The organism is Nonomuraea sp. NPDC003214 (genome assembly GCF_053590035.1).
In genome coordinates this window covers 56,032-111,198 of record NZ_JBSFSX010000017.1, presented here as the reverse complement: position 1 = coordinate 111,198, position 55,167 = coordinate 56,032, and the positions used below count along the sequence as shown (strand labels likewise).

Annotated in this window: 54 protein-coding genes and 1 pseudogene (1 of these 55 only partly in view); 39 read left to right on the top strand and 16 right to left on the bottom strand. The window is 73.4% G+C overall.

Annotated elements, in window-relative coordinates; all coding sequences use genetic code 11:
- The first annotated feature begins 114 nt into the window (after positions 1 to 114).
- On the top strand, positions 115 to 2,847 hold the full coding sequence (locus ACWDXC_RS38680) for a BTAD domain-containing putative transcriptional regulator (RefSeq protein ID WP_449990796.1): 2,733 nt from the start codon (positions 115 to 117) through the stop codon (positions 2,845 to 2,847).
- A 124-nt stretch (positions 2,848 to 2,971) separates the two neighbouring features.
- A complete protein-coding gene (locus tag ACWDXC_RS38675) occupies positions 2,972 to 4,327 on the top strand; it encodes an FAD-binding oxidoreductase (RefSeq protein WP_449990794.1) in 1,356 nt (451 codons plus the stop codon).
- A gap of 5 nt (positions 4,328 to 4,332) precedes the next feature.
- Here the strand turns inward: ACWDXC_RS38675 and pdxR are convergent, their stop codons facing one another.
- Positions 4,333 to 5,760 carry a MocR-like pyridoxine biosynthesis transcription factor PdxR gene (gene pdxR / locus ACWDXC_RS38670; protein ID WP_449990791.1) on the bottom strand — a complete coding sequence of 476 codons (1,428 nt, stop codon included), beginning with the start codon at positions 5,758 to 5,760 and terminating at the stop codon, positions 4,333 to 4,335.
- Positions 5,761 to 5,930: 170 nt separating this feature from the next.
- On the opposite strand from pdxR, the gene ACWDXC_RS38665 reads away from it, so the two are divergent.
- On the top strand, positions 5,931 to 6,743 hold the full coding sequence (locus ACWDXC_RS38665) for an MBL fold metallo-hydrolase (RefSeq protein WP_449990819.1): 813 nt from the start codon (positions 5,931 to 5,933) through the stop codon (positions 6,741 to 6,743).
- Here ACWDXC_RS38665 and ACWDXC_RS38660 read toward each other — a convergent pair.
- The gene (locus ACWDXC_RS38660; RefSeq protein ID WP_449990788.1) at positions 6,740 to 8,050 is read right to left on the bottom strand and encodes an FAD-binding oxidoreductase; all 1,311 of its coding nucleotides are present in this window, start codon (positions 8,048 to 8,050) and stop codon (positions 6,740 to 6,742) included. The genes ACWDXC_RS38665 and ACWDXC_RS38660 overlap by 4 nt on opposite strands.
- Positions 8,047 to 8,505, bottom strand: coding sequence for a cupin domain-containing protein (locus ACWDXC_RS38655; RefSeq protein ID WP_449990785.1), 459 nt, complete (start codon positions 8,503 to 8,505; stop codon positions 8,047 to 8,049). The genes ACWDXC_RS38660 and ACWDXC_RS38655 overlap by 4 nt, the downstream gene beginning before the upstream one ends.
- A gap of 78 nt (positions 8,506 to 8,583) precedes the next feature.
- Here ACWDXC_RS38655 and ACWDXC_RS38650 point away from each other — a divergent pair, with 78 nt between their 5' ends.
- Positions 8,584 to 9,555 carry a DUF5937 family protein gene (locus tag ACWDXC_RS38650; RefSeq protein WP_449990782.1) on the top strand — a complete coding sequence of 324 codons (972 nt, stop codon included), beginning with the start codon at positions 8,584 to 8,586 and terminating at the stop codon, positions 9,553 to 9,555.
- 32 nt (positions 9,556 to 9,587) lie between these two features.
- On the opposite strand, the gene ACWDXC_RS38645 is transcribed toward ACWDXC_RS38650, so the two are convergent.
- Entirely contained in the window at positions 9,588 to 10,055 is a 468-nt protein-coding gene (locus ACWDXC_RS38645; RefSeq protein ID WP_449990779.1) for a MarR family winged helix-turn-helix transcriptional regulator, read from the bottom strand.
- A gap of 141 nt (positions 10,056 to 10,196) precedes the next feature.
- On the opposite strand from ACWDXC_RS38645, the gene ACWDXC_RS38640 reads away from it, so the two are divergent.
- Positions 10,197 to 10,814, top strand: a complete 618-nt coding sequence (locus tag ACWDXC_RS38640; RefSeq protein ID WP_449990776.1) for an NAD(P)-dependent oxidoreductase — start codon at positions 10,197 to 10,199, stop codon at positions 10,812 to 10,814.
- Between the two features lie 3 nt (positions 10,815 to 10,817).
- Here the strand turns inward: ACWDXC_RS38640 and ACWDXC_RS38635 are convergent, their stop codons facing one another.
- The gene (locus tag ACWDXC_RS38635; RefSeq protein ID WP_449990774.1) at positions 10,818 to 11,786 is read right to left on the bottom strand and encodes an MBL fold metallo-hydrolase; all 969 of its coding nucleotides are present in this window, start codon (positions 11,784 to 11,786) and stop codon (positions 10,818 to 10,820) included.
- Between the two features lie 127 nt (positions 11,787 to 11,913).
- On the opposite strand from ACWDXC_RS38635, the gene ACWDXC_RS38630 reads away from it, so the two are divergent.
- A complete protein-coding gene (locus ACWDXC_RS38630; RefSeq protein ID WP_449990772.1) occupies positions 11,914 to 13,251 on the top strand; it encodes a Dyp-type peroxidase in 1,338 nt (445 codons plus the stop codon).
- Between the two features lie 53 nt (positions 13,252 to 13,304).
- Here the strand turns inward: ACWDXC_RS38630 and ACWDXC_RS38625 are convergent, their stop codons facing one another.
- Complete coding sequence (locus ACWDXC_RS38625) at positions 13,305 to 14,072, bottom strand: MBL fold metallo-hydrolase (protein ID WP_449990769.1); 768 nt, start codon at positions 14,070 to 14,072, stop codon at positions 13,305 to 13,307.
- An 85-nt stretch (positions 14,073 to 14,157) separates the two neighbouring features.
- Here ACWDXC_RS38625 and ACWDXC_RS38620 point away from each other — a divergent pair, with 85 nt between their 5' ends.
- Together ACWDXC_RS38620 and ACWDXC_RS38615 are read left to right on the top strand one after the other, a co-directional pair.
- On the top strand, positions 14,158 to 14,745 hold the full coding sequence (locus ACWDXC_RS38620; RefSeq protein ID WP_364181698.1) for an ABATE domain-containing protein: 588 nt from the start codon (positions 14,158 to 14,160) through the stop codon (positions 14,743 to 14,745).
- A gap of 178 nt (positions 14,746 to 14,923) precedes the next feature.
- Positions 14,924 to 15,169 (top strand): hypothetical protein, encoded by a 246-nt coding sequence (locus tag ACWDXC_RS38615; RefSeq protein WP_449990767.1) that lies wholly within the window; start codon positions 14,924 to 14,926, stop codon positions 15,167 to 15,169.
- A gap of 137 nt (positions 15,170 to 15,306) precedes the next feature.
- On the opposite strand, the gene ACWDXC_RS38610 is transcribed toward ACWDXC_RS38615, so the two are convergent.
- Complete coding sequence (locus ACWDXC_RS38610; RefSeq protein WP_219502117.1) at positions 15,307 to 15,729, bottom strand: MarR family winged helix-turn-helix transcriptional regulator; 423 nt, start codon at positions 15,727 to 15,729, stop codon at positions 15,307 to 15,309.
- 136 nt (positions 15,730 to 15,865) lie between these two features.
- On the opposite strand from ACWDXC_RS38610, the gene ACWDXC_RS38605 reads away from it, so the two are divergent.
- From ACWDXC_RS38605 to ACWDXC_RS38595, 3 genes are all read left to right on the top strand, one after another.
- On the top strand, positions 15,866 to 16,156 hold the full coding sequence (locus tag ACWDXC_RS38605) for a DUF3040 domain-containing protein (protein WP_449990764.1): 291 nt from the start codon (positions 15,866 to 15,868) through the stop codon (positions 16,154 to 16,156).
- A 76-nt stretch (positions 16,157 to 16,232) separates the two neighbouring features.
- Positions 16,233 to 16,460 carry a hypothetical protein gene (locus ACWDXC_RS38600; RefSeq protein WP_449990761.1) on the top strand — a complete coding sequence of 76 codons (228 nt, stop codon included), beginning with the start codon at positions 16,233 to 16,235 and terminating at the stop codon, positions 16,458 to 16,460.
- Positions 16,457 to 17,173 (top strand): hemerythrin domain-containing protein, encoded by a 717-nt coding sequence (locus ACWDXC_RS38595; protein WP_449990758.1) that lies wholly within the window; start codon positions 16,457 to 16,459, stop codon positions 17,171 to 17,173. The genes ACWDXC_RS38600 and ACWDXC_RS38595 overlap by 4 nt, the downstream gene beginning before the upstream one ends.
- 12 nt (positions 17,174 to 17,185) lie before the next feature.
- Here ACWDXC_RS38595 and ACWDXC_RS38590 read toward each other — a convergent pair whose 3' ends face one another.
- Positions 17,186 to 17,653: a lamin tail domain-containing protein gene (locus ACWDXC_RS38590; protein WP_449990755.1), complete on the bottom strand. Its 468-nt coding sequence runs from the start codon at positions 17,651 to 17,653 to the stop codon at positions 17,186 to 17,188.
- Between the two features lie 117 nt (positions 17,654 to 17,770).
- Between ACWDXC_RS38590 and ACWDXC_RS38585 the strand changes: the two genes are divergently transcribed.
- Positions 17,771 to 18,403: an HD domain-containing protein gene (locus tag ACWDXC_RS38585; RefSeq protein ID WP_449990752.1), complete on the top strand. Its 633-nt coding sequence runs from the start codon at positions 17,771 to 17,773 to the stop codon at positions 18,401 to 18,403.
- On the opposite strand, the gene ACWDXC_RS38580 is transcribed toward ACWDXC_RS38585, so the two are convergent.
- The 3 genes from ACWDXC_RS38580 to ACWDXC_RS38570 are packed head-to-tail and all read right to left on the bottom strand — an operon-like array spanning position 18,366 to position 20,557.
- The gene (locus ACWDXC_RS38580) at positions 18,366 to 18,629 is read right to left on the bottom strand and encodes a DUF4031 domain-containing protein (RefSeq protein ID WP_219502124.1); all 264 of its coding nucleotides are present in this window, start codon (positions 18,627 to 18,629) and stop codon (positions 18,366 to 18,368) included. The two genes, ACWDXC_RS38585 and ACWDXC_RS38580, sit on opposite strands and share 38 nt — an antisense overlap.
- Entirely contained in the window at positions 18,626 to 19,369 is a 744-nt protein-coding gene (locus ACWDXC_RS38575) for an HAD family hydrolase (protein WP_219502125.1), read from the bottom strand. The genes ACWDXC_RS38580 and ACWDXC_RS38575 overlap by 4 nt, the downstream gene beginning before the upstream one ends.
- A gap of 18 nt (positions 19,370 to 19,387) precedes the next feature.
- Positions 19,388 to 20,557: a cytochrome P450 gene (locus ACWDXC_RS38570; protein WP_449990748.1), complete on the bottom strand. Its 1,170-nt coding sequence runs from the start codon at positions 20,555 to 20,557 to the stop codon at positions 19,388 to 19,390.
- A 359-nt stretch (positions 20,558 to 20,916) separates the two neighbouring features.
- Between ACWDXC_RS38570 and ACWDXC_RS38565 the strand changes: the two genes are divergently transcribed.
- Positions 20,917 to 22,155, top strand: a complete 1,239-nt coding sequence (locus ACWDXC_RS38565; protein ID WP_219502130.1) for a hypothetical protein — start codon at positions 20,917 to 20,919, stop codon at positions 22,153 to 22,155.
- A gap of 19 nt (positions 22,156 to 22,174) precedes the next feature.
- On the top strand, positions 22,175 to 22,864 hold the full coding sequence (locus tag ACWDXC_RS38560; RefSeq protein WP_449990745.1) for a DUF2786 domain-containing protein: 690 nt from the start codon (positions 22,175 to 22,177) through the stop codon (positions 22,862 to 22,864).
- A gap of 296 nt (positions 22,865 to 23,160) precedes the next feature.
- Here the strand turns inward: ACWDXC_RS38560 and pgm are convergent, their stop codons facing one another.
- Positions 23,161 to 24,789: a phosphoglucomutase (alpha-D-glucose-1,6-bisphosphate-dependent) gene (gene pgm, locus ACWDXC_RS38555; RefSeq protein ID WP_449990742.1), complete on the bottom strand. Its 1,629-nt coding sequence runs from the start codon at positions 24,787 to 24,789 to the stop codon at positions 23,161 to 23,163.
- Positions 24,790 to 24,888: 99 nt separating this feature from the next.
- On the opposite strand from pgm, the gene ACWDXC_RS38550 reads away from it, so the two are divergent.
- The 3 genes from ACWDXC_RS38550 to thrS are packed head-to-tail and all read left to right on the top strand — an operon-like array spanning position 24,889 to position 28,434.
- Entirely contained in the window at positions 24,889 to 25,791 is a 903-nt protein-coding gene (locus ACWDXC_RS38550) for a TIGR03564 family F420-dependent LLM class oxidoreductase (protein ID WP_364181670.1), read from the top strand.
- Between the two features lie 30 nt (positions 25,792 to 25,821).
- On the top strand, positions 25,822 to 26,427 hold the full coding sequence (locus ACWDXC_RS38545) for a glycoside hydrolase family 25 protein (protein WP_449990739.1): 606 nt from the start codon (positions 25,822 to 25,824) through the stop codon (positions 26,425 to 26,427).
- 42 nt (positions 26,428 to 26,469) lie between these two features.
- Complete coding sequence (gene thrS, locus ACWDXC_RS38540) at positions 26,470 to 28,434, top strand: threonine--tRNA ligase (protein WP_449990736.1); 1,965 nt, start codon at positions 26,470 to 26,472, stop codon at positions 28,432 to 28,434.
- A 37-nt stretch (positions 28,435 to 28,471) separates the two neighbouring features.
- Here thrS and ACWDXC_RS38535 read toward each other — a convergent pair whose 3' ends face one another.
- A complete protein-coding gene (locus ACWDXC_RS38535) occupies positions 28,472 to 29,191 on the bottom strand; it encodes a PIG-L deacetylase family protein (RefSeq protein ID WP_219502141.1) in 720 nt (239 codons plus the stop codon).
- A gap of 50 nt (positions 29,192 to 29,241) precedes the next feature.
- On the opposite strand from ACWDXC_RS38535, the gene ACWDXC_RS38530 reads away from it, so the two are divergent.
- The 3 genes from ACWDXC_RS38530 to ACWDXC_RS38520 are packed head-to-tail and all read left to right on the top strand — an operon-like array spanning position 29,242 to position 31,530.
- The gene (locus tag ACWDXC_RS38530) at positions 29,242 to 30,228 is read left to right on the top strand and encodes an RNA polymerase subunit sigma-70 (protein WP_449990732.1); all 987 of its coding nucleotides are present in this window, start codon (positions 29,242 to 29,244) and stop codon (positions 30,226 to 30,228) included.
- A gap of 54 nt (positions 30,229 to 30,282) precedes the next feature.
- Complete coding sequence (locus tag ACWDXC_RS38525; protein WP_449990729.1) at positions 30,283 to 30,702, top strand: hypothetical protein; 420 nt, start codon at positions 30,283 to 30,285, stop codon at positions 30,700 to 30,702.
- Between the two features lie 27 nt (positions 30,703 to 30,729).
- Complete coding sequence (locus ACWDXC_RS38520) at positions 30,730 to 31,530, top strand: alpha/beta hydrolase (protein ID WP_449990727.1); 801 nt, start codon at positions 30,730 to 30,732, stop codon at positions 31,528 to 31,530.
- Between the two features lie 25 nt (positions 31,531 to 31,555).
- Here the strand turns inward: ACWDXC_RS38520 and ACWDXC_RS38515 are convergent, their stop codons facing one another.
- Positions 31,556 to 31,843, bottom strand: a complete 288-nt coding sequence (locus ACWDXC_RS38515; RefSeq protein WP_449990725.1) for an Asp23/Gls24 family envelope stress response protein — start codon at positions 31,841 to 31,843, stop codon at positions 31,556 to 31,558.
- An 83-nt stretch (positions 31,844 to 31,926) separates the two neighbouring features.
- On the opposite strand from ACWDXC_RS38515, the gene ACWDXC_RS38510 reads away from it, so the two are divergent.
- Positions 31,927 to 32,457 carry an HIT family protein gene (locus ACWDXC_RS38510; RefSeq protein WP_246644316.1) on the top strand — a complete coding sequence of 177 codons (531 nt, stop codon included), beginning with the start codon at positions 31,927 to 31,929 and terminating at the stop codon, positions 32,455 to 32,457.
- A 9-nt stretch (positions 32,458 to 32,466) separates the two neighbouring features.
- Here the strand turns inward: ACWDXC_RS38510 and ACWDXC_RS38505 are convergent, their stop codons facing one another.
- A complete protein-coding gene (locus tag ACWDXC_RS38505) occupies positions 32,467 to 34,035 on the bottom strand; it encodes a glycoside hydrolase family 10 protein (protein ID WP_449990722.1) in 1,569 nt (522 codons plus the stop codon).
- Positions 34,036 to 34,162: 127 nt separating this feature from the next.
- A complete protein-coding gene (locus ACWDXC_RS38500; RefSeq protein WP_219502154.1) occupies positions 34,163 to 36,301 on the bottom strand; it encodes an elongation factor G-like protein EF-G2 in 2,139 nt (712 codons plus the stop codon).
- 166 nt (positions 36,302 to 36,467) lie between these two features.
- On the opposite strand from ACWDXC_RS38500, the gene pgsA reads away from it, so the two are divergent.
- The 18 genes and pseudogenes from pgsA to secD form a co-directional block, all read left to right on the top strand.
- On the top strand, positions 36,468 to 37,070 hold the full coding sequence (pgsA, locus tag ACWDXC_RS38495) for a phosphatidylinositol phosphate synthase (RefSeq protein ID WP_219502156.1): 603 nt from the start codon (positions 36,468 to 36,470) through the stop codon (positions 37,068 to 37,070).
- Complete coding sequence (locus ACWDXC_RS38490) at positions 37,067 to 37,975, top strand: phosphatidylinositol mannoside acyltransferase (RefSeq protein ID WP_219502159.1); 909 nt, start codon at positions 37,067 to 37,069, stop codon at positions 37,973 to 37,975. Before pgsA ends, ACWDXC_RS38490 begins: the two co-directional genes overlap by 4 nt.
- On the top strand, positions 37,972 to 39,102 hold the full coding sequence (locus ACWDXC_RS38485) for a glycosyltransferase family 4 protein (protein WP_449990718.1): 1,131 nt from the start codon (positions 37,972 to 37,974) through the stop codon (positions 39,100 to 39,102). Before ACWDXC_RS38490 ends, ACWDXC_RS38485 begins: the two co-directional genes overlap by 4 nt.
- Entirely contained in the window at positions 39,099 to 39,641 is a 543-nt protein-coding gene (locus ACWDXC_RS38480) for a hypothetical protein (RefSeq protein ID WP_449990716.1), read from the top strand. Before ACWDXC_RS38485 ends, ACWDXC_RS38480 begins: the two co-directional genes overlap by 4 nt.
- A 62-nt stretch (positions 39,642 to 39,703) precedes the next feature.
- The gene (locus ACWDXC_RS38475) at positions 39,704 to 40,723 is read left to right on the top strand and encodes a DUF3048 domain-containing protein (RefSeq protein WP_449990714.1); all 1,020 of its coding nucleotides are present in this window, start codon (positions 39,704 to 39,706) and stop codon (positions 40,721 to 40,723) included.
- 108 nt (positions 40,724 to 40,831) lie between these two features.
- Positions 40,832 to 41,758, top strand: a complete 927-nt coding sequence (gene pdxS / locus ACWDXC_RS38470; protein ID WP_364181637.1) for a pyridoxal 5'-phosphate synthase lyase subunit PdxS — start codon at positions 40,832 to 40,834, stop codon at positions 41,756 to 41,758.
- A 133-nt stretch (positions 41,759 to 41,891) separates the two neighbouring features.
- Positions 41,892 to 43,595 carry an alkaline phosphatase D family protein gene (locus ACWDXC_RS38465; protein ID WP_449990711.1) on the top strand — a complete coding sequence of 568 codons (1,704 nt, stop codon included), beginning with the start codon at positions 41,892 to 41,894 and terminating at the stop codon, positions 43,593 to 43,595.
- A gap of 75 nt (positions 43,596 to 43,670) precedes the next feature.
- Positions 43,671 to 44,099 (top strand): MarR family winged helix-turn-helix transcriptional regulator, encoded by a 429-nt coding sequence (locus tag ACWDXC_RS38460; protein ID WP_219502165.1) that lies wholly within the window; start codon positions 43,671 to 43,673, stop codon positions 44,097 to 44,099.
- 10 nt (positions 44,100 to 44,109) lie between these two features.
- Complete coding sequence (locus ACWDXC_RS38455) at positions 44,110 to 45,285, top strand: MFS transporter (RefSeq protein ID WP_449990708.1); 1,176 nt, start codon at positions 44,110 to 44,112, stop codon at positions 45,283 to 45,285.
- Between the two features lie 4 nt (positions 45,286 to 45,289).
- A complete protein-coding gene (pdxT, locus tag ACWDXC_RS38450) occupies positions 45,290 to 45,934 on the top strand; it encodes a pyridoxal 5'-phosphate synthase glutaminase subunit PdxT (protein ID WP_375074022.1) in 645 nt (214 codons plus the stop codon).
- A 6-nt stretch (positions 45,935 to 45,940) separates the two neighbouring features.
- The gene (locus tag ACWDXC_RS38445; RefSeq protein ID WP_219502167.1) at positions 45,941 to 46,693 is read left to right on the top strand and encodes a YebC/PmpR family DNA-binding transcriptional regulator; all 753 of its coding nucleotides are present in this window, start codon (positions 45,941 to 45,943) and stop codon (positions 46,691 to 46,693) included.
- 94 nt (positions 46,694 to 46,787) lie between these two features.
- Positions 46,788 to 48,782 (top strand): carbohydrate ABC transporter permease, encoded by a 1,995-nt coding sequence (locus ACWDXC_RS38440; RefSeq protein ID WP_449990704.1) that lies wholly within the window; start codon positions 46,788 to 46,790, stop codon positions 48,780 to 48,782.
- Positions 48,783 to 48,793: 11 nt separating this feature from the next.
- The gene (locus ACWDXC_RS38435; protein WP_449990701.1) at positions 48,794 to 49,954 is read left to right on the top strand and encodes a GNAT family N-acetyltransferase; all 1,161 of its coding nucleotides are present in this window, start codon (positions 48,794 to 48,796) and stop codon (positions 49,952 to 49,954) included.
- Positions 49,955 to 50,372: 418 nt separating this feature from the next.
- Positions 50,373 to 50,867, top strand: a pseudogene (gene ruvC, locus ACWDXC_RS38430) (crossover junction endodeoxyribonuclease RuvC); the annotation flags it as partial.
- Between the two features lie 350 nt (positions 50,868 to 51,217).
- Positions 51,218 to 51,838, top strand: a complete 621-nt coding sequence (gene ruvA, locus ACWDXC_RS38425) for a Holliday junction branch migration protein RuvA (protein WP_449990698.1) — start codon at positions 51,218 to 51,220, stop codon at positions 51,836 to 51,838.
- 67 nt (positions 51,839 to 51,905) lie between these two features.
- On the top strand, positions 51,906 to 52,937 hold the full coding sequence (gene ruvB, locus ACWDXC_RS38420; protein WP_449990696.1) for a Holliday junction branch migration DNA helicase RuvB: 1,032 nt from the start codon (positions 51,906 to 51,908) through the stop codon (positions 52,935 to 52,937).
- 218 nt (positions 52,938 to 53,155) lie between these two features.
- Positions 53,156 to 53,512 carry a preprotein translocase subunit YajC gene (yajC, locus tag ACWDXC_RS38415; protein WP_246644319.1) on the top strand — a complete coding sequence of 119 codons (357 nt, stop codon included), beginning with the start codon at positions 53,156 to 53,158 and terminating at the stop codon, positions 53,510 to 53,512.
- Between the two features lie 43 nt (positions 53,513 to 53,555).
- Positions 53,556 to 55,167, top strand: the 5' portion of a protein-coding gene (gene secD, locus ACWDXC_RS38410; RefSeq protein ID WP_449990693.1) for a protein translocase subunit SecD. 278 nt of this gene lie beyond the right edge of the window; only the first 1,612 of its 1,890 coding nucleotides appear in the window; its start codon is at positions 53,556 to 53,558; its stop codon lies off the right edge, out of view.

Genomic DNA, 55,167 nt, shown 5'->3' with positions numbered 1-55,167 from the left:
TCCTCAGCAGAGTTGGTTGCCGCTTTCCGCTGACGAGTCTCGGCAAGGGCTTTGATGCGCCGGCTATGCGCGAGCTATGGAGCGCCCATATGCCGTGACTTGTACGATCCTGGGGTGTCTGCGCGTTTCCTGATCCTGGGTCCCGTGGAGGTCTCGGCAGGCGACCGGCCGCTGCCCGCCCTCGCCCCCCGGCACCGTGCCTTCCTCGGTCACCTGCTGCTCCACGCGGGACGCGCCCAGAGCGTGGAACGGCTGATCGACGCGGTGTGGGGGCCGGCGCCCCCGGACACCGCGCGCGCCCAGGTGCACGCCGCGCTCGCGGCGATCCGGCGCGTCCTTCGCGCGGCAGGCGTGGCCGACCAGCTCCGGACGAGCGTGGCCGGATACGTGCTCACCACCCGGCCCGGCCAGCTCGACCTGGAGGACTTCACCACGCTCACGGCCACGGCCGAGGACGATCCACGGCACACCGCCGGGCGGCTGCGCTCGGCGCTGGAGCTGTGGCGCGGGCCCGCGCTCGCCGACGTGCAGGCGGAGTACGCGCCGGACGCCCGCGCGCGGCTGGAGGACCGGCGGCTGACCGCCGTGGAACGGCTGGCCGACCTGGAGCTCGCCGAGGGACGCCACGAGGACCTGATCGACCGGCTCGGCGCGGAGCTGGCCGCCCACCCGCTGCGCGAGCGGCTGACCGGGCAGCTCATGCTGGCCCTGCACCGCGCCGGACGGCAGGCCGACGCGCTGGCCGCCGGACGCGCCTACCGGTCCCGGCTGGCCCATGAGCAGGGCCTCGACCCGGGGCCCGCCTTCCTGTCCGTGGAAGAGACCGTGCTCCAGGGCCCCGACGTACGGGCCGGCGAGAGCCCGAAGGGGAAGAGCGCGACGTACCTGCCCTACGACGTCGCCGACTTCGCCGGCCGCACCGCCGAGCTGACCCAGCTGATCGCCGGGGACGGCCCCATGCCGTCGATCACCGCGATCGACGGCATGGCCGGCATCGGCAAGACCGCCCTCGCCGTGCGCGCCGCCCACCAGCTGGCCGACCACTACCCCGACGGCCGCCTCTTCGTCGACCTCCACGCGCACACGGCGGGCAGGCAGCAGGTGAGCACGTCCGAGGCGCTGGAGGCCCTGCTGCGCCAGCTCGGCGTCCGCGCCGAGGCCGTCCCCGCCCACCTGGAGGAGCGCGCCGCGCTGTGGCGGGCCGAGCTGGCCGGCCGCCGCGTCCTCGTCGTCCTGGACAACGCCGCCGACTCCGCGCACGTACGCCCGCTGCTCCCCGGCCCCTCCGGCAGCCTCGTCCTCATCACCAGCCGGCGCCGGCTGACCGATCTCGACGGCGTCCGGTCCCTGCCCATGGAGGTGCTGCCCGCCGCCGACGCCACCGACCTGTTCACCCGGATCGTGGGCGAACGCGCCGTACGGGAGCCCGACGCGGTGGCCGAGGTCCTGCTGCTGTGCGGGTTCCTGCCGCTCGCCGTACGGATCGCCGGGGCGCGGCTGCGGCACCGGCCCCGCTGGAGCGTCGCCTACCTGGCCCAGCGCCTGCGCGACGAACGGCGCAGGCTGTCGGAGCTGGCCACCGCCGAGCGCGGCGTGGCGGCCGCGTTCGCCCTGTCCTACCAGCAGCTCGACGACACCGAGCGCCACCTGTTCCGCCTGCTCGGTCTCCACCCCGGCCGCGACGTCACCCCGCCCGCCGCGGCCGCGCTGGCCGGGCTCGACGTCGCCGACGCCGAGGACACGCTGGAGTCGCTGCTCGACACGCACATGCTCCAGCAGCACGAGCCGGGCCGCTACCGCTTCCACGACCTGCTGCGCCAGTACGCCCACGACACCGCCGCCGAGGAACCGCCCGCCGAACGCCACGCCGCCATGACCCGGCTGCTCGACCACCACCTGTGCACCGCCTCCGCCGCCATGGACCTGCTCTATCCCGACAGCGCGCACCGGCGGCCGAGGACCGGCCGCCCGGCGGCGCGCTTCCGCGACGCCGCCGAAGCGCTCGCCTGGCTCGACGCCGAACGCGGCAATCTCGTACGGACCGCCGCGCACGCCTGCGACACCGACTGGCCGGCCCACACAGGAGCGCTGGCCACAACCCTTTACCGCTACCTGTACGACCACGCGCTGCACGACGACGCCCGCACCCTGTACGGCAGGGCGCTGGAGGCGGCCCGGCGGCTCGCGGACCCCGCCGGTGAGGGCCGGGCGCTGACCGACCTCGGCTGGGTGCACCACCTGCAGGGCGACCACCGGCTCGCGGCGGAGCACTTCGACCGGGCCCTGACCGCCTGCCGGGCCGCCGACGACCGCCGCGGCCAGGCGCGGGCGCTGACCGGCCTGGGCGACGTACGGGCCGCGACCGGCGACCACGAGGGCGCGCTCGCCGCGCTGCGCCGGGGGCTGGAGCTGTTCCGCGAGCTCGGCGACCGCTTCGGCGAGGCGGTGACCACGGACTACCTCGGCGTCGCGCAGGAACGGCAGGGCCGCTTCGCCGAGGCGGACGCCCTGCACCGCGAGGCGCTGGAGATCTTCCGCGCCATCGGCAGCCGGGGCGGGGAGGCCGACGCCCTGCACCACCTCGGCACCGCCTGCCTGCGCCTCGGCCGGCCCGCCGAGGCGGGCGCGCACCACGGCGACGCCCTGGAGCTGTACCGCCGCTTCGGCTACCGGCGCGGCGAGGCCAAGGCCCTCAACGGCCTGGCCACGGCCGCACTGGCGCTCGGCGAGACCGGCCGGGCGCGGCGTCTCTACCAGGACGCGCTCGACGCGGCCGTCGAGGTGGGCGACCTCGCCGAGCAGTCCCGCGCCCGCACCGGCCTCGCAGGGCTGGCGGCCGGCCCCTGAAGGGCCAGGGTCCCGGCTCCGGTCCAGATGCCCGGGCGGTGCAGATGCGGGGCCGGAATTGGTCCTCCGGGCGGCTGCGCGATCGGCCCTTATCGAGGGTACCGATCGGTGTCACGCTCAGGGCATGACAACGACAGCGACTCGCTTCGACGGCCGGCTCCTCACCCCCGGCGACGCCGGTTACGACAGCGCCCGCACCGTCTGGAACGCCATGGTCGACCGGCGGCCCCGGATGATCGTCCGCGCGGCGGGCGTCGCCGACGTGGTCGCCGCCGTGCGGCTGGCGCGGGAGCTGGACCTGGAGATCGGGGTGCGCTGCGGCGGCCACAACGCCGCCGGCTTCGCCGTCCCCGACGGCGGACTCATGATCGACCTGACGCCCATGGGCGGCGTGCGGATCGACCCGGCCCGCCGCCGGGCCCGGGTGCAGGGCGGCGCGCTGCTCGGCGCGCTGGACCGCGCGTCCCAGGCGTACGGCCTGGCCACCACCGCCGGCAACGTCTCGCACACCGGCGTCGGCGGGCTCACGCTCGGCGGCGGCATGGGCTGGCTGGCCCGCCAGTACGGCCTGGCCTGCGACAACGTCATCTCGTACACGATGGTCACCGCCGAGGGGGACGTGGTGACCGCCAGCCGTGCCGAGAACCCCGACCTGTTCTGGGGCCTGCGCGGCGGCGGCGGCAACTTCGGCGTCGTCACCGAGTTCGAGTTCCGGCTGCATCGCACGGGCACGCGGACGCTGGTCGCCGAGTTCGACTTCCGCGCCGAGGACGCCGTCCCGGTCCTCGAGGGCTGGCGTGACCTGAACGCCGTCGCGCCCCGGCAGGCGACGTTCACCGCCGGCGTCGGCAGCGGCCCGGAAGGCCCGATCGCCACGGTGGGGTTCGTGTGGGTCGGCGACCCGGACGAGGGCCGACGGCTGCTCCCCGCGATGCGGGCGCTCGGGCGTCCCGTCGCCTCACGCGTCACCACCCCGTCCTACCTCGAACTCCAGCGGCGCGACGACTCCACCGGCGGCCACGCCTACCGCCGCTACGCCAAGGCGCACTACCTGCGGCGATTCCCCACCGCGGCGATCGAGGCGTTCCTGCTGCGCGGCGGCGCCGACCTGAGCGCGGACCCGTACCTGCCGGGTGTCGGCCTGCAGGCGCACGGCGGCGCGATCGCCGACGTCCCCGAGGCGGACGCGGCGTTCGGCCACCGGGGCACGATGTTCGAGTTCGGGGCCGGGTCCCGCTGGACCGACCCGGCCGAGGACGACGCCAGGATGGGCGCCGCCCGCGCCGCCGGGGCGTCGCTCGAACCGTACGCGAGCGGCGTGTACGTCAACTCGCTGACGGCCGACGAGCTGGCCGAGGGGCAGAGCGGCGTGCGGCGGGCGTACCCGGCCGCGAAGCTGGCCCGGCTGACCGAGCTCAAGACCGCGTACGACCCGGCCAACGTGTTCCACCTGAACCAGAACATCCGCCCGGCATGCTGACGGCGTCAGCGTCCCCGTACCTCGCGCACGGCCGCCGCGAGCAGCGCGACCCCCTCGGCGATGGCGGCCTCGCTGAGGATGGCGTAGCCGAAGATCAGGCCGCCCGGCCCGGCGCCGGTGATCCGGTACGGGCCGACGCCGTGGATGCCGAGCCCGCGCCGGGCGGCGGCGGCCACCACCTCCGCCTCGTCGAGGCCGGGCGGGAGCCAGGCGACCACGTGCTGCCCGGCGGCGATCCCGGCCGGTCGCAGCTCGGGCAGGTGGGTGCGCAGGGCGTCCAGCAGCGCGTCACGGCGGCGGCGGTAGACCGGGCGCATCCGGCGCAGGTGGCGGTCGAACTCCCCGCGCGCCAGGAAGTCGGCGAACGTCAGCTGGTCGATGACCGGCGACCCCCGGTCGGCGAGCACCTTCGCCGCGGCGACGTCGCCCACCAGCCGGGCGGGCACGACCAGCCAGCCGAGCCGCAACCCGGGCGCGAGCGTCTTGCTGGCCGTGCCGCAGTAGACGACGTGATCGGGCGCCAGTCCCTGCATGGCGCCGACCGGCGAGCGGTCGTAACGGTACTCGGCGTCGTAGTCGTCCTCGATCACGAGCGCGCCGCGCCGCTTCGCCCAGCGGATCACCTCCGCCCGCGCCGGGGCCGACAGCACTCCGCCGGTGGGCCACTGGTGCGACGGCGTGAGCACGACCGCGTCGGCGTCGGCCCGGTGGAGCGCGCCGACCTCGACGCCGTCCGGGCCCACCGGGACGCCGACCACCTCCAGTCCGGCGGCGCGGGCCAGCACCAGGGCGTCGTCGTTGGACGAGGGGTCCTCCAGGGCGATCCGCCTGGCGCCGTGCTGGACGAGCACCTGGATCAGCAGCGCGATGCCCTGCCCGTAGCCGCCGCAGACGACCACGTGGCCCGGCGCGGCGGAGGTGCCGCGCACCCGGTTGAGGTAGTCGCACAGGGCCGTGTGCAGCTCCGGCACGCCACGACCGTCGAGGTAGGCGAACCGGTCGTTGGGCGTGGCGGTGAGCACGGCGCGGACCGAGCGCAGCCAGGCAGCCCGGGGGAACTGCGACACGTCGGTGCGCCCGTACCCGAAGTCGACCCGGAAGCCGCGGTCGTGCGCCGCCGGGGTCGCGGGGGCCGCGCCGGCGGCCACCGGCGGCATCGACGCGGCGACCTGCGTGTAGCCGCCCGACCGGCTGGCGAGGTAGCCCTCGGCGACGAGCTGCTGGTAGGCCTCGACGACCACGCCACGGGAAACGCCGAGCCCGGCCGCCAGGGTGCGGGAGGGCGGCAGCGAGGCGCCCGCCCGCAGCCGGCCGGCCCGGATGCCCGCGCGGATGGACGTCTCGATCTGCCGGTGCAGCGGCACCCCGGCGTCGCGGTCCAGCTCGATGAGCAGGTCCTCGGCCAGGCCGGAACCGGTCCTCGAACGCCCCATAGGATCGGACCCTACCGGCGGGCGCCCCGTCCGGCCAGACTGTGTGACCTGGCGGGGCACGGCTCCCTCCGGCACCACGGCACCCATCGCAGGAGGCGGCGGATGAACGGCACCGAGCCCGGGCAGGCGCCCCGGCACCGCACGACGACCGCGGACCGCCGGGCGTGGCCATGCTGACGCAGGTCGCCGAGGGGGTGCTGATCCACCAGAGCATGTTCGTGCGGACCAACGCCGTCGTCGTGCGGGGCGCGGCCGGGGTGCTGCTCATCGACCCCGGCGTGACCGGCGCCGAGCTCGGCTGCCTCGCGGACGACCTGCACGAGCTGGGACAGCCCGTCGTGGCGGGGTTCTCCACCCATCCCGACTGGGATCACCTGCTCTGGCACCCCCGGCTCGGCCAGGCGCCCCGCCACGGCACGGCGCGCTGCGCGGCCGCCGTACGCGACCAGCTCGCGGACCCGGACGCGAAGGCCCGCGTCGCCGACCACCTGATCGGCACGGAAGTCGCCGGGCAGGTGCCGCTCGACCTGCTCGGCGACATCACCGGCCTGCCCGCCGGGACCGCGTACGTCCCCTGGGACGGTCCCCGGGTCCGGATCGTCGAGCACCGGGCGCACGCGCCGGGCCACGCGGCGCTGCTGATCGAGGAACGCGGGGTTCTCGTCGCCGGCGACATGCTCTCCGACGTCCTGGTCCCGATGCTCGACCTGGACGCCGCCGACCCGGTCGAGGACTACCTGGAGGCGCTGCGGCTGCTGGAGGAGGCGGCGGGCGACGCGGGCGTCGTCGTCCCCGGTCACGGCTCCGCCGGCGGAGCGGGCCAGGTCCGCGTCCGGATCACCCTGGACCGGGCGTACGTGCACGCCCTGCGGGACGGCCATGAGCCGAGCGACCCCCGGATCGGGCCGTCGGCCGAGCCCGGCTGGGAATGGGTGAGCGACGTGCACACCGGCCAGCTCCAGCGCCTCGCCCGCTCCCGCTAGCCGAGCACCGGGTAGTTCGCGCGGAACACGTGGTGCGGGTCACGGGCCCGCTTGATCTCCCGCAGCCGCGCGAGCGTCCCGGCGGAGAAGGACTGCGCCGCCGTGTCGCCGGGGGAGAGCATGGTGTACGGCTTGCGTCCGCTGACGAGGCTCTCCAGGCCGGCCACGACCTCGGCCTGCTTGGCGCGCGTCGCGTCGGCCGCGTGCGGCAGCCCGAGCCCTAGCAGGCCGAGCAGATACGGCTCGGTCAGCGCGCCGCTCGCACCGGCGCCGCCGCCCGGCTCGGCGAGAGCCCCGCCCAGGTGCCTGATCTGCACGTTGATGAGCGGTTCGACCGGCTTGGCCAGCAGGCGCTCCACCGCGTCCGCGTCCAGGCCGGTGAGCAGCTCCGCCCGGGCGATGGACGGGGCGGGGTCGGTCGGCTCGGCGGTGATGCCGCCCAGCTCGGCAAGGGGGACGACGCCCCGGCTGTCGGAGATCGCGCCCTCGATCTTGCCGAGGCGCGCCAGCAGGTCCTCGGCCCGGGCCGCCTCACCCAGGTAGGCCAGGTCCAGCGTCACCATCGGCGGCGCGCCGGGCGGCTGGAACCGGTTGATCCAGACGCTGAGCTCGCGCGGCGCCTCGGCGGTGATCTCCAGGAACGCCTCGTACACCTCCCCGGTCCGGTGCTCCGGCCAGATCACGCGCCCGCCGTACAGGACCGGCACGGGATACAGCTCCAGCTCGACGGCGGTCACCACCGCGAAGTCCCCGCCACCGCCGCGCAGCGCCCAGAACAGGTCGGGGTCGGACTCGGCGGTCACCCGGCCCGGCTCGCCGTCGGCGTCCACGACGTCGAGGGCGCGCACGCTGTCGGAGGCGAAGCCGTACGCGCGGCTGAACCAGCCGATCCCGCCGCCCAGGGCGTAGCCGGTCACGCTGACCCCCGGCGCGCTGCCGGACAGGCCGGCCAGCCCCAGCGGGCCGGCCGCCGCCAGCACCTGCCCCCACTTCGCGCCCGCGCCCACCCTGGCCACGCGCTCCTCCGCGCGCACCTCCACGTCGTTCAACCGGCCGGTACGCAGCAGGATCACGCCTTCCACGTCACCCGAGGCGCCGTGGCCGCTCGGCTGCGCGGTCACCGTAAGGCCCGCCCGGCGCGCGTAGCGGACGAGCGCCGCCACGTCGCCGGCGTCCGCGGCCTCCGCCACGGCGGCCACCGGCTGCCTGACGGTCAAATTCCACGCGGCGGCCGCCTGGTCGAAGCCGTCGTCACCGGGCAGGAGCACGCGTCCCTTGAGGGCGCCGCGCAGGTCGTTGCTCGTCATCTGTCCTCCTGGTTCTCGTCAAGGTCAAGGCCGGCGAAATGGTTGTCGTGGGCTTCGTGGAGCCTGCCCTCGTCGCGCTCGGTCACGGTGGCGAGCCGCGCGAAGTACTCCTCCCGGGGCACGCCCGGTGAGAGGGCCATGAGGAGGGTGGCGGGCTCGGGGCGGTCCTTCCGGATCGCGTGCACGGCGCCCGCCGCGGCGTGCGCGGTGTCCCCGGCCCGCAGGGTCCGCCAGGCCCGCCCGTCGAAGTAGCCGACCTCGCCCTCCTCGACGACGAAGGTCTCGCTGAAGGTCGTGTGGAAGTGCGGGGAAGGGCCCCGGCTGGAGGGCGACATGCGCCACCTGTAGAGGCTCACGGTCCCGCCGGTCTCCGCCGGGGTGGCGAGGACCTCGATGACCGATCCGCCGGGGCCCAGCCGGATCGTTCGCGCCGGTGTCGGCTTCGTCTCCGTCATGACCCCGAGTCTCGTGACTCCGCGGCCCGCTCGCGCTCACTTCGGCCCTGGCCTAATGGTGTGCCCGACAATGGGGAGATGATCCGCTACCGACTGGGGGCCGGGGCCGCGGGCGTGCGGTGGGCGATGTCGCCGATCCACGAGGTGGTCAGCCTCGCCCGGCTCCTGACCGAGCCGCGGCGTCACCCGATGTTCCACCCGTGGCTGCGCCGTCGCCGCGACCGCCTGTCGGGGCTGGACCTGGGCGCGCTCACGATCTTCATGGCCGATGGCGCGTACCGGCCCGACTTCCTCGACCCGTCGCCGATGTCCAGCGAGCCGTCGTTCGAGGAGTGCGTGGCCGCCCTCCTCGCCACCCCGCTGGACCAGGTCCGCGCCGAGCTCGCCGACGCCGCGATCGGGCGGGAGGCCGGACCGGGCCGGCTGCTCGGCGACCCCGGCCGGGTCAGGGCGGAGGCCGCCGGCGCGGTGCGCCGCCTCTGGAAGGCGGTCGTGGAGCCGGAATGGCCGTCCATGCGCCAGGCGCTGCGGGCCGAGATGCTGGACCGGGCCCTCCAGGTCAACCGCGAGGGGCTGCGCGAGGTCCTTCCGCGCCTGCACCACTCGACGGCGCTGGAGGGCGACACCGTCACCGTCGCGTCGGCCGTCGACGTCGACGTCGACTGCCCGGACGGGCTCATCCTCGTCCCGTCGCTGTTCATCACGGACCGGGTGCAGTGCGCCACCTCCGCCCACTGGGCCCCGGCGATCTACTATCCGGCGTCCGGGCGTTACCTGTGGGCGGCCCCGGCCACGCCGCGATCCCTCGACCGGCTGCTGGGGACGACCCGGGCGGGCATCCTGGCCGCGCTCGTCACCCCGTTGCAGACGGGCGTGGTGGCCCGGCTGGTGGGAGTGACCGCCCCGACGGCCAGCGAGCACCTGACGGTCCTGCGCGACGCCGGGCTGATCGACAGCAGCCGGGCGGGTCGCACGGCCACGCACGAGCTCACCGACGCCGGCCGCGCCCTCCTGGCCGCCGCCTCGCCGCACCCCCGCCGCCCTCGGTGAGCGCGCCGGGGGCGGGACCGGCCGCGGGCGGGTCATTCACCGTCGGCGATCTCGGCGGCCCACGCGCGCAGTCCGGCCAGGAAGCCCTCCCGCTGCTCGGGCGTGAGCGCGTCCATCGCGCGTAGGAGCGGGCCCGCCCGTAGCCGCAGGAACTCCGCCACGAGGTCGCGGTGAGCGGGGCTGAGGAGGACGAGCGTGCGCCGCCGGTTGGCCGGGTCGGGGGTGCGGTCGGCCAGGCCGGCCCGGCACAGGTCGCTGACCAGGTCGCTGGCGTTGGGCAGGGAGACGCCCAGCCGCGCGGCCAGCTCGGAGACCGTCAGCGGGGAGTCGAGGCCGAGCTGCGTGACGACCGCGCCGTGGCGCCGGGTCAGCGAATGGCTCTCGAAGACGGTACGCAGCCCGTCGGGCATGCCCGGTGGCGGGTGCCCGCGGAAGTAGACGGCGACCTGCGGGATCAGTTCGAGGATCTCGCGCCGGATCGCGTCGGAGTTGCTGGACATGGTCACGAAGTATACAGTTCAAAAAATGGAACAGTTAAGAAATCTGAACTATGGGGGTGTCGTGGCTCATCCACGTGCGCGCATCCTGGGCGACGGCGGGCGAGGGCCCGCCCTTCCGCCGCGCCGGGCGGGGGGCGTCCGATGAAGCTCGTCGTCTTCGGCGCCAGCGGCGGCACGGGGCGCGAGCTGGTCGAGCGGGCGCGGGCCGCCGGTCACCACGTGACGGCGGTGGTGCGCACGCGGCGCGATCCCGCGGACACCGTCGTGGCCGGCCTCTTCGACGCCGCGCCGCTGGTCCCGGTCCTGGCCGGGCACGACGCCGTGCTGTCGGCGCTCGGGCCGCGGGGGCGCGCCGCCGCCCCGGTCTGCTCGGCGGCGGTCACGGCGATCCAGGAGGCCATGACGGCGGCGGGGGTGCGGCGGATCGTCGCCGTCAGCGCCCAGCCGGTGCTGCGCGGCGGTGCGGGCGAGCCGATGTGGCACCGCCTCACCGTCAGGCCGCTGCTGCGGGCGATCTACCGCGACGTCTACCGCGATCTGGAGCGGATGGAGGGCGTCCTCGCGGCCGGCGACACCGACTGGACGGTCCTGCGGCCGCCCTATCTCACCGACGACCCGCCCTCCGGCCGCTACCGCACGGCGGTGGACGCCGGCGTCCCCGGCTGGAGCCTGCCGCGCGGCGACCTCGCCCGCGCCATGCTCGACGTCCTGGCCGACCCCGCCACCTACCGCCGGGCCCTGGGCGTCGGCCCCGGCTGACGGTCATGGGCGGTGCTGGTGCTGCTCCGGCAGATGGCTGTCCGGGTGGACCCACAGCAGGACGTTGTCCGGCCGCGAGGCGCCGGGCCGCTCCCGCTGCCGCCGGAAGAACTCCAGCACCTCCCGGTCGGAGTGGCGCAGGCTGAAGTGGATCAGGACGAACAGCGTACGCGGGTTCGCCTCGACGATCGGGCGCAGCCGGCTCCACACCGTGTGCCCGACCCGGTCCGCGCGCTCCAGCTCGCCGTCCTCCAGGAAGGTGCACTCGGTGATGACGACCGGGTAGCCGAGCAGCCAGGGGTTGCGCTCGAAGACGCGCACGTGCGTGTCCCCCAGATAGGCGAAGAGCGGCCGGGTGGTCAGGGCGTCGACCTCGACGCCCCTCTCACGCTCGCGCGCCATCAGGCGTCCGAACTCGGCCCCCCTGCCCCGCTCCGCCAGTGACCGCCGCAGCTCCGCGTACTCCGGCCGCAGCGCCTTGACCCGCTCCGAGAAGGCGTAACCGACGCAGGGCACCTTGTGCTCGCACTCCACCACGCGCACCCGGTGTCCCCGGCGCCCGAAGCCGAACTCGTCGCCCCCGGCCACGCCGTGCAGGCGGTGGCCCCCGGCCAGGGCGGGGTCGAACCCGGCCCCGTGGTTGAGCTCGGCGGAGGCGCGGATGTAGGACTCCGCGTACGGCACCGCCTCGGCGGGCAGGTAGACGTCCACGCCGGAGGGGTTGGCGGCCAGGTGGTCGAGGTCCTTGGCGTGGTCGTGGTGGGTGTGGGTGAGGAAGACCGTGTCCGGCCGCCGCCCCTCGCACAGGCCCGCGTCGAGGCAGCACCGCAGCTCGGGGATGTGGAAGAACGTCTTGTCGTTCGCCCGGGAGTAGCCGGTGAGGGTCAGCTCGGTGCCGGGGATCCGCCACGTCTTCCACTGCCGGAACGGGTGTCCCCGCTCCAGCCGGTCGGGGTGCTCTGCCTGGTTCATGTGGGTGTGGGCCGTTTCCGGGAGTTTCGGGCGGTCATGGGCGGGGCCGGGGAGAGGGGCGACGGTGCCGCCGCCTAGGCTTCAGGCTACCTGAAGGTTATGACCCCCTTCGCCTTGGAGGACACCCATGTCCAGTTCGTCCACGCCTGCCTTCTCCCGGCGCACCCTGGTCACCTCGCTCGTGGCGACCGCGGGCGCGAGCGGGGCACTGGCCCTCACGGGAGACGACGCGCCGGCCACCCCGCCGAGGCAGGCGGCCCCGGAGCGGCGTCACGAGACGCAGCAGCCCGGCATCGCCACGCCCCAGCAGCTCTACGCCTACTTCGCCGCCTTCGACCTCGAGAGCGCCGATCCCAAGGGCAAGCCCCTGCCCACCGAACGGATCGCCGCCAACTTCCAGCGCCTCATGGAGCACTGGAGCGCCGCCGCCGAACGGCTCATGCGGGGCCGCCCCGCCGGACCGCTCCCGTCCAGCCGCCCCGGCATGCCCGCCGACACCGGCATCGCCGACGGCCTGCCGCCCTCCCGGCTGACCGTGACGTTCGGCCTCGGACCCGAGCTGTTCGGCCGCATCGGCCGCAAGAAGGAGCGGCCCCGGCACCTGCGCCGGCTGCCGGCCTTCTCCACCGACCAGCTCCAGCCCGCCTGGAGCGGCGGCGAGCTGTTCGTGCAGATCTGCGGCGACGACCCGCAGAGCATCAGCCACGCCTTCCGCGCCCTGCGCGGCCGCGCCCCCGGCCTCGCCCGGCTGCGCTGGAGCCAGCAGGGCTTCCTCGGCCGGTTCGGCGACGCCACCCCGCGCAACCTGTTCGGGCACAAGGACGGCACCGCCAACCCCAGGCCGGGCACCGCCGCCTTCGACGACGCCGTACGGGTCACCGCGCCGGACGAGCCGTCCTGGTTCACCGGCGGCACCTACCTGGTCTTCCGCAAGATCCGGATGGACCTGCCCACCTGGGACACCTCCACCGCCGGCAAGCAGGACCGGTCCATCGGCCGCCGCCGCGACAACGGCGCCCCACTCAGCGGCGGCCACGAGTTCACCCCCGCGGACTTCGGCAAGAAGGGGCCCGACGGCAAACCCCTCATCCCGGCCGACTCCCACGTGGCCCTGGTCCACGGCATCCCCATGCTGCGGCGCTCGTACAACTACGACTACGCCTTCCAGGCGCCGCCCGCCTCGGACGCCGGCCACGAGCACCCCGGGGGCGACAAGCCCGGCCACAGCCACGACGACCCGCTGCACGACCACGCCGGGGCCGGGCACAACAGCTACGACACCGGCACCCTGTTCTGCGCCTACCTGCGGGACCCCGGCGACTTCGTCCGCGCCCAGCGCAAGATGGCCGACGCCGGCGACCGGCTCAACGCCTTCATCCAGCACACCGGCAGCGCCGTCTTCGCCATCCCCCCGGCGGTCCGGCCCGGCCGTTCCCTCGCGGACGCGCTGTTCCCCGCCCGCTGACCCCGGACCGCCCCCCGGGTCAGGACGGACGCGGCGCGGGAGCCGCCCGGGGGTCAGCCCCGCTCGCCCAGGTCCAGGCGGTCGAGCAGCCCGGCGGCGGTGAAGGCGGCCACCAGCTCGTCGCGGCCCTCGGTGAAGTGCGCCCAGCTGTCGTAGTGGACGGGGACCACCTGGCGGGCGCCGAGGATCCTGGCGGCCTCGGCGGCCTGGGCGCTGTCGAGGACGATCGGCGCGCCGCCGAAGAGGACGTCGAAGCGGGGAGCCCCGGCGAAGAGCACGGCGGTGTCCACCGGGCCGAAGCGCTCGGCGATCCGCTCGACGAGTTCGAGCGAGGCGTTGTCGCCGCTGACGTAGACGGTGGGCAGCCCGTCCCCGGTCAGGACGAACCCGACGACCTGCCCGGTGAACGGCTCGACGTCCTCGCGGGCGCCGGGCCCGTGGACGGCGGGCACGCCGGTGACCGTGACTGTGCCGCCGCCGGGGCGCTCCAGCTCGACCGCCTCCCAGTCGGCCAGCCCCCTGGCGCCGCCGCCCAGGCGCTGGCCGCCTCCGGGCGTGGTGAGGGTCAGGGGGACGCCGGCGAGCAGCGCCCGGCCGGAGACGTCCAGGTTGTCGGGGTGCTCGTCGTGGGAGAGCAGGACCACGTCGATCCGGCCCAGGTCGGCCGGGGCGGCGGCGGAGGGGGCCGTCTTGGTCAGCCGGCCGCGCGGCACGAGGTAGTCGCGGGGGGCGTCGAAGGTCGGGTCGGTCAGGAAGCGCAGGCCGCCGTACTCGAACAGGGCGGTCGGGCCGCCGAGGACGCGGACATGGGTAGCGGTCATAGGTTCCTCACGGATGGGAAGTCGTTTATCCGTGAAGGACGGTAGCGGTGTCTCACGGATGAGCGCAAGCCGTACCATGAGAGCCATGAGTGCCGAGCCTTTGCTGCCGCCCGCGCCGGGAGCGGCGGACCACCTCGCCCTCGACTTCGCCAACAGCGCCGTCGCGCTGCCCGGAGGGCGGTTCGTCGACCTTCTCGGCACCCCGGAGGCGGCGAACCGGTGGCTGGCCGAGCGCGGCCTGGCCCCGGCCGACGCCGGCGTGCGGGAGATGTGCGCGACGCAGCTGCGCTCGCTGCGCGAGCACGTCAGGTCGCTGTTCGCCGCCCGCGTGGCCGGGGTGCCCGCCCTGCCCGCGGCGCTGTCGGCCGTCAACGACGCGCTGAGCGGGGCGCCCACGGCGGCGCTGCTGTACTGGGACGACCGGCGCGGCCCGTACCGCGCGGCGCCGTGCCCGGTCAACGAGATCCTCGACCGCGCGCTCGCGGCCCTCGCGGCCGACGCGGCCGACCTCCTCACCGGCCCGGACGCCGGCCGCCTCAGCTCGTGCGGGGCCGCGCCCTGCAACCGCTTCCTGCTGAGCCGCGGCCGCCGCCACTGGTGCTCCGTCCGCTGCGGCGACCGCGCCCGCGCCGCCCGCGCCTACGCCCGCCGCGCCCGCTCGCAGGCCGGCTGACCCCGCGGCCGGGGGTTCCCGCGCCCTCCGTTTCCCCCGGTGGGGATATATCCACCTGTGTGACAGGAGGGGCCGCATATATGCGTTGACGGGGGCGGAGCTGGTGGCGTTCCATTCAGGATGGCTGCCATCGCCGGGGGTCTCGGGCGGCCGCACGCGGCGCGGACGCAGGCGGAGCATGCGCTATCGGCTCGACCCGGCGGCGGAGGCGCAGGCCGTACGCGGCAACCTGAACGGCGCCCTCTACGAGATCGAGCTGCAACTGCCCGTGCAGCCGTTCGGCAGCGAGTGGCAGGCGCTCCTGGCCGGCCGGACCGGGCCGCTGCGGGGCCGCTACGCCGACCTCGGCAGCACCGAGCGGATCGTGCCCGGCGTGTTCGTGCTGCTGCATCTGCTGCTGATGGCGGGCGGACTCCTGGCATGACCTGCCTGGACGCGGACGCGCGCCTCATCCGGAGCCTGCCGACCGCCGCGCGCGCGGGCGACGAGCCGTACGCCGAGGCCATCCGCGCGGCGGCCCGGCGCCGCCGGTGACCCGGGCGGGCGGCGGACCGGGGGCCGTCAGCCGGTGCTGGTCCAGACGGGCAGGGTCAGCACGGTGTGCATGCGGCGCAGCTCGTCGCGGTGCAGGGCGCTCAGGCGGGTCAGCACCTGCTCGCCCTCCGGCGTCACCAGGACGCGCACGGCGCGGCCGTCGTCGGGGTGGGCCTCCCGCTTGACCAGGCCCTGCGACTGGGCGCGGTTGACCAGCTCGACGACGCTGTGGTGGCGGAGCTGGAGCCGGTCGGCGAGCTCGCGCACGGTCGCCCACTCCCGCCCGGGGAAGCCCTTCAGCGCCAGCAGCAGCTGGTATTGCTGCGGGGTGAGACCGTCGGCGCGCACCGTCTCCTCGCTGAAGCGCAGATAGCTGCGGATCCCGAAGCGGAAGCGGGCTAGCGCCTCGAAGTCCTGCTTGGTCAGGGGCGGGCTCTCATGGTCGGACACCGGACAAGTCTATCGTGTCACGAGGTGACGCGCGGCGCAGCGACAGCACATCAGTCCAGGTCAACGTGATGTCAGACCGCCCATGTTCGCCCGATTTCTATCGTGTTACGATGCAAATGCGTCCTGGGGAGGTATCGTGCTCAGTGATCGAGATCGCGAAGTGCTGCGGGAGATCCAGTGCCGGCTGCTGGCCGACGATCCGGCTTTCGCGCGGGACTTCTCGACCGACGCCCGGCTTCTCGAGGACGACGCCCCGTCCGGCGACCCGGCCACGTCCGCCTTCACGCTGCCGCTCCTGCTCAGCCTGGGGCTCGGCGTGCTCTCCCTGGCGGGCGGGTCGGGCGTCGGCGGGCTGGTGTTCTCCGGCATGGCTGCGGGCTTCTGGTGGCTGCGCGAGCGCCACGACGCGGGCACGTACGGGCCCTGAGCGCGCGTACGGGACACCGGCAGGATCCGGCCATCGATGCCCCGCCGGCCGTACGGGGCGGATATCGGAGGAACGAATGATCGCCATCGTCGCCGCGCTGGGCACGGTCCTGGCGCCGGTCGCCCTGGGGCTCGGCCTCGGCGTGCGGGCCGTCAAGCATGAACGGGCCACGCCGCCCGAACAGGCCCCGGAGATCGCGCCGGGTGAGCCGGAGGAGCCGCCCGCCCTCCCGGCTCGGCCTGAGCCGACCCCGGACAGCGTGCCGGGCCAGCGGCTCCCCACCGAGCGGAGCGTCGCCCGATGAGCCGGCCCGCGGAGCTGAGGCGGCACGCCAGGACCTCGGCCGCGCGCCCCAGGGACGGCGAGACCCCGCACACCCTCACCGGCGAGCACGCCCAGCTCCTGGCCCAGGTCACCGCCCGCGCCCGGGCCCTGCTCGCGGCGGCGGCCCGGGGCGGCTCCCCGGAGCGGGAGGCCCGCGCCCTGACCGCCTACCTGCGTGCCGAGGTGATCCGGCAGATCAGGGACGAGGAGTGGCTGCTGTTCCCCGCCTACGGCGCCGCGCCCGCGCTGTCACGGCTGACCCGCGACCACGCCCGGCTGCGTGCCGCCGTCGACGCGATCACCCGGGCGGCCTCGGACCCCTGCTCCCCGGCGCGGCTCGCGACCCTCACCCGCGACCTGCTCACCCAGCTCGGACGCCACTTCGCCACCGAGGAACGCGTCCTGGCCGCGCTCGGCCGACCGGCCGCCGCGACCGCCGCGCTCGGCGCGCAGCCGCACCGCTGGTTCCCGCTCACCGAGGGGCCGGTGATCGACCTGGACGCGCTGCCCCAGGCCGCGGCCGCCGACGCCGTACGCGACCGGCTGCGCAGGCTCGGCCGCGACGAGGCGGTCGAGCTGCGCTCCGGCCACGACCTCAACCTGCTGTGCTGGCAGCTGGCCGACGGCGACTACGGCTTCACGTACCTGAGCGAGGGGCCCGGCGAGTGGCGCGTTCGGGTGCGGCGGCGCTGAGGCGGGGCGGGGTCAGTCGCACCGCACCCAGTCGCTGCGGGCCGAGTCGTAGGAGCAGGAGTCGATCAGTCTGCCCGCCGGGGTGCGCACGTACGCCGTGTCCTTGTCGTTGTTCCACACGTACGCGCGCCGCCCCCAGTAGACGGTGCTCGTGCCCGAGTCGCCCGAGCCGGTGCGCAGCGTGAGGCTCCTGCCCGCCCTGAGCACCTGCCCCGGCTCGAACGTGTAGCGGTAGCCGGTCCGGTCGCGGATCGTCCAGCCCTCCAGGTCGACGTGCGCCCGCGTGGTGTTCCTGATGACCACGTACTCGCCGTTGAGCGAGGAGTTGGAGCGCCGGTCGGTCCCGGGGGAGTCGTAGTACACCTTGACGATCTGGACGCGCGGCACGGCGGCCTGCGCGGGACCGGCGGCGGCGAGCAGGGCGGCCGAGGTGGTGAGGACGGCGAGGGCGGCGAGGGCGGCATGGGCGGTTCGCACCATTGTGCTCCTGACAGGGGCGGACGGGGACACGGAGTAGACGGCTCCCGTACCGCACGGGTTGACCGGGAAAATGGCCACATACGGCCACGGCCCGCCGCGGGGTTCTAGGGTGGAGGCGTGCTGAAGGCGTGGGCCGGGGTGGCGGGGGAGTCGCGGGCGGCGCTCGCCGTGGGGGCGGAGCTGGTGGCCCGCTGGAGCGAGCCGCACCGGCGCTACCACGACCTGGCCCACCTGCGCGCGGTGCTGTCGGCCGTCGGCCTGCTGGAGGGCTCCGCCGCCGACCCCGTGGCGGTGCGGCTGGCCGCCTGGTTCCACGACGCCGTCTACGACGGGCGGCCCGGCTGGGACGAGGAGCGCAGCGCCCAGCTCGCCCAGGCCAGGCTGCCGCGCTGCGGCGTACCGCCGTCGCGGGTGGCCGAGGTCGCCAGGCTGGTCCGGCTGACCGCCGCGCACGACACCGTCACCGCCGGCGACCGCGACGGCGCGGTGCTGTGCGACGCCGACCTGGCCGTCCTCGGCGGCGACGGCTACGCCGGCTACGCGCGGGCGATCCGCCAGGAGTACGCGCACGTGCCCGACGACCTCTTCAGGCGGGGCCGGGCCCAGGTGCTGCGCCGGCTGCTGGCCGTACCGGAGCTCTATCGCACGCCCGCCGCGCGGGAGCTGTGGGAGGAGCGGGCGCGGGCCGCGATGGCGCGCGAGCTCGCCGAGCTCAGCGGGGCTTGCGGCGGCGCAGCCCCGAGGCGATGAGGCGGTGCAGCAGCTCGCGCGAGCTGACCGGATGCGCGCCGAGCGACACCGCGTGCGCGTGCGCCGTCTCCGGCACGTCGTAGTGGTCGCGGTCGAACGCGCGCCCGGGCACGCCGAGCCGTACCGCGAAGGCGTGCAGCTCGTCCAGCGAGCTGTCGCTGACCAGGTGGGACCAGAGCAGGCCGCGCGGCCCGGGGAAGTTGGGCGGGTCGATGAGCACCGTCACGACGTCAAGGGTAGAACCCGCCCGCGCACGGTGAGCTCGCCCAGGTCGTCCACCACCACATCCACGTCGCGCGCGAGGCCGGGGCCGTCGCGGTCGACCGCCACCACCAGCCCGAACCCGCCCCTGCGGGCCGCCTCGATCCCCGGCAGCGCCGCCTCCACCACCGCCGCCCGCACCGCGGGCAGCGCCAGCCGGCGCACCGCCTCCAGGAACAGCGCCGGGTCGGGCTTGCCCGGCAGGTTCATCAGCGCCGCGTCGCTCCCGTCGACCAGCACGTCGAACAGGTGCGTCACGCCCGCCGCCCCGACCAGCCTGCGCCCGTGCAGGCTGGCCGACACCCCGGCGGTACGGGCCCCGCGCCGGCGCAGCTCGTGCAGCAGCGCCACGGCGGCGGGGAACGCGGCGACGCCGTACTTGTCCACCTCGGCCAGGAACAGCTGATCCTTGGCCAGGCCGAGCCCGTGCACGGTCGGCGCGCCCGGCGGGTCGTCGGCCGCGCCCTCGGGCAGCGTGATGCCGCGCGAGGCCAGGAACGTGCGCACCCCGTCGAGGCGCGGACGCCCGTCGACGTGGCGCAGGTAGTCGCCGCGGATGTCGAACGGCTCGCAGCGGCCGCGCAGGAACGCGTCGAAGACGTGCTTCCAGGCGGCCGCGTGCCCCCGGGCGGTGTCGGTGACCACGCCGTCGGTGTCGAACACGACGGCGCCGATCGCCGTCAGGTCGATGACAGGATCGCTCACACCGCGAACGTAACCCCTCTACCAGGCGACGGGTAGCTTCTCCACGCCGTAGACGATGGCCAGCTTGCGCCACGGGATCTCCCCGGCCACGTGCAGCCCGGGGAAGCGGCGCAGCAGCGCCGGGAAGGCGATGCGCATCTCCATCTGGGCCAGCGGCGCGCCGATGCAGCGGTGGATGCCGTGCCCGAACGCCAGGTGCGAGCCCGCGGTCGGGCGGCCCGGCTTCACCTCGTCCATGTCGTCGCCGAGGTTCGGGTCGCGGTTGGCCGCGGCGAGCGAGCACAGCACCATCTCGCCCTTCTTGATCTGATGCCCGTGCAGCTCCAGGTCGTCGCGGGCGAAGCGCGGGAAGGCCACCTGCACGACCGTCATGTAGCGCAGCAGCTCCTCGACGACGTCGTTGACGTAGCCGTCGACCTCGCGCACCTTGGCGGCCTGCTCGGGGTTCTCCAGCAGCCACAGGGTGCCGAGCGCGAGCATGCTGGTGCTCGTGTCGTGGCCGCCGGTCAGCAGGCCGTCGGCCATGCTGGCGAGCGTCCGGTCGTCGAGCTCGTCGCCGTGCTCGCGCAGCAGCTGGCCGAGCAGGCCCTCGCCGGGGTTCTGCCGCTCACGGGCGACCAGGTCGACCAGGTACGTCATCGCGTCGTTGATCGCCTGCAGCGACGCCTCGGGCCCGGCGGTGAAGTCGAACCGGTCCGTGCTGATCTTGACGAAGTCGGCGCGCTCCTCGTACGGGACGCCGAGCAGCTCGCACACGACGAGCGACGGGATGGGGAGCGCGAACTCCTCCATCAGGTCCACCGGCGAGCCCTTGGCCGCCATCCGGTCCAGGTGCTCCTCGACCATCGCCTCGATCCGCGGCTCCAGCCTGCGCAGCCGCCGCATGGTGAACTCGGGCGTCAGGTACTTGCGCAGCCGCGTGTGCTCGGGCGGGTCGCGGAAGCCGAGGCCGCCCGGGTCCTCCTGGTTGGAGCCCAGGCCGATGACGCCGGCGAAGTCGTTGCTGAAGCGCTCGTGGTCGCCGAGGACGCCACGCACGTCGTCCCACCGCGTCACCAGGTAGACCGTCTGGCCGCCCGGGATCTCCATCGGGAAGACCGGGTGCTCGGTCCGGATGCGGGCGAGTTCGGCCGCCGGGTCGAACCCGTCGCGCATGAACTGGACGAGCGGGAACTCTGAGTCTGACATCGAAATCCGTCCTGCTGGGATACATCACACCATGTTGGGATAAATCCCTCGATAGATGGTCCCATCCGTGACGGGTGGCTGGTGCCCTCCGAAAGGACGAGATTTCATCTCACCTGATGATGAGATTCCGCCCCGCCGACCGCAAGTGTCCTGGTCACCTCGTCCGGCGGTTCCCGCCTCCCGCGACGGCACGGAAGGTAGCTGTCCGGTACGAACCCCGCTTCTTGTGCTGCTCCTGGGGCGTACGGGGAAAGACGGGCAAACCGGGGCGGCAGGCGGCGTTTGGCGTACAAGATGGCGACATTCTGCGATGATCTCGTCGTTTGGAGCCCGAGACTGAGCCTCACGGATAGTGACTGATGCCCACATTCGAGGAAATAGCGGCCTTCATCACAGAGAAGCCGCTCGCGACCGCCGTCATCGCCGTTCTCACGCTGGCCGGGCTGGGGCTGGCCTTCCTGGTCCTGCGCGTCGTCTGGCGCGCCACCGCCTGGCTCGTCGCCCGCTACGTCGCCCCCCGCCCCATCGAGGACCTGCTGACCATCGTCGCCGCGTCCATCGCCACCGGCGTCTCGGCCCAGGGCATGTGGCGCTTCTCCGGCGACGTCCTCGGCCTCGACGGGCCGCTGCGGCTGCTGCTGTTCGCCTTCATCGAAGTCGCCATCATCACCTCCGCCGTACGCGCCCGGCGCAACATGCGCGAGAACTACTCCGCCGGCATCGACGGCATCGCCGTGTGGGCGCTGACCTGCCTGACCGCCGTGCTGTCCAGCATGGACGCGCGCAGCCTCCCCGAAGCGATCTTCCGCCTCGCCGCCCCGCTCGTCGCCGCCTGGCTGTGGGAGCGCGGCATGGCCATCGAACGCCACCGCATCCGCGGCACCGGGCGCATCAACTGGCGGCTCACCCCCGAACGGCTCCTCGTCCGCCTCGGCCTGGCCGAGGTCAGCGACCGCACCGCCAGCGAGGTCGACGCGCACCGCAGGCTCACCCGCGTCGCCCTGGCCGCCAAGCGCGCCAAGGCGCTGCGCGAGTCAGGCGGCTCCGAACGCAAGATGCGCGCCGCCCTCGCCAAGCTCGACAAGGCCATGGACCAGGCCGTCGAGCACACCGGCCTCGCCGTCGACCAGGCCCGCCAGGAAGCCCTGCTCGCCCAGATCGCCGCCCTCTACAACACCTCCGCGCTCATCGACGCCGCCCCCCGCGTGCCCTGGGAGCCCGACCCCGACCACCAGCCCGTGCCCGCCCGCCCCGCGCTCCCCCCGGCCCTGGCCGAACTCGTCGACGAGGAGGACGAGGACGTCGACGTGCTCGACGCCACCCCCCAGGTCGTCGACACCGCCCAGCGGGCCGCGCTCATGCGGGCCGCCCGCGCCTACTGGGACCGGCAGATCGCCAAGGGCATCGTCCCGCGCACCGTCGACATCGCCCAGGAGATCGGCATCTCGCTCGCCACCGCGCGCGAGTATCGTGCCCTGTGGAAGCTGGAGCCGCGGGCCCACGCCCTCATCGAGGCGCTGTTCCACCAGCACGGCATCGTCGACACCGGCGCCTTCCCCGCCATCGCCGACGACGGGCGGGTGCTGACCAAGTCCTGAACGGAACGGGGGCGCCAGGGTGCGCGAGCGGACGCTCGAACGGGTCAGGAAACTGCTGGCCAAGGCCGAGCGCACGGACAACGAGCACGAACGGGCCACGTTCATGGCGGCGGCCACGGCGCTCATGGCCAAGTACGGCATCGACGCCCTCGACCCCGAACAGCCCCGCCGGCGGCCCGGCGACCGCATCGTCACCCTGCCCGGGCCGTGGGCCAGGGAGAAGGCCCGGCTCGTCAGCCTCGTCGCGCAGGCGCTGCGCTGCCGGCCGCTGCTCATCGGGCGCGGCGACGGCGGGCACCGGGTGCACGTCTTCGGCTTCGCCGCCGACCTGGAACGTGCCGAACTGCTCGCCACGTCGCTGCTGCTCCAGATGGCCTCCGGGCTGGCCCGCGTCCGGCTGCCCGACGGGGTCGACGCCGTCCGCGCCTACCGCCGCTCCTGGCTGCTCGGCTTCACCGACGAGGTCTACCGGCTGCTGAGCGAGGCCGAACGGCGCGCCGAGGACGAGTCGCCCGTCGCCGGCACCGCCCTGGTCCTCGCCGACCGCCGCGCCGAGGTCGACCGCGCCGTCTCCGCCGTCTACCCGCGCATCCGCCTCAGCGTCCCCCGCACCAGCGGCACCGGCTACCGCGACGGCGTCGCCGCCGGCCGCCGCGCCGACCTCAGCCGCACCGGCGTCCCCACCCCACCGACCCGCCAACTCCCGTGAACCTCGCCCTCGCCGACCACTGACCACCCCCTCCCGGAGGCCCGCCCCTTTAAGAGGTCCGCCCCCGTCCAGGAAGCCCGCGCCCCGCCCGGAGGCCGCGACTTCCGGGGGTGGCCGTCTGCTGGTGGGACGCGCGTCTGGGGGAGGGGCCGCCCTCCGGCGGAGGCGGCCTTTCCCGGGCGTACGGCCCCTTCCGAAGGCCCGCCCCCGTCCAGGAGGCCCGCCCCCTTGCGGAGGCCGTGACCTCCGTGGGCCTCTCCTGGTGGGGCGCGAGTCTGGGGCCGGGGGCGGGCGGGTCAGGTCAGGGCGGCGGAGACCAGGGAGCGGGCCTCCTCCTGGACCTGGGCGAGGTGGTCGGGCCCCTTGAAGGACTCGGCGTAGATCTTGTACACGTCCTCGGTCCCCGACGGCCGGGCCGCGAACCAGGCGCTGGCCGTGGACACCTTCACCCCGCCGAGGCTCGCCCCGTTGCCCGGCGCGGCCGTCTGCACGTCGGTGATGGACTCGCCGGCCAGGGTGGAGGCCGTCACCTGGTCGGCGGACAGCTTGCCGAGCACCGCCTTCTCCTCCCGGGTGGCGGGCGCGTCCACCCGGGCGTAGGCGGGCTCGCCGTAGGCGGCGGTGAGGTCGCGGTAGTGCTCGCTCGGCGACCTGCCGGTGACCGCGCGGATCTCCGAGGCGAGCAGCGCCAGGATGATCCCGTCCTTGTCCGTGGTCCACGGCGACCCGTCGCGGCGCAGGAACGACGCCCCGGCGCTCTCCTCGCCGCCGAACCCGAGCGACCCGTCGAGCAGCCCCGGCACGAACCACTTGAACCCCACCGGCACCTCGTACAGCCGCCTGCCGAGCGACGCGGCGACGCGGTCGATGATGCCGCTGCTCACCATCGTCTTGCCGACGCCGGCGTCGCCGGGCCAGCCGTCGCGGTGCCCGTACAGGTAGGAGATGGCGACGGCGAGGTAGTGGTTGGGGTTCATCAGCCCGTCGGGCGTGACGATCCCGTGCCGGTCGGAGTCGGCGTCGTTGCCGGTGGAGATGTCGTACGCGTCGCGCCCGGCGATGAGGGACGCCATCGCGTACGGCGAGGAGCAGTCCATGCGGATCTTGCCGTCCCAGTCGAGCGTCATGAAGCGCCAGGTGGGGTCGACGAGCGGGTTGACCACGGTGAGGTCGAGCCGGTGCCGTTCGGCGATCTCCCCCCAGTAGGCCACGGCGGCGCCGCCGAGCGGGTCGGCGCCGATGCGCACGCCGGCGGCGCGGATGGCGTCGAGGTCGATGACGGAGGGCAGGTCGTCGACGTAGGAGCCGAGGAAGTCGTGCCGTCCGGCCTCGGCGAGCGCCTTGGTGTAGCTCACCCGGGGGACGTTCTTGAGCCCGGCGGCCAGCAGGCGGTTGGCCCGGTCCTGGATCCAGGAGGTGGCGTCGGAGTCGGCGGGGCCGCCGTGCGGCGGGTTGTACTTGAAGCCGCCGTCGGAGGGCGGGTTGTGCGACGGCGTGATCACGACGCCGTCGGCGAGGCCGGTGGTGCGGCCGCGGTTGTGGGTGAGGATGGCGTGCGACACGGCGGGCGTGGGCGTGTAGCCGTCGCGCGAGTCGATCAGCACCCGCACCCCGTTGGCGGCGAGCACCTCCAGCGCCGACACGCGGGCGGGCTCCGACAGCGCGTGCGTGTCGATGCCCAGGTAGAGCGGCCCGTCGGTGCCCTGCGCCTGCCGGTATTCGCAGATGGCCTGGGTGGTGGCCAGGATGTGGTCCTCGTTGAAGGCCGTCTTCAGCGACGACCCGCGATGCCCCGAGGTGCCGAACGCCACCCGCTGCGCGACCTCGCCGGGATCCGGCTTCAGCGTGTAATAGGCGGTCACCAGCCTGGCGACGTCGACCAGGTCGGCGGGCTGAGCGGGCTTCCCCGCGCGTTCGTGGGTCATGGAGCCACTTTACAAATCGCCGCCCGCACGGCTCCGTCAACACCCTGGGTGATCGGGTTAGACTCGCGCCTGCGGCCACCAGAATGGAGTTCTGTAGCGATGCGATTCGGACTTCTGATCAACGAGCCCCAGGGGGACGACCCGTTCGCCGAGCTGAGCGAGCGGATCGCCCAGGCGGAGAGCGACGGGTTCGACTCGGCCTGGATGTCGAACATCTTCGGCCTCGACGCGCTCACCGCGCTGGCCGTCGCCGGCAGCCGGGCGGGCGGCCGGATCGAGCTGGGCACCGGCGTGGTGCCGACCTACCCGCGCCACCCGGTGGTGCTCGCGCAGCAGGCCATGACCGTCAACGCGGCGCTCGGCGGGCGGCTGGCGCTCGGCATCGGGCTGTCGCACAAGGTGGTCATCGAGGACGTGTTCGGCTACAGCTACGACCGCCCGGCCCGGCACATGAAGGAGTACCTGGAGATCCTGCTGCCCGCCACCCGCGGCGAGCAGGTCTCCTACGGCGGCGAGACGCTCCGCGCGAACGTGCGCCTGGGCACGCCGGGCGCCGGCCTGCCGGTGCTCGTGGCGGCGCTCGGCCCGCGCATGCTCAGGCTCGCCGGCACCGTCGCCGACGGCACCGTGCTCTGGATGACCGGCCCGAAGACCGTCGCCGGCCACATCGCCCCCACGATCAACGCCGCCGCGGAGGAGGCCGGCCGCGAGCGGCCGCGCATCGTCTGCACGCTGCCGGTCTGCGTCACCGACGACGCCCCCGCCGCGCGGGCGCGCGCCGACGAGATCTTCGCGATGTACGGCAAGCTGCCCTCCTACCGGGCCATGCTGGACCGCGAGGGCGCCGAGGGGCCCGGCGACGTGGCGGTCATCGGTGACGAGGACTCCGTCCGGGAGCAGATCGAGGGCCTCGCCGCGGCCGGGGTGACCGATTTCGTGGCCTCCGTCTACGGCGACCGCGAGCGCGCCCGGCAGGTGCTCCTCGGCGCGTCCCGTGGGTGAGCGGCGGGCGCCTGCCTAGACTCCGCAAAGGTGAAGCGCTTGCTGCATGGCATCGACGTGTCCAACTGGCAGGGCTCCGTCGACTGGGCCGACCACGCCCGGTCCGGAGTGGCGTTCGCCTTCGCCAAGGCCACCGAGGGAGGAGACTGGACGGACCGGTGGTTCGCCCGCAACTGGGACGGCATGCGGGAGAACTGGATCGTCTGCGGCGCCTACCACTTCGCCCGGCCCAAGGGCGACCCGGAGCAGCACGCGCGCCACTTCCTGCGCACGATCCGCCAGGCGGGCGGGCTGCGCCGCGGCGACCTGCTCGCGCTCGACCTGGAGACGGGCGACGGGCTCAAGCCGGACGAGGTCGCCCGCTACGCCCGCCGCTGGTGCCGGGCGGTCGAGCGGCAGGCGGGGGTGCGCCCGTTCATCTACACCTTCCAGTCGTTCGCCGGCGCGGGCAACTGCGCCGGCCTGGCCGAATACCCGCTGTGGATCGCCAGCCCGCACCAGCCGCGCGGCAGGCCGGCCGTGCCGAGGCCGTGGCGCGAGTGGACCATCCACCAGCACGCCAACAGCCCGATCGACCGCAACGTGTTCGAGGGCACCCGCCGGGAGCTGACCAGGCTGGGGTACGACCCGCGATAGCATCGGATCCCACCGATCCGCGTGCTATCCCAGGGAGTCACCGTGTCAGCCGAGCTACGCATCACCCTCGCCGGAGCCGAGCGTGTGGTCGCGGCCGGCACGACGGCCGGCGAGGCCCTGGAGGCCGACGGGCGCGCCGTCGTCGCGGCGCGCGTCAACGGCGAGGCGCGCGACCTGGCCCACCCGCTGGCCGACGGCGACGTGGTCGAGTCCGTCGAGGCGTCCAGCGAGGAAGGCCGGGCGATCATCCGGCACTCCACCGCCCACGTGATGGCCCAGGCGGTGCAGGAGCTGTTCCCCGAGGCCAAGCTGGGCATCGGCCCGCCGGTCGACAACGGCTTCTACTACGACTTCGACGTCGACCAGGCGTTCCAGCCCGACGACCTCAAGCGCGTCGAGAAGCGCATGCGCGAGATCGTCAAGCAGGGCCAGGTGTTCTCCCGCCGCCCCGTCACCGACGACGAGGCGCGCGAGGAGCTCGCCGACGAGCCCTACAAGCTGGAGCTCATCGGCCTCAAGGGCGGCGCGGCCGACGAGGAGGCCGTCGAGGTCGGCGCCGGTCAGCTGACCATCTACGACAACCTCGACGCCAAGACCGGCGAGCTCCACTGGAAGGACCTGTGCCGCGGCCCGCACGTGCCGTCGACCCGGTCGATCCCGGCCTTCAAGCTCATGCGCTCCGGCGGCGCCTACTGGCGCGGCAGCGAGAAGAACCCGCAGCTCCAGCGCATCTACGGCACCGCCTGGGAGTCCCGCGACAAGCAGGACGAATACCTCAAGCTGCTGGAGGAGGCCGAGAAGCGCGACCACCGCAAGCTCGGCGCCGAGCTCGACCTGTTCAGCTTCCCGCCGGAGCTGGGCAGCGGGCTGCCGATCTTCCATCCCAAGGGCGGGATCATCCGCAAGGAGATGGAAGACTACATGCGGGCGCGGCAGGCCGAGGCGGGCTACGAGTTCGTCAACACGCCGCACATCACCAAGTCGTCGCTGTTCGAGACCTCCGGCCACCTGCCGTGGTATGCCGACGACATGTTCCCGGCCTTCGAGCTGGAGGGCGTCGAATACCGGGTCAAGCCGATGAACTGCCCGATGCACAACCTGATCTTCCGGGCGCGCGGGCGCTCCTACCGCGACCTGCCGCTGCGGCTGTGCGAGTTCGGCTCCGTCTACCGCTACGAGAAGTCCGGCGTGGTCCACGGCCTGACCCGGGTGCGCGGCATGACGCAGGACGACGCGCACATCTACACCACCCGCGAGCAGATGGCCGACGAGATCAAGTCGCTGCTGCGGTTCGTGCTGAGCGTGCTGCGCGACTTCGGCCTGTCCGACTTCTACCTGGAGCTGTCCACCCGTGACGACTCCGAGAAGTTCATCGGCGACCCCGCCGAGTGGGAGGAGGCCACCGAGGCGCTGCGCCAGGTGGCGACCGAGTCGGGGCTGACGCTCAAGGACGACCCGGGCGGCGCCGCCTTCTACGGGCCGAAGATCTCCGTGCAGGCCAAGGACGCCATCGGCCGCACCTGGCAGCTGTCCACCATCCAGCTCGACCTCAACCAGCCCAAGCGGTTCGGCCTCGAATACCAGGCGGCCGACGGCAGCCGCCAGACCCCGGTCATGATCCACCGGGCGCTGTTCGGCTCCGTCGAGCGCTTCCTCGGCGTGCTCACCGAGCACTACGCGGGCGCCTTCCCCCCGTGGCTGGCGCCGGTCCAGGTCGTGGGCATCCCGATCGCCGACGCGCACGTCCCCTACCTTCAGGACGTGGCCAAGAAGCTGCGCGAGCGCGGCGTCCGGGTCGACATCGACGCCTCCGACGACCGCATGCAGAAGAAGATCCGCAACGCGCAGAAGTCGAAGGTCCCGTACATGCTGCTCGCGGGCGACGACGACATCGCCAACGGCGCGGTGTCGTTCCGCTACCGCAGCGGGGAGCAGAAGAACGGCGTGGCGGTGGACGAGGCGATCGCCGAGATCGTCAACGCGGTCGAGGGCCGCGTCCAGGTCTGACCAGCCGCCGATCAGCCGCCGACCAGCCGCCGGGCGGTCAGCGGCTGAAGAGCCTGAACGGGATCGCCGGGCGGCCACCGAACCGCCCGGCCGTCTCGGCGGCGAACCCCTCGACGAGCGAGCGGGCGTAGTCCTGCGGCGGCTGGTCGGTGAGGGCCTCGATGTAGGCGCGGTGCTCGGCCAGCGACCGGACGCCCGCCTCGAGGCCCGCGGTGACGTCGACCGCGTGGGTGGGGTCGTCGTCGCCGGCCACGGCGACCCAGCGCACGCCGTCCCAGGGCTCTGCCTCGATGTCGGGGAAGATCCACCGGTTGCCCGCGTCGCCGGCGGCGTCGAGCGCGGCCCGGCCGACGGCCCGGTGGTCGGGGGTGTTCCAGGCGGTGCCGCCCCAGGTGTCGGCGAAGTTGAGCGTGATGAGCAGCTCGGGCCGGTGCCTGCGGATGGCCGCGGTGATGTCGCGGCGCAGCGCGACCCCGTACTCGATCACCCCGTCGGGGTGGTCGAGGAACTCCACGGACGTCACGCCGACGACGGCGGCGCCGGTCCGCTCCTCGCGCTCGCGCAGCGGGGCGGCCTCGGCCGGGGGCAGCGTGTCGATGCCCGCCTCGCCCCTGGTGGCCACCAGGTAGGAGACCTCCCGGCCTTCGCCGGTCCACGTCGCCACGGCCGCCGCGCAGCCGTACTCCAGGTCGTCGGGGTGCGCGACCACGGCGAGGGCGCGCCGCCAGTCGCCGGGCATGGGTTCCAGCTGCTCCATGAGCCCACCCTAGAACGTACGATGGCCCGCGGAGCGGAGGAGGCACGAGCATGGACGAGACGGCCAAGGCGATCGCGGCGGGTGACCAGGCGGCGTTCGCGCGGCTGGCCGAGCGCCACCGGCACGAGCTCCAGGTGCACTGCTACCGCATGCTCGGCTCCTACGCCGACGCCGAGGACATGGTGCAGGAGGCGCTGCTGAAGGCGTGGCGCAGGCGCGACACGTTCGAGGGCCGCTCGTCGCTGCGGGCCTGGCTCTACCGCATCGCCACGAACGTCTGCCTCGACGCGCTGTCCGGCCCGGCGCGCTCCCGCGAAGTCGTGGTCACGATGGGCGGCACGCCCGCCGAGGTGCCGTGGCTGCAGCCGTACCCGGACCGGATGCTCGACCTGGCCGGGCCGGGGGAGGGCGAGCCCGACGCGCTCGCCGTCGCCCGCGAGACGATCGAGCTGGCCTACCTGGCGGCCATCCAGCACCTGCCGCCGCGCCAGCGGGCGGTGCTCATCCTGCGTGACGTGGCCGGCTGGCCCGCCGAGGAGACCGCGCAGGCGCTGGAGCTGAGCGTGGCCGCGGTCAAGAGCGCGTTGCAGCGCGCCCGCGCGACGCTGCGCTCCCACCTGCCCGAGCGGCGCGCCGAGTGGGGCCCCGCCACCGAGCCGAGCGCCGAGGAGCGGGCGGTGCTGCGCCGCTACATGCGCGCCTCGGAGACGGGCGACCTCACCGCGCTGGCCGAGCTGCTGCGCGAGGACGCCCGCCAGACGATGCCGCCCGCGACCCTCCTGTACGACGGCCGCGCCGCGATCCTCGGCCTGTGGGCCCCGGTCCTCGAAGGACCCGAGGCGTGGGGCGAGTGGCGCGCGCTGGAGGCGACGGCCAACCGGCAGCCCGCCGCCGCCAACTACGTGCGGCGGCCCGGCGAGACCGTCTTCACCGCGGTCAACCTCGACGTGCTGCGGGTGGAGGACGGGCGGATCGCCGAGATCATCACGTTCGGCCCGGAGGTGTTCGCCGCCTTCGGCCTGCCCGCGACCCTCTGAGAAATTTCTCCCGCCGGACCGATTCCTTTTCCCGCGCCGCGCCGTCATACGGGCATGACTGAAGACATGCAGCTCAAGGCCCTTGACCGGCTCGTCGGCACCTGGCACGTGACCGGTGGCGCGGAGGGCACCGTCACCTACCGCTGGCTCGACGGCGGCTTCTTCCTCGTCCAGGACGTCGACCTGGTCCAGGACGGGCAGCCCGTCAAGGGCGTGGAGATGATCGGCCGCGAACGACCCTTCGGCGCCGACAAGCCGAGCGAGGACATCAAGTCCCGCTACTACGACAGCAACGGCAACACCCTCGACTACGTCTACGAGCTGGAGGGCGACACGCTCACCATCTGGGGCCTGGAGAAGGGCTCGCCCGCCTACTACCGGGGCACGTTCTCCGCCGACGGCGACACCGTCACCGGCGCCTGGGTGTACCCGGGCGGGGGCGGCTACCAGTCGGACATGACCCGCGTGAAGTGAGGCCCCGGCCTGTGGTGAACTGGGCCCGTGCGCGTCGCCCTCGGAGCCCTCGTCGTCCTGGCCGTGCTCGCGCTGCTCACCGGGCTGCTCTGGCTGTTCCAGCGGAAGCTGGTCTACCTGCCCGACCGCGGCCCGGTGCCGCCGGCCGGGCAGGTCGTCCCGGGCGCCCGCGACGTCGTGCTGACCACCGGCGACGGGCTACGGCTGGGCGCCTGGCACGTGCCCGGCGACCACCCGGTGACCGTGCTCGTCGCGGGCGGAAACGCGGGCAGCCGGCTGCACCGGGCGCCGCTGGCCAGGGCGCTGGCCGCGCACGGGCTGCCGGTGCTGCTCATGGACTACCGGGGCTACGGCGGCAACCCCGGCAGCCCCGACGAGGAGGGGCTGCTGCGTGACGCGCTGGCGGCGCGCGAGTTCGCCGGCGACGGGCCGGTGATCTACTTCGGGGAGAGCCTGGGGGCGGCCGTGACCACCCGGCTGGCCACCGTCCGGCCGCCCGCCGGGATGGTGCTGCGCTCGCCGTTCACCGACCTGGCGGCGGCCGGGCAGGTCAGCTACCCGTTCCTGCCGGTGCGGGCGCTGCTGCGCGACCGCTTCCCGGTCAGCGGGCTCCTGGCCGGCGTGCGGGCGCCGGTCGTGGTCGTGTACGGCAGCGCCGACACGATCGTGCCGCCGGAGCAGAGCAGGGCGGTCGCCGGGGCGGCGGGCGGGCCGGTCACCGTCGTCGAGGTCGCCGGGGCCGGCCACAACGACCCGGCCCTGCTGACCGGGCCGGAGCTGATCGGCGCCGTCGTCGACCTGGCCGACCGGATCCGCGACGCCTCCTGAGCCGGCCGGGCCTCCCGGCGTGCGGTCAGAACGGCTCGTCGCCGGCGGGGTCTGGCGCCGCGCTCACGCCCTGGTTGCCGCGCCGCGACCCGATGCCGACGCGGTCGCGTACGGACTCGAAGGCGCGCGCGAGGTCGCCGCCCATGTCGGCGACGCCCGCCACCTCCTGCGCCGCCAGCGCGGCCACCTTCTCCACCACCTCGTCCGCCACCGTGATGCGGCCCTTGACGACGGGCGCGGCGGGCGGCTGGACGGGGCCGGCGGCCTCGGCGGGTGCGGGAGGGTCGGCGTGCTCGGCGATGGCTTCGCTCATGGCTGCCTCCGAGACGACGTGTCTGGATTGTGCCGGATGTACGCCTCGTTTGTCCGCCAAGTCGTGGCCCTATGCTGCTACGTATGCACGATCAGGCAGGGGCCGGGGCGCCCGACAACTTCCAGCGTCTGTGGACCCCGCATCGCATGGCCTACATCAAGGGCGAGAACAAGCCGACGGGGGAGGGGCCCGGCGACGGCTGCCCCTTCGACGCGATCCCCAAGATGAGCGACGAGGAGGGCCTGATCGTCGCCAGGGGCGAGACGGTCTACGCCGTGCTCAACCTCTACCCGTACAACTCCGGCCATCTCATGGTCGTGCCGTACCGTCACGTCTCCGACTACGCCGACCTCGGCGCGGCGGAGCTGACCGAGCTCGGCGACTTCACCCAGCGCTCGCTGCGCGCCCTGCGCGCGGCCAGCGGCGCGCAGGGCTTCAACGTCGGCATGAACCTGGGCCACGTGGCGGGCGCCGGCATCGCCGCCCACCTGCACCAGCACGTGGTGCCCCGGTGGGGCGGCGACACCAACTTCATGCCGGTCGTGGCCCAGACCAAGGTGCTGCCGCAGCTGCTGCGCGACACCCGCCAGATGCTGGCCGACGCCTGGGTCTGATCCCCGGGGCTAGACGGGGTCGACCTTGACCTTGACGGCCTTGCTCTCGTTGTGCAGGCGGTCGAGCGAGGTCACCAGGTAGGTGCCGGCCGACGGGGCGGTGAACGACGGGCCGTTGACGACCGCGACCAGGTTGCGGGCGTCGGTGGTGTGGCAGTCGTCGCCCGACTTCGGCACCCGGTAGACGGCGTAGGAGCGCGCCCCGGGCGAGGCCGTCCAGGTGACGGCCGTGCCGGCGGCCTTGACCCCGGCGGGCTTGGCGGGCGCCTGGCCGCCGCGCTCCTTCATCAGGGGCAGCAGCGCCGGGCGGCGGTAGTGCGTCTTGGCGACCTGGTCGATCGCGCCGAGCGGGTTGGTGAGCAGCTGCTTGGCGCTGAAGTAGACGTCGCCCCTGATCTGCTCGTGCCGGCGGTTGAGCGTCAGGTGCGCCGACAGCTCGCCGGGCTTGGTCCAGGCGGCCTCGTCGCGGGCGCCGACCCGGTAGAGGGCCTGGCCGATGTACAGGTGCACGCCGCTGCCCTCGACGGCGTCGGCCCACCACGGCGCCAGCGCCTTGTAACTGGCCGTCTTGTGGCCGCGCGACCAGTAGAGCTGCGGCATCACGTAGTCGACGGTGCCCGCCTCGATCCAGGCGCGGGCGTCGGCGAAGATCGAGTCGTAGGCGGACATGCCGCCCGTCGCCGACCCGCTCGGGTCGTCGGACTTGTTGCGCCAGATGCCGAACGGGCTGACGCCGAACTTCACGTGCTGCTTGGTCGCGTGCACGGCCTCGTCGACCTGAGCGATGAGCTTGTTGACGTTCTGCCGCCGCCAGTCGGCGAGCTTCTTACCCTTGCCATACTTTGTAAAGGCGGCGGCGTCATTGAACGTCCCGCCCTCACCCGGGTACGGGTAGAAGTAGTCGTCGAAGTGGACCCCGTCGACGTCGTAGCGCTTGACCACGTCGGTGACGACCTTCGTCACGTGCTCGCGGACCTGCGGCAGGCCGGGGTTGTAGTAGAGGCGGTCGCCGTACTTGACGGTCCAGCCGGGGTGACGCTTGGCCGGGTGGTTCGCCGGCAGCTTGGACATGTCGGCGTCGTAGGAGGCCCGGTACGGGTTGAACCAGGCGTGGAACTCCATGCCCCGCTTGTGCGACTCCTCGATGAGCCACGGCAGCGGGTCCCAGCCCGGGTCCTTGCCCGCGGTGCCCGTCAGGAAGCGCGTCCACGGCTCGATCGACGACTTGTACAGCGCGTCGGAGGCGGGCCGCACCTGCACGAACACCGCGTTGAACTTGCGCTTGGCGGCGGCGTCGAGCAGCTTGACGTACTCGGCCTTCTGCCGCTCGGCGGACAGGCCGGTGCGGGAGGGCCAGTCGATGTTCTGCACGGTGGCGATCCACACGCCGCGCAGCTGGCGCTTGGGGTGGCGGGCGTCGGGCGTGCACGCGGCCGTCACGACGGTGTCGGCGGCCGGCTTCTTCTGGGCCTTGGCCTTGCCCTGGTCGGCCACGGCGCCTGGCCCGAAGGTGTAGGCGGCTCCGGTGGCGACGACTGCGAGGGCGGCTGCGGCTAGGAGGGGGCGTCCGGTTCGCATAGTGCCCACCAGTGTGGCATCCCCGCTGACGTGCTCTGACCGGAAAAACGAAATCGGACCGTGACACTTCTGTTATCCCCGGGGCAGGTGGTTCCCGGGAGGGCCGTGCGCCCTCCCGGGACGCCGGTCAGTCGGCGGCCGCCACCTTGTCGGCCAGGTGCGACGGCAGCGGCTCGTAGCGCAGGAACGTGCGCTGGAAGGTGCCCGTGCCGTGCGACATCGAGCGCAGGTCGATCGCGTAACGGGTGATCTCCAGCTCGGGCACCTCGGCCTTGACCAGGGTGCGGCCGGTGCCGACGGGCTCGGTGCCGAGCACCCGGCCGCGCCGCGACGACAGGTCCGACATCACCGGGCCCACGTAGTCGTCGGCGACCAGCACCGACAGCTCGTCGACCGGCTCCAGCAGCAGCGTGGGCACCTTGGCCGCCGCCTCCTTGAGCGCGAGCTGGCCGGCGATCTGGAAGGCCATGTCGGAGGAGTCGACCGAGTGCGCCTTGCCGTCGTACAGGGTGACGCGCACGTCCACCATCGGGTAGCCGGCCACGACGCCGCGCTCCATCTGGGCCCGCACGCCCTTCTCGACCGACGGGATGAACTGGCGCGGCACCACCCCGCCGACGATCTTGTCGACGAACTCGAACCCGCCCCCGGACGGCAGCGGCTCGACCTCCAGGTGGCAGATCGCGTACTGGCCGTGGCCGCCGGTCTGCTTGACGTTGCGCCCCATCGCCTGGCAGCGCCCGCCGAACGTCTCGCGCAGCGGCACCCGCAGCTCGATCCGCTCGACCTCGACGCCGTGCCGCCTGGCCAGGCGGTCGAGCAGCACGTCGGTGTGCGCCTCGCCCATGCACCACAGCACGAGCTGGCGGGTCTCGGCGTTGTTCTCCAGGCGCAGCGTCGGGTCCTCGGCGACCAGGCGGCCCAGGGCCTGGGCGAGCTTGTCCTCGTCGGCCTTGGACTTGGCGCGGATGGCGACCGGCAGCAGCGGCTCGGGCATCGCCCAGGAGGTCATCAGCAGCGGCCGGTCGACCTCCGACAGGGTGTCGCCGGTCTCGGCGCGCGACAGCTTGGCCACGGCCACGATGTCGCCCGCCATGCCCTTGGCCGCGGGGCGCTGCTGCTTGCCGAGCGGGCAGGTCAAGGTGCCGATGCGCTCGTCGACGTCGTGGTCCTCGTGGCCGCGCTCGGCCAGGCCGTGCCCGGAGACGTGCACGGTCATGTCGGGGCGCAGCGTGCCGGAGAAGACGCGCACCAGGCTGATGCGGCCCACGTACGGGTCGCTGGTGGTCTTGACGACCTCGGCGACCAGGGGGCCGTCGGGGTCGCAGGCGATGCCGGTGACGGGCTTGCCGTCGAGCGTGGTGATCTCGGGCATCGGGTGTTCGAGCGGGGAGGGGAAGCCCTGCGTGATGAGCTCCAGCAGCTCCTGGGCGCCGACGCCGAGCCCGGTGCAGAGCACGGGGTAGAAGCTGCCGCGGGCGACGGCCTTCTCCAGGTCGTCGACGAGCACGCCGGTGTCGATCGGGTCGCCCTCCAGGTAGCGCTCCATGAGCGACTCGTCCTCGCTCTCCTGGATGATGCCCTCGATCAGCGGGCCCCGGTACTCCTCGATGCGGGTCTCGTACTCGGGGCCGGGGGCGTTCTCGGTGCGCGAGCCGGTGGCGTAGTTGTAGAACTTCTGCGTCAGCAGCCCGATCAGGCCGTTGACGCGCCCGTTGGTGATCACGGGCAGGTAGAGGGGGGCGACGCCGTCGCCGAAGACGTCCTGGCAGGTGGCGAGCACCTCGTCGAAGTCGGCCCGCTGGTGGTCGATCTTGGTGATGACGACGGCCCTGGGCATGCCGACGCGCGAGCACTCCTCCCACAGCATCTGGGTGAGCCCGTCGACGCCGTCGCAGGCCGACACGACGAACAGCGCGGCGTCGGCGGCCCGCAGCCCGGCGCGCAGGTCGCCGACGAAGTCGGCGTAGCCGGGGGTGTCGAGCAGGTTGATCTTGATGCCGTTGTGCGTCAGCGGGGCCAGGGCCAGGTTGACCGAGCGCTGCTGGCGCACCTCGACCTCGTCGAAGTCGCTGACGGTGTTGCCGTCCTCCACGCGGCCGGCCCGCTGGATGGTGCCGGTGGCGGCCAGAAGCTGCTCGACGAGGGTCGTCTTGCCCGATCCGGAGTGGCCGACCAGGACGACATTGCGTATCGCGTCCGCCTTGTCGGCCGCTGGTGCCCTGCCCGCGGCTCCCATGGCCGCGTTCGCGTTCTTGTCCGCCACTTCGCCTCCCGCGTCGTCGGTGCGTGCCAACGCCGCGCCCGCGCGGAGGGGTTCTGGCAACCGCATGGACGCGGTGTGTTCACCAAATACCCCTGTGGCGAATATCACAAGGGGGGCAGGGCAAAGAAAGTCGCCGCCCTCAGGATGGCCTACGATCGACAGCGCGATGCTGAAACTCCTGCGCCCGGCCATGACCCGGATACTCACCCCGCTGGGCAGGGCCCTGGTCCGCCGCGGGATCGGCCCCGACGCCGTCACGGCGATCGGCACCCTCGGCACTGTCGTGTCCGCCCTGCTGTTCTTCCCCCTGGGCCTGCTCACCGCGGGCGCCCTGGTGATCACCGTGTTCGTGCTGTTCGACCTGCTCGACGGCGTGGTGGCGCGGCTGGGCGGGGGAGGGGGCAGCACCTGGGGGGCCTTCCTCGACTCCACGCTCGACCGGGTCGCCGACGCGGCGATCTTCGCCGGGCTGATCCTCTACTTCATCTCCACCGGCGACGCGCTGATGGCGGCGGTGACGCTGTTCTGCCTGGTGGCGGGGGCGCTGGTGTCCTATGCGAAGGCGCGGGCCGAGGGGCTCGGGCTGACCTGCGACGTGGGGCTGGCCGAGCGGCCGGAGCGGCTCGTGGTCGCGCTGGTGGCGACCTGCTTCTCCGGGCTGGGGGTGCCCTACGTGCTGGAGGCCGGCATGTGGTTGCTCGCGGCGGCCAGTGCCGTCACCGTGGTACAGCGCGTGGTTCACGTCTACCGGCAGACGAGGGAGCGATGAGCGGCAAGCCGTCTTTCACCGATCGAGTCGTGGCCGCGGGGTTCGCGGCGGGCTGGACCGTGGTCCCGCTGCTGCCCGAGCGGCCCACGGCGGCGGTGTTCCGGTTCCTGGCCGACCGGGTGTGGGCCAGGGGCGGCCGGTCGGTGCGCCGGCTGGAGTCCAACCTGGCCAGGGTGACCGGGCTCGCGCCCGGCAGCGCGGAGCTGCGGGAGCTGACCCGGGCCGGGATGCGCTCCTACTTCCGCTACTTCCACGAGATCTTCCGGCTGCCGTCGATGACGACGGAGGAGATCGTGCGGCGCAGCCACACGGTCGGCGCCGAGCACGTGCACGACACGGTGGCGGCCGGGCGCGGCGTGGTGCTGGCGCTGCCGCACATGGGCAACTGGGACCAGGCGGGCGCCTGGCTGGTGGCGGTCGGCCACCCGTTCACCACGGTCGCCGAGCGGCTGCGGCCGGAGTCGCTGTTCCGCCGCTACGTGCGCTTCCGCGAGGGCCTGGGCATGGAGGTGCTGCCGCTCACCGGCGGCGACGGCCACAACTTCGGCACGCTGGCCACCCGGGTGCGCAAGGGCGGCGTGGTGTGCCTGCCGGCCGAGCGCGACCTGACCAAGAGCGGCGTCGAGGTGGAGTTCTTCGGCGCGACGACGAAGATGCCGGCCGGGCCGCCGCTGCTGGCGGTGCAGACGGGCGCGGCGCTGCTGCCGGCGATCCTGTCGTTCGAGGGCGACGACTGGCGCATCCACATCCACGAGGAGATCCCGGTCCCGGCCGAGGGCAGCCGCAAGGAGAAGGTGGCGGCGGTGGCGCAGAGCCTGGCCGCGGTGTTCGAGAAGGGCATCGCCGAGCATCCGGAGGACTGGCACATGCTGCAGCGGCTCTGGCTGGAGGACCTGCGACCATGAGGGTCGGGATCGTGTGCCCGTATTCGTGGGACGTGCCCGGCGGGGTCAAGCAGCACGTCGACGACCTGGCGCAGGCGCTGATGGCGCAGGGGCACGAGGTGTCGGTGATCGCGCCGGCCAGTGACGACGACGAGCTCCCGCCGTACGTGACGGGCGCGGGCCGGGCGGTGCCGGTGCCCTACAACGGGTCGGTGGCGCGGATGTCGTTCGGGTTCATCTCGGCGGCGCGGGTGCGGCGCTGGGTGCGCACCGGCGACTTCGACGTGCTGCACATCCACGAGCCGCTGATCCCCAGCCTGGGCGTGCTGGCCTGCTGGGCGGCCAGGGGGCCGATCGTGGCGACGTTCCACGCCTCCTTCACCCGCTCGCGGGCGATCGCGGTGGCCGAGCCGCTGCTGCGCAGCGCGCTGGAGAAGCTGAGCGGGCGCATCGCGGTCTCCGACGCGGCCCGCAAGAGCCTGGTGGAGCAGTTCGGCGGCGACACGGTGCTGATCCCCAACGGGGTGACCGTCGGCCGCTACACCGAGGCGGAGCCGCTCGACGGGTGGGGGCCCGACGGGGCGACGATCGGGTTCCTGGGGCGGATGGACGAGGAGCGCAAGGGGCTGCCGATCCTGCTGGAGGCGTTCAAGCTGCTGGCGGCCGAGCGGCCGGAGCTGAAGCTGCTGATCGCCGGGCCGGGCGACGCCAAGGACGTCTACGACAAGGTGCCGAAGGCGTTCCGCGACCGGGTGACGGTGCTGGGCATGGTGAGCGAGGCCGACAAGATCCGCGCCTACCATTCGGTCGACGTGTTCTGCGCGCCCAACACGCGCGGCGAGAGCTTCGGGATCGTGCTGGCCGAGGCGATGGCGTCCGGGGCGACGGTGCTGGCCAGCGACATCCCGGCGTTCCGGCGGGTGCTCGGCGAGGGGCAGGCGGGCGCGCTGTTCGCCAACGGCGACGCGGCCTCGCTCGCGCGGGAGGCGGCCGCGCTGCTCGACGCGCCGGAACGGCGGGCCAAGCTGGCGGAGGAGGCGCTGGTCGCGGTCATGAAGTACGACTGGTCGACGGTGGCGCGTGACGTGGTGCGGGTGTACGAGACGGTGACGGCCGGCGGGGCGGGCCGGGTGGAGGAAGACCTGTGACATCCACCATGATCGTGCTGATCGTGGGCATCGTCGTGGTGCTCACGGCGGTCTACATCTCCTGGCGGGCGGGCCGCCTGGACCGGCTGCACATCCGGCTGGAGCTGGCCCGCGAGGCGCTGGAGGCGGCGCTGACGCGGCGGCGGGCGGTGGTGCTGGAGCTGGCCGGCTCGCGGCTGCTCGACCCGGCGACGTCGCTGGTGCTGGCGGCGGCGGCGCACGAGGCCAGGACGGCCGGGCCGGAGGAGCGCGAGCACGCCGAGAGCGACCTGTCGCGGGCGCTGCGGGCGGCGGTCGACCAGGAGCGCTTCCGGGAGAAGCTGGCCGAGGCGCCCGGCGGCGAGGACCTGCTGGAGGAGCTCGACGCGGCCGTGGCCAAGGTCGTCTACTCGCGCCGCTTCTACAACAACGCGGTCGGGGTGACGCGCACGGCGCAGCGCCGCTGGCTGGCGCGCACGCTGCGGCTGGCCGGGCACACCGAGTACCCCGGCTTCTTCGAGATCGACGACGATCCGCCGGCAGCGATGGCAACTGAATGACCCGATTTTGGGTAGACCGGTAAGCTTCCTTCCGTTTCAGGCAAGAGCGGAGGAGATTTCAGGTGCGGCTACCCCGGATGATCACGGTGACGCTGGCCGGAGCGGCCGTCCTTCTCCCGCTGGCGGCCTGCTCGTCGGAGGAGCCCGCGCCCGGCAACGTGCCGCAGGCCGCCACGTCGCAGGCGCCGGCCGAGGAGCCGACGCCGGAGAACCTGCACCCGTTCACGGGCCTGCCGATGACGGGCGGGGCCAAGCCGGTGGTCGCCGTCAAGATCGAGAACACCGCCGCGGGCAAGCCCCAGATGGGGCTCAAGAGCGCGGACATCGTCTACATCGAGCAGGTCGAGGCGGGCCTGACGCGGCTCATGGCGATCTTCTCGTCCAAGATCCCGGCCAAGGTCGGCCCGGTCCGCAGCGCCCGCATCTCCGACCTGCACATCGCGCCCATGTTCGGCAAGCCCGCGTTCTCCTACTCGGGCGCGCAGACCAAGATGCTGCCGTTCATCGCCGAGGCGTCGCTGTTCGACGTCTCCGACAGCCGGGTGCCCGGCGCGTACTTCCGCCAGCCCGGCCGCTTCGCCCCCTACAACCTGTTCGCCCACACCAAGAAGCTGCTGGCCGCCGCGCCGAAGGCGAGCAAGGCCAAGGACGTCGGCTTCACCTTCGGCGACCCGCCCGCCGAGGGCGGCGTCGAGCGCAAGTCCTACACGGTCAGGTGGCCCGCGGCCCGCTTCACGTTCGCCTGGTCGGAGGCCAAGAAGCAGTGGCTGATCTGGCAGGACGGCAAGAAGGACATGGCGGCCGAGGGCGGCCAGCTCGGCGCCCCGACGATCGTCATCCAGTACACCAAGACCGAGCGCTCGCAGTTCCACGACAGCAACCAGAGCTACACGCCGCTGGTGCACACCACCGGCAAGGGCTCGGCGATCGTGCTGCGGGACGGCAAGGCGTACAAGGCGAAGTGGGAGCGGGAATCGGAGGACGGCGGCACGACGTTCACCACTCAGAGCGGCGAGCCGATGAACTTCGCGCCCGGGCAGGTCTGGGTGGCGCTCGCCAGCCGCAAGCCTGTGACTCCTTGACGTACAAAACTCCCCGCCGAAGCTGACATCGTGGCAGGCGGGGAAGTGCCACATCAGGACCTACCATGGGTTTGATAACTTACCGTTGCCCCCCAGAGCCTCGTGAGGATGACCGTGTCCAGCAGCACGCCCGAAGCCCAGAAGACCGCCGGCCCCGAGACCGGCACCGCCCGTGTGAAGCGCGGCATGGCCGAGATGCTCAAGGGCGGCGTCATCATGGACGTCGTCACCCCTGAGCAGGCCAAGATCGCCGAGGACGCCGGAGCGGTCGCCGTCATGGCCCTGGAGCGGGTGCCCGCCGACATCCGCGCGCAGGGCGGCGTCTCGCGGATGAGCGACCCCGACATGATCGACGGCATCATCGCCGCCGTGTCGATCCCCGTCATGGCCAAGGCCCGCATCGGCCACTTCGTCGAGGCCCGCGTGCTCCAGGCGCTGGGCGTCGACTACGTCGACGAGTCCGAGGTGCTCACCCCGGCCGACTACGCCAACCACATCGACAAGTGGCAGTTCACCGTGCCGTTCGTGTGCGGCGCGACCAACCTGGGCGAGGCGCTGCGCCGCATCACCGAGGGCGCGGCCATGATCCGCTCCAAGGGCGAGGCCGGCACCGGCGACGTCTCCAACGCCGTCACCCACATGCGCACGATCCGCGCCGAGATCAAGCGGCTGACCACGCTGCCCGAGGACGAGCTGTACGTGGCGGCCAAGGAGCTGCAGGCCCCGTACGAGCTGGTCGCCGAGGTGGCCAGGACGGGCAAGCTGCCGGTCGTGCTGTTCACCGCGGGCGGCATCGCCACCCCGGCCGACGCCGCGATGATGATGCAGCTCGGCGCCGAGGGCGTGTTCGTCGGCTCGGGCATCTTCAAGTCGGGCGACCCGGCCAAGCGCGCCGCGGCGATCGTCAAGGCGACCACCTTCTACGACGACCCGGACGTCATCGCCAAGGTGTCGCGCGGTCTGGGCGAGGCCATGGTCGGCATCAACGTGGACGAGATCCCGCAGCCGCACCGGCTCGCCGAGCGCGGCTGGTAGGGCGAAAACTTCCGTAAAAGGCGGCATCCGCGAAGGATGTCGCCTTTTACGTGTCGCATGGCGTTCACTCATGAGTCATGATCCTGAGTCAGGCTACGCTCGTCCCCGGCCTTGATCGTCTCAAGGAGCAGCCATGCCCGAGCTCAACCGACGGCACTTCCTCGTCACCGGACTGGCGGCGGGCGCCGCGGCGGCCGTTCCCGCCGGCGCCGCCCACGCCCAGCCCGATCCCGTGCCTGACCCCGTGCCCGATCCCGCCGCCGAGTCCGCCCAGTCCCTCGCCTCGCGCGGCCTGCGCACCGACCCCTTCACGCTCGGCGTCGCCTCGGGCGACCCCGACCACGACGGCTTCGTGCTGTGGACCCGGCTCGCCCAGGAGCCGCTGGCCGAGGACGGCATGGGCGGCATGCCGAACCGCCCCTTCCCGGTGCTGTGGCAGGTGTACGCCGACGAGCGCTGCCGCCGCCTCGTGCGCGCCGGCGTGGCCGTGGCCGCGCCCGAATGGGGGCACAGCGTGCACGTCGAGGTGGGCCACCTCAGCTCCGGCCGCGAATACTGGTACCGCTTCCGTGTCGGCCCGTACGTCTCGCCCGTCGGCCGGGCGCTGACCGCGCCGCACCCGCTGTCGTACGGCGGCGCGCTCACGATGGCGTTCGCCTCCTGCGCCCAGTACGAGCACGGCTACTTCACCTCCTACCGCCGCATGGCCGAGGACCGCCCCGACATCGTCCTGCACCTGGGCGACTACCAGTACGAGTACAAGCGGGAGACGTACAACAGCCCCGGCGGCAACGTGCGCCACCACGAGGGCCCCGAGACCGAGACGCTGGCCGGCTACCGGCAGCGGCACGCCCAGTACAAGGCCGACCCCGACCTGCAGGCCGCGCACGCCGCCTCGCCGTGGCTGGTCGTGTGGGACGACCACGAGCTGGACAACAACTGGGCCGACGAGGTGCCGGAGAAGCCGGAGATCCCGCAGCCGGGCTTCCTGTCCCGGCGCGAGGCCGCCTTCCGCGCCTACTGCGAGAACATGCCGCTGCGCCGCAGGTCCGTGCCGCGCGGCATCGACATGCAGCTCTACCGGCGCGTCCGGTGGGGCCGGATGGCCACCTTCCACATGCTCGACACCCGCCAGTACCGCGACGACCAGGGCTGCGGCGACGGCTACCGCGACTGCCCGGCCGCCGTCGACCCGGCCCGCTCGATCACCGGGGCCGAGCAGGAGGCGTGGCTGCTCGACGGCCTCCGCCACTCGCGCGCCCAGTGGGACATCCTCGGCCAGCAGGTGTTCTTCGCCCAGCGTGACAACAACGCCGGACCCGCCAAGATCACCAGCCAGGACGCCTGGGACGGCTACGTGGCCTCGCGTCGCCGCATCACCCAGGGCTGGATCGACGCCGGGGTGCGCAACCCGGTGGTGCTGACCGGCGACGTGCACGCGCACTGGGCCAGCGACCTCAAGCTCGACTACGACGACCCGACGGGCCCGTCGGTCGGCTCGGAGCTGGTGGCCAGCTCGATCTCCACGGGCGGCGACGGCGCCGACTCCGACCCGGCGGCGCACCCGTTCCTGAAGATCAACCCGCACCTGAAGTTCTACAACAACCAGCGCGGCTACGTGCTGACGCGCATCGAGCGCGACCTGCTCACCGCCGACTTCAAGGTGCTCCCGCAGGTGCGCGAGGCCGGCGCGGAGGCGTACACGCGGGCCACGTACGTGGTCGAGGACCGGGTGCCCGGCGTGCAGCAGACCTACCTGCGCCCGCTCGACCCGGCGCTGCGCAGCCGCACGATGACCGCCGAGGAGACGGTCCGCCTGGAGACCGAACGCCCGTAGGGGAGAAGAAGGCGGCCTTCGTGCCGCCTTCTTTCGTTTGTCATACTTAGCTTGGCTAACTTAGACTGGCTAAGTATGAAGGACGCCGAACTCGCGCTCGCCGAACAGGTCTCCACCGTGCTGCGCCACCTGGTGCTGCTCCTGCGGCGCAGTGCTGCGGGCCAGCCGGTCACCAGCCAGCAGTACGCCGTGCTCGGCTCGCTGGAGCCCGGCCCGCGCCGCATGACGGAGCTGGCCGAGGAGCACGCCGTGCAGCTGCCGACCATGAGCGTGCAGATCAACCGGCTGGAGGAGGCCGGCCTCGTGGCCCGGGGCGCCGACCCGGCCGACGCCCGCGTCAGGACCGTCGAGCTCACCGGCGAGGGCCGCGAACGCCTGCTCGCCGTGCGCCGCGCCAGGATCGCCGCCATCGCGGAGGAACTGGCCGGGCTCACCGGCGACGAACGCGACACGCTCGCCGCCGCCCTCCCGGTGCTCGCGAAGTTCGGCAGGAAAAATCGGTAAGGAGCATCATTTGTCCGGCGGAATCCTCCGCCAGCCGATGTCCGTGTGGGCCACCGCGTTCGCCGCGGTCGTCGCCTTCATGGGCATCGGGCTGGTCGACCCCATCCTGCCCGCCATCGCCCAGGGCCTCGACGCCACCCCGAGCCAGGTGTCGCTGCTGTTCACCAGCTACTTCCTGGTGACCGCCGTCGCCATGCTCGTCACCGGCTGGGTCTCCAGCCGCATCGGCGGCAAGCGCACGCTGCTCGCCGGCCTCGCCCTCGTCGTCGTGTTCGCCGCCCTGGCCGGCACCTCCGGCAGCGTCGCCGAGCTCGTCGGCTTCCGCGCCGGCTGGGGCCTGGGCAACGCCCTGTTCGTCGCCACCGCCCTGGCCGTCATCGTCGGCGCCGCCACCGGCGGCGCCGAATCGGCCGTCATCCTGTACGAGGCCGCGCTCGGCCTGGGCATCTCCCTCGGCCCGCTGGCCGGGGCGCTGCTCGGCGACTGGAACTGGCGCGCCCCCTTCTTCGGCACCGCCACCCTCATGGCCGCCGGATTCCTGCTCATCCTCACCCTGCTCAAGGCCACCCCGCCGCCCGCCACCCGGACCCGGCTGAGCGCCCCGCTGCGCGCCCTCGCCCACGGCGGCCTGTCCACCACCGCCTTCACCGCGCTGTTCTACAACTTCGCCTTCTTCACCGTGCTCGCCTTCACCCCGTTCATCCTCGGCATGAGCCCGTACGGCATCGGCGCCGTCTTCTTCGGCTGGGGCGTCTGCGTCGCCCTCGCCTCGGTGCTCGGCGCGCCCGCGCTGCGCCGCCGCCTCGGCCCGGTCGGCGTGCTCCACCTGGCGCTCGCGCTGCTGGCCGTGGGCCAGATCGGCATCGCCGTCACCGCCTCGGCCGGTCAGCACGCCGGGATCGTCGCCTTCACCGTGCTGACCGGCGTCCCGATCGGGCTCTGCAACACCGTCTTCACCGAATCGGCCATGGAGGTCTCCGACGCGCCCCGGCCCGTCGCCTCCGCCGGCTACAACTTCGTCCGCTGGATGGGCGGCGCCCTGGCCCCGTACCTCGCCACCAAGCTCGGCGAGGACCTCGGCACGCCCGTCCCGTACCTGCTCGGCGCGCTGTGCTGCGGCGTGGGCATGGCCGTGCTGTTCACCCGCAGGCACCACCTCGGCGCGCTCGTCCCCGCCGTCGTGTAGGAAGATGTCCGGGGCCCGTGACGTTGAAAGCGGTGTCGGCTCATCAGGCGGAAGGAAGAACGTGCCCTCGATCGGTGTACTCGCCCTGCAAGGAGACGTGCGCGAGCACGTGCGCATGCTCCAGGAAGCGGGCGCGACGGCCACCACCGTGCGCCGGCCCGCCGAGCTCGACGCCGTCGACGCGCTCGTCATCCCCGGCGGCGAGTCGACCACCATCTGGAAGCTCGCCGACACCTTCGACCTGCTCGAACCCCTGCGCCTGCGGATCAAGTCCGGCATGCCCGCCTACGGCTCCTGCGCCGGCATGATCATGCTGGCCGACCGCATCGAGGACGGCATCGCCGGTCAGCAGACGTTCGGCGGCATCGACATGGTCGTGCGCCGCAACGCCTTCGGCCGCCAGGTCGACTCCTTCGAGGCCGATCTCGACTTCGCGGGCGAGCCCGTGCACGCCATCTTCATCCGCGCGCCGTGGGTCGAATCCGTCGGATCGGGCGTCACAGTGCTGGGCAGGGCCGAGCCTGGGGATAGGATCGTCGCGGTCCGGCAAGGATCGCTGCTCGCGACCTCGTTCCACCCGGAGCTCACGGGTGACACGCGCGTGCACCGGTATTTCGTAGACATGGTTGTATCGACAGTGAGGGACTAGTAGCCGATGTCCGGCCACTCCAAATGGGCGACGACGAAGCACAAGAAGGCCGCACTCGACGCCAAGCGCGGCAAGCTGTTCGCCAAGCTCATCAAGAACATCGAGGTGGCGGCCAGGACCGGCGGCCCTGACCCGGACGCCAACCCGACGCTCTTCGACGCCATCTTCAAGGCGAAGAAGAACTCGGTGCCCAACGACAACATCGAACGGGCCCGCAAGCGCGGCGGCGGCCTGGAGGCGGGCGGCGCCGACTGGCAGACCATCATGTACGAGGGCTACGCGCCCGGCGGCGTCGCGGTGCTCATCGAGTGCCTCACCGACAACCGCAACCGCGCCGCCTCCGAGGTGCGCGTCGCGCTCACCCGCAACGGCGGCTCCCTGGCCGACCCCGGCTCGGTGTCCTACATGTTCAACCGCAAGGGCGTCGTGCTCGTCCCCAAGAACGGTCTCGACGAGGACACCGTCCTCATGGCCGTGCTGGAGGCGGGCGCCGAGGAGGTCAACGACCTCGGCGACTCCTTCGAGGTCGTCTCCGAGGCCGGTGACCTCGTCCCCGTCCGCAAGGCGCTCCAGGAGGCCGGGATCGACTACGACTCGGCCGAGTCGAGCTTCCTGCCGACGATGAGCGTGCCCCTCGACGAGGAGGGCGCCAAGAAGGTCTTCCGCCTCATCGAGGCGCTGGAGGACAGCGACGACGTGCAGAACGTCTTCGCCAACTTCGACGTCTCCGACGAGGTCATGGAGAAGCTCGACGCCTGACGCGCGCCCCCGCCCCGCGCGGGGGCCGGCGGGCGCTGTGACATTCGCCCGTCGCGTAGCCGCGCCGCCGCGAGTCGGCGTAAGGTCGGGCGTCGTGACCTCCCGCACCGCCACCGAACCCCCGCCGCGCGCACTGGGCTGGCTGCTCCTCATGCCCGCCGTCATCGGCATGCTGATCACGCTGGTCCTGCCCACCGTGCAGACGATCGCCTTCAGCTTCGAGAGGGGCGGGCTCACCGGGCCCAGCACGTTCGTCGGACTGGAGAACTACGGCACGGCCCTCGACGCCGAAGGCCCGTTCTGGCCGGCCCTGGGCTTCACCCTGTCGATCACGCTCATGCCGCTCCTCGTGGCGCTCGTGGTCGCCCCGCTGCTGGCGCTCGCCCTGGACCGGGCCGGCACCTGGCCCCGGCGCGCCGGGCGCGTCGCGCTGTCGCTGGCCCTCGTGACGTTCTCGCCGGTGGCGGTGGCCGCCTCCTGGCTGCGCGGCCTCGACCCGCGCACCGGCGGCCTGACCGCCGTGGCCCGCGAGCTGTCCCGGCCGGACACCGCCCCCGGGGCCTTCCGGCTGATCTTCGCGGCGGCCATGTTCGGCGTCGTGTGCGCGCTCGCCGTGATGGCGTTCCTGCCCGCGCTGCGCGGCGGGACCGTGACCCGCTCGATGCTCGTCGTCGGCGCCCTGGTCGCGCTCGCCGCCGTCGCCGCCGGGCTGCAGACGTTCACGATGAGCCTCACCCTCACGCAGGGCGGGCCGCTCGACTCGACCCAGACGCTCGCGCTGCTGCAGCACACCTTCGCCTTCAAGACCATCCGGCTCGGCCTCGGCGCCTCCGTCGCCACCGTCCTGGGCGTCCTGCTCGGCGTCCTGGGCGTCGTCGCCGCCGTCATCGCCGCCGCGAGCGGCCTGCGCATCACCCTCACCCCCCGCCGTCCCCTCAGCCCCGCCTCGGCCGCCGCCGGGCAGGGGCTCGGGCTCGGGAAGACCCCGAGCACCGTCCCGCCCTCCGCGTACGCACCCGCCCCCCGCCCGGGGGACACCCCTACGGCCGCCGGGCACGCGCCTGGCGGCGGGCCGGGAAGCGCCCCCTCCGCCGGATACGCGCCCGGCGGCGGGCCGGGGAACGTCCCCTCCTTCGGGTACGCGCCCGGCGCCGGCCAGGGGGACGCCTCCGCTCCCGCAGGGCACGCGGCCGGGGGCGGGTTCTTCACGCCTGGCGGTGGGGCGTCCGCTCCCGGCGGCGGCTTCCCCGGTGGGCCTTCCGCGCCCGGCAGCCGCCCGTTCCCGTACGGTGTCGAGGCGTCCGGGCCCGGGGCGGGGGAGCGGCGGGCGTCGCCGGCGGCGGTGGCCGTGGGCGTGGCGGCGCTGGTCGTCGTCACCGCCGTGGCGCTCTGGCTGACGTGGCCGTGGGTGGCGGCGCTGTTCGAGCCCGGGGAGGAGCGCGGGCTGCCGCCGGGGCTGCGCACGCACCTCAACACGTGGGTGCCCGCACTGGTGGGCGCCGTGGTGTCGGTCGGCGTGGCGTACCTGGCCGCGCTCGGCATCGGCGGGCTGCGGCCGCTCGGCCGGGGCAGCGAGTGGCTGCTGCTGCCGTTCGCGCCGTGGCTGTTCGTCGGCGACGGCCCGCTCAGCATCGCCAACTGGAACACCCTGCGCGGCCTCGGCCTCATCGACACGTTCGTCGCGCTGATCCCGCCGCTGCTCGTCAGCGTGCCCGCGCTGCTCGTGCTGACGCTGCTGTGCAAGGGCCTGGCCGCCGCGAACGAGCGCGACTTCCTCAGCGGCGTCCTGCTGCCCTCGCTGCCCATGGCGGGCATCCTGGTGCTGGCCGTCACGTTCGTGAACGCCCAGGACCTGCTGTGGCCCCTCCTGGCGGTCCAGGATCCGGGCCTGGCCACCGCCCCGGCAGTCCAGGCGATGGCGCTGTCCCAGTTCGCCGGCGGACCGGCCCCGGCCGGGCTCGCCACCCCGCTGGTCGTCGTCGTGCTCATGCTGGCCGCCGCCGTCGCCGCGCAACTGCTCTACCTGGACCGGCTGGCCGTCACCACCGGCCGCGAAACCCGTTCGCGGGGGAGTGCCCCGGCTGCGTAGGTTGGGGCACTGTGGAGATCCGTGACCTGACGGCCGACGACCTGGACGCCGCCCTCGACATCCGTAAGCGCTCCTTCGGGCTGCTGTCCGCCGCCGACGTGCGGAGCTGGCGCGCGACCGTGCTGCCCGGCCTGCCCGAAGGCCGCTACCTCGGCGCCTTCGACGGCGACCGGCTGACCGCCACCACCCGGCTGAGACCGTTCACCCAGTGGTGGCACGGCAGGCCGCAGTCGCTGGCGGGGGTCGCCAGCGTCACGGTCAGCCCGGAGGACCGGGGCCGCGGCCTGGGCACCATGATCATGCGCGCGGCCCTGGACCGCGCCGTCGCGCTCGGCGACGCCGTGGCCGCCCTCTACCCGGCCACGACGCCGATCTACCGCAAGCTCGGCTTCGAGCACGCCGGGGCGCGGCACATCGTGACGCTGCGCGCCGAGGATCTGCGCGTCCTCGCGCCGTCGCAGCAGGTCAAGCTGCGCCGCATGGGCCCCGACGACGCGGCCGAGGTGATCTCGGTCCTGCACCGGGTGCACGGCGCCGCCCGCTCCAGCGGCCCCATCTCCTGGGACGAGACGATCTGGCGGCAGTGGCTCGCCGAGGAGGACGACTTCCTCTACCTGGCCGCCGACGGCTTCCTCGTCTACCGCTGGAGCGGCGGCGACATGGAGGTCGACAACCTCGTGGCCGGCTCCGCCGACACCGCCGCCGCCCTGTGGTCGCTGGTGGGCACCGCCTCCTCGATCGCCAAGCGCGTGGTCGCCACCGTCGCCCCCGACGACCCGGTGCTGTGGCTGCTGCGCGAGCGCGGCAAGGAGACGGTCGAGCAGACCCGGTGGATGTTCCGGGTGCTCGACCTGGCCGCCGCGATCGAGCGGCGGGGCTACCCGGCGGGCGTGTCGGCGGCCGTCGTGGTGCGGGTGGACGACCCGCTGCGCCCGGCCAACTCCGGCGTCTGGCAGCTGGAGTTCTCCGGCGGCTCCGGCGCGGCCACCCGGCTCGACCGCGACCCCGGGGACGGCGTCCCGCTGCTCGGGATCAACGCCCTGTCCGCCCTCTACTCCGGCGTCCCGGCCGCCACGCTGCGCCGCAGCGGCCTGATGTCCGGCGACGAACGCCACGACGAGGTGCTCGACACCGTCTTCGCCGCCAAGCCGTACATGCTCGACTACTTCTGACCCGCCCACCGCGCCCAGCCAGGCCCCCTGGCCCGGCTTGTCCACCCGGAGGGGCCCGCCCGCCCGGAGGGCTCGCCCGCCCGAGGAGCCCGCCCACCTCAGGAATTTGCCCGCCCGGGGGGGGTTCGCTCCATTCCGAGGAGCTTGCCCACGCCGAGGGGCTCGCCCACCCCAGGGCTGCCCGCCCGGAGGGGTTCGTCCGCCCGAAGGGGTTCGCTCCACCCCGAGGGGCTCGCCCACCCGAGCGGCCCGCCCACCCCGGGGGCTCGGCCGCTCCGGGTCGGCCACTCCCGATTGCCACGGGCGGACGCCAGTTCGGTGGGCCGGCTGCTTCCGGCGGGCGTTTCCCGGTGCGCGACCGGGCCCGCCGGGGTAGAGTCTCGTGCCGAACAGGTGTTCGGCGAACGGAGGCAGACCGGTGCGGGTGTTGGGCGTCGATCCGGGGCTGACCCGGTGCGGCATCGGGGCCGTCGAGGGCCGCCCCGGCGCGCCGCTCGGGCTGGTCGCCGTCGGGGTGATCCGCACGGGCGCCGACGAGGAGCTGGGCACGCGCCTGGTGGGCATCGAGGCGGGGATCGAGAGCTGGCTCGACGACGTACGCCCCGACGCGGTCGCCGTGGAGCGCGTCTTCAGCCAGCACAACGTGCGCACCGTGATGGGCACCGCCCAGGCCGCCGGCATCGCGGTGCTGTGCGCCGCCCGGCGCGGCCTCCCAGTGGCGCTGCACACGCCCTCCGAGGTCAAGGCCGCCATCACCGGGAGCGGCACGGCCGACAAGAAGCAGATCGGCGCCATGGTGACGCGGCTGCTGCGTCTCAAGGAGATGCCCAAGCCCGCCGACGCGGCCGACGCGCTGGCGCTGGCCATCTGCCACGTGTGGCGCGGCGGCCCGCAGCACCGCCTGGCCGAGGCCCTGGCCACCGCCCGCCGCCGCACCACCGCCCAGCCCGCCCCGGCACGGCAGCCCGTACGGCCCCGGCAGTCCGCCCCGACGCCGGAGCCCGCCCCAACGCGGCAGTCCGTCCCAGCGCGGGAGCCCGCCGCGACACGGGAGTTCGCCGCGCCCCGGCAGTCCGGCCCACCCGTGCAGCCGGGCCAACCCGTAGAGCCCGGGAAGCACGTGCAGCCAGGCCAACCCGTAGAGCCCGCGAAGCCCGTACAGTCTGGACAATCCGTACAGCCGGACCAACCCGTACAGTCCGTACAGCCCGGACAGCCCGTCGTGGCGCGGCGGTCCGGTGGGCGTGGCGAAGGGAGTGCGTCGTGATCGCGTCGGTGGCCGGCCGGGTGGCCGCGATCGCCCCCGACGGGGCGGTCATCGAGGTCGGCGGCGTCGGCATCCTGACCCACTGCACCCCCGGCACGCTCGCCACGCTCCGCCTGGGCGAGGAGGCCCGGCTGGCCACCTCGCTGGTGGTGCGTGAGGAGTCGCTGACGCTGTACGGGTTCGCGACCGACGACGAGCGCGTCGTGTTCGAGCTGCTGCAGACGGCCAGCGGCGTCGGGCCCAAGCTGGCGCTGGCGATGCTCGCCGTCCACACGCCCAACGCGCTGCGGGTCGCCGTGGCCGCCGCCGATCTCAAGGCGCTCACGCAGGTCCCGGGCATCGGGCAGAAGGGCGCGCAGCGGATCGTGCTGGAGCTCAAGGACCGTCTCGGCACCCCGGAGGAGGCCGTCAACGCGGCGATCCGCGGCGAGCGGCGCGTGGCGCTGTGGCGCGACCAGGTGCACTCGGGCCTGGTCGGGCTGGGCTATTCGGCGCGCGACGCCGACGAGGCCGTCGCCGCGGTGGAGCCCGAGGCCGACGCCGAGGTGGCAGCCGGGCGCACCCCGCAGGTGGCCGCGCTGCTCAAGTCGGCGCTGCGCGCGCTGAGCGTGCGATGAAGCCCGGTGGCGCGGGCGGTCCCGGCGCGGTGGGATGCTGGAGGGCGACGCGGGAGGCGGGTGAGACGTGAGTTTCGAACGGGAGCTGGTGTCGCCCGACGCCGGCGGCGACGAGCTGCAGATCGAGGCCGCGCTGCGGCCCAAGCGGCTGGCGGAGTTCATCGGCCAGTCCCGGGTCAGGGAGCAGCTGTCGCTGGTGCTGGAGAGCGCGCTGCGCCGGCAGCGCCCGCCCGACCACGTGCTGATGAGCGGCTCGCCGGGGCTCGGCAAGACGACGCTCGCCATGATCATCGCGGCGGAGCTGGGCGCCCCGCTGCGCATCACCTCGGGCCCGGCGCTGGAGCGGGCCGGCGACCTGGCGGCGATCCTGTCGACGCTGGCCGAGGGCGAGGTGCTGTTCATCGACGAGATCCACCGGATGGCCAGGCCCGCCGAGGAGATGCTCTACCTGGCGATGGAGGACTTCCGGGTCGACATCGTCGTCGGCAAGGGGCCGGGCGCGACCGCGATCCCGCTGGAGATCGCGCCGTTCACGCTGGTCGGCGCCACCACGCGGGCGGGGCTGCTGCCCGCGCCGCTGCGTGACAGGTTCGGCTTCACCGCGCACATGGACTTCTACGAGCCCGCGGAGCTGGAGCTGGTGCTGCACCGCTCGGCCGGGCTGCTGGGCGTCGACCTGCCGGAGGAGGGTGCCCGCGAGATCGCCGGCCGCTCGCGCGGCACGCCCCGCATCGCCAACCGGCTGCTGCGCCGGGTGCGCGACTTCGCCGACGTGCGCGCCGGCGGGGTCATCGACCGGGAGATCGCGGCGGCGGCGCTCAATCTTTACGAAGTCGATGCCGAAGGGCTCGACCGGCTCGACCGGGCGGTGCTGGGCGCGCTGCTGCGCAAGTTCGGCGGCGGGCCTGTCGGGCTGTCGACGCTGGCCGTGGCCGTGGGCGAGGAGCCGGAGACCGTGGAGGTGGTGGCCGAGCCGTTCCTGGTGCGCCAGGGGCTGCTCGCGCGCACGCCGCGCGGCCGTGTGGCCACCGCCGCCGCCTGGACGCACCTAGGCATGACCCCCCCACCACATGCATTCGGAGCGACATCTCTCGACTGATTACAGAACGGTTGCAACCGTTTCAAATTGGGAACTTCCCCGCGCGCCGAAACGCTGCTTCGTTGCCGCGTTTCGCAACAACCGCCTACACTCCGTGGCTTGGCTGGCTGTGTAGGCTGACGGGCTGAGCGGCGCGGCCCGAAGCAACGCACGGAATTTCCGGCGCGAGGCCGGTGTCAAACTTCTTTGTACGAGATGGAAGGTCGCCCCTGATGGACATGGGACAACTCGGAAGCATCCTGCCGCTGATCCTTCTGGTGGTGGTGTTCTACTTCCTGCTGATCCGCCCGCAGCGCAAGCGCCAGCAGGAGGCGATCAAGATGCAGAACTCCTTGACGCCCGGCACCCGCGTGATGACGACCACCGGTCTGTTCGCCACGGTCGTCGTGGTGGACAACGAGGACGTCGTCCTTGAGGTGGCCCCCGGCATCGAGACCCGCTGGGTCAAGGCCGCCATCGGCCGCGTCGTGACGCCGGGTGAGCCGGTGGCCGACGAGCCCGCCGCGGATGAGAGCGATGACACCGTCACCGGTGAGAGCGGCACCGCCGACGGTGAGGACTCCAAGAAGTCCTGAGAAGGCTCAGCCACCAACCCCTATCCGAAAGAACTGACGACCAGTGGCCCGACCGACCAGCAGCCACAGCAAGCCGGGGCGCACGCTCCTGCTGCTCCTGGCGCTCATCCTCGCCCTGGCCGGGACGATGTTCTTGCAGAAGGCGTACACGCCCAAGCTGGGACTCGACCTCGCCGGCGGCACGACGGTGACGCTGTCACCCGTCACCCAGACCGGTGCGGCTCCGCCTGAGGAGATCCTTGACCGCGCGGTCAACATCATCCGCGACCGGGTCAACGGCACCGGCATCTCCGACGCAGAGGTCGCCAAGTCCGGCGACAACATCATCATCTCGATCCCGGGCGTCGGGCAGAGCGAGGCCATCAAGCTGGTCGCCACCACCGCGGAGCTGCGGTTCCGGCAGGTGCTCTGGATGGAGATGACGCAGCTCGGCCAGGAGCAGCTCGCCACCGAGGCCCCGACGCCCAGCGGCTCCGCGTCGCCGGGCGTCTCCTCCTCGCCCGGCGCCTCCCCCGACGCGTCGCCCGACGCCACCCCGGCCTCGCCGGACGCCTCCCCCGACGCCACCCCGACCACCACGGTGCAGCCCAGGTCGATGCCCTCGCGCTCGCCGGGCGGCAACCAGCCCAGCGCGTCCCCGACGGGCAAGGCCCTGTCGTCGGCGCTGACCTCGCCCGTCCCGAGCCCGTCGCAGACGGCGAGACAGGGCGACGACCGTCAGGGCGACGACAAGCAGGGTGACAAGCAAGGCGACCAAAAGGGTGACCAGAAGGGCGACCAGAAGGCCGCGACGCCGACCCCGGAGCCCTCTCAGGACCCCAACGCCGGCATCAACACCGATGGCGTCGACCCGGCGGTGCTCAAGCAGTTCCACGCGCTCGACTGCACCGACCCGAAGAACCGGGGCCAGGGCGTCCAGGACGACCCGAACAAGCAGTACGCCGCCTGTGAGTCGGACGGCAGCTTCAAGTACATTCTCGACGTCGCCAAGGTCGTCGGCACCGACATCGACACCGCGACCTCCGGCGTCCAGCAGGGCAGCACCGAGTGGGTCGTCCAGCTCGACTTCAAGAGCAAGGGCGCGACGGAGTGGAGCAAGCTCACCTCGGCCGCCTTCAACTCCCAGGAGCCGCGCAACAAGGTCGCGGTCGTCCTCGACGGCGTGGTCATCACCGCCCCCAACATCATCAGCCCGATTCCCGGCGGACGCGCCGAGATCACCGGCGGCTTCAACCAGCAGAGCGCCGGTGAGCTGGCCGAGCAGCTCAAGTACGGCGCGCTCCCGCTGAAGTTCGAGCGCAGCTCCATCGACACCGTCTCCTCGACGCTGGGCCAGGACCAGCTCGAAGGCGGCCTCGTCTCCGGCATCATCGGCCTCGCGCTGGTCGTCGTCTACTGCCTCCTCTACTACCGCGGCCTGGGCGTCGTCGCCGTGCTGAGCCTCGTGGTGGCCTCGATCCTCACCTACACCGCGGTCGTCGTGCTCGGCCACAACGCCGGCTTCCGGCTGTCGCTGCCGCACATCATCGGCCTGGTGGTCTCGATCGGCATCACGGCCGACTCCTTCATCGTGTACTTCGAACGCATCCGTGACGAGATGAAGGAAGGCAGGCGGTCGCTGCGCGCGGCCGTCGAGGTGGCCTGGGTCCGCGCGC

Bases quoted from the DNA above. Each gene is read 5' to 3' on its own strand.
- ACWDXC_RS38675 (WP_449990794.1), top strand. From the start codon at position 2,972: ATGACAACGACAGCGACTCGCTTCGACGGCCGGCTCCTCACCCCCGGC.
- pdxR (WP_449990791.1), bottom strand. From the start codon at position 5,760: ATGGGGCGTTCGAGGACCGGTTCCGGCCTGGCCGAGGACCTGCTCATC.
- ACWDXC_RS38665 (WP_449990819.1), top strand. From the start codon at position 5,931: ATGCTGACGCAGGTCGCCGAGGGGGTGCTGATCCACCAGAGCATGTTC.
- ACWDXC_RS38660 (WP_449990788.1), bottom strand. From the start codon at position 8,050: ATGACGAGCAACGACCTGCGCGGCGCCCTCAAGGGACGCGTGCTCCTG.
- ACWDXC_RS38655 (WP_449990785.1), bottom strand. From the start codon at position 8,505: ATGACGGAGACGAAGCCGACACCGGCGCGAACGATCCGGCTGGGCCCC.
- ACWDXC_RS38650 (WP_449990782.1), top strand. From the start codon at position 8,584: ATGATCCGCTACCGACTGGGGGCCGGGGCCGCGGGCGTGCGGTGGGCG.
- ACWDXC_RS38645 (WP_449990779.1), bottom strand. From the start codon at position 10,055: ATGTCCAGCAACTCCGACGCGATCCGGCGCGAGATCCTCGAACTGATC.
- ACWDXC_RS38640 (WP_449990776.1), top strand. From the start codon at position 10,197: ATGAAGCTCGTCGTCTTCGGCGCCAGCGGCGGCACGGGGCGCGAGCTG.
- ACWDXC_RS38635 (WP_449990774.1), bottom strand. From the start codon at position 11,786: ATGAACCAGGCAGAGCACCCCGACCGGCTGGAGCGGGGACACCCGTTC.
- ACWDXC_RS38630 (WP_449990772.1), top strand. From the start codon at position 11,914: ATGTCCAGTTCGTCCACGCCTGCCTTCTCCCGGCGCACCCTGGTCACC.
- ACWDXC_RS38625 (WP_449990769.1), bottom strand. From the start codon at position 14,072: ATGACCGCTACCCATGTCCGCGTCCTCGGCGGCCCGACCGCCCTGTTC.
- ACWDXC_RS38620 (WP_364181698.1), top strand. From the start codon at position 14,158: ATGAGTGCCGAGCCTTTGCTGCCGCCCGCGCCGGGAGCGGCGGACCAC.
- ACWDXC_RS38615 (WP_449990767.1), top strand. From the start codon at position 14,924: ATGCGCTATCGGCTCGACCCGGCGGCGGAGGCGCAGGCCGTACGCGGC.
- ACWDXC_RS38600 (WP_449990761.1), top strand. From the start codon at position 16,233: ATGATCGCCATCGTCGCCGCGCTGGGCACGGTCCTGGCGCCGGTCGCC.
- ACWDXC_RS38595 (WP_449990758.1), top strand. From the start codon at position 16,457: ATGAGCCGGCCCGCGGAGCTGAGGCGGCACGCCAGGACCTCGGCCGCG.
- ACWDXC_RS38590 (WP_449990755.1), bottom strand. From the start codon at position 17,653: ATGGTGCGAACCGCCCATGCCGCCCTCGCCGCCCTCGCCGTCCTCACC.
- ACWDXC_RS38570 (WP_449990748.1), bottom strand. From the start codon at position 20,557: ATGTCAGACTCAGAGTTCCCGCTCGTCCAGTTCATGCGCGACGGGTTC.
- ACWDXC_RS38565 (WP_219502130.1), top strand. From the start codon at position 20,917: ATGCCCACATTCGAGGAAATAGCGGCCTTCATCACAGAGAAGCCGCTC.
- pgm (WP_449990742.1), bottom strand. From the start codon at position 24,789: ATGACCCACGAACGCGCGGGGAAGCCCGCTCAGCCCGCCGACCTGGTC.
- ACWDXC_RS38550 (WP_364181670.1), top strand. From the start codon at position 24,889: ATGCGATTCGGACTTCTGATCAACGAGCCCCAGGGGGACGACCCGTTC.
- ACWDXC_RS38535 (WP_219502141.1), bottom strand. From the start codon at position 29,191: ATGGAGCAGCTGGAACCCATGCCCGGCGACTGGCGGCGCGCCCTCGCC.
- ACWDXC_RS38530 (WP_449990732.1), top strand. From the start codon at position 29,242: ATGGACGAGACGGCCAAGGCGATCGCGGCGGGTGACCAGGCGGCGTTC.
- ACWDXC_RS38525 (WP_449990729.1), top strand. From the start codon at position 30,283: ATGACTGAAGACATGCAGCTCAAGGCCCTTGACCGGCTCGTCGGCACC.
- ACWDXC_RS38515 (WP_449990725.1), bottom strand. From the start codon at position 31,843: ATGAGCGAAGCCATCGCCGAGCACGCCGACCCTCCCGCACCCGCCGAG.
- ACWDXC_RS38510 (WP_246644316.1), top strand. From the start codon at position 31,927: ATGCACGATCAGGCAGGGGCCGGGGCGCCCGACAACTTCCAGCGTCTG.
- ACWDXC_RS38505 (WP_449990722.1), bottom strand. From the start codon at position 34,035: ATGCGAACCGGACGCCCCCTCCTAGCCGCAGCCGCCCTCGCAGTCGTC.
- pgsA (WP_219502156.1), top strand. From the start codon at position 36,468: ATGCTGAAACTCCTGCGCCCGGCCATGACCCGGATACTCACCCCGCTG.
- ACWDXC_RS38490 (WP_219502159.1), top strand. From the start codon at position 37,067: ATGAGCGGCAAGCCGTCTTTCACCGATCGAGTCGTGGCCGCGGGGTTC.
- ACWDXC_RS38485 (WP_449990718.1), top strand. From the start codon at position 37,972: ATGAGGGTCGGGATCGTGTGCCCGTATTCGTGGGACGTGCCCGGCGGG.
- pdxS (WP_364181637.1), top strand. From the start codon at position 40,832: ATGACCGTGTCCAGCAGCACGCCCGAAGCCCAGAAGACCGCCGGCCCC.
- ACWDXC_RS38465 (WP_449990711.1), top strand. From the start codon at position 41,892: ATGCCCGAGCTCAACCGACGGCACTTCCTCGTCACCGGACTGGCGGCG.
- ACWDXC_RS38460 (WP_219502165.1), top strand. From the start codon at position 43,671: ATGAAGGACGCCGAACTCGCGCTCGCCGAACAGGTCTCCACCGTGCTG.
- pdxT (WP_375074022.1), top strand. From the start codon at position 45,290: ATGTCCGGGGCCCGTGACGTTGAAAGCGGTGTCGGCTCATCAGGCGGA.
- ACWDXC_RS38445 (WP_219502167.1), top strand. From the start codon at position 45,941: ATGTCCGGCCACTCCAAATGGGCGACGACGAAGCACAAGAAGGCCGCA.
- yajC (WP_246644319.1), top strand. From the start codon at position 53,156: ATGGGACAACTCGGAAGCATCCTGCCGCTGATCCTTCTGGTGGTGGTG.